This window comes from Novosphingobium sp. TCA1 (genome assembly GCF_009811895.1).
Taxonomy (GTDB): Bacteria; Pseudomonadota; Alphaproteobacteria; order Sphingomonadales; family Sphingomonadaceae; genus Novosphingobium; species Novosphingobium panipatense_A.
Window position 1 is genome coordinate 51,168 of the sequence record NZ_BLJH01000019.1, and the last position, 52,703, is coordinate 103,870.

Sequence of the window (52,703 nt, forward strand, 5' to 3'; positions counted from 1 at the left end):
TGGAAGTCGGTTTTCAGGAGCGGCATCAGTTCGCGGCGGATATCGTCTCGCATCTGCATGGGAAATTCAGATCTTTCGGGAAGGTCAGGCGGGCGTCAGGGCTTCGCGGGGATAGATTTGGACTTCGGGAAGGCGGCCGCTGCCGCGCCAGACCTCCACGAAGCCCCGGCGGTGCTGCCGCATGACGCTGGGGGTAAGGACGAGGCCGGTCTCGATGGCGGGCACCCAGCCATTGGGCGTCCAGCGCTCCGAAGAGATGATCACCGACTGACCGATGAAGAATGCGGGGCGGCGCGCGCTCATGCTGGCACCATGGTCCAGAGCACGGCGAAGGCGGTGAGCAGCACCGGCGCGGCGGCGGCGAGAGCCAGAACGTCGTTCCGGACCTCGCGCGGCGCGGACCGCCACAGGTTGCGCCAGGCGGCGAACGTCGAGGGCTTCGAAGCGGTAGCAGCGGGCCGCGCGGGGGCAACGGTGCGGAACTGGCTGGACGGGATGTGCAGCATGGGATGGCTCCGGTGGAGTGCAGGAAAAGGGCAAAGCGGGGGCGTTCCCGGAAGCGAGCCGGGCGAAAGGCATTCGGAAGTGTCAGGTCAGGCCAGCGCGGCCTTCAGGTCAGGTGCCGGCGGCGCTGGTTTCCGGCTCTGAGCCGTTATCGTTGTCGGCGCGGTCGTTCGCGGCCGGGCGCCACTGCGTCATCGGCAGGGTGTGCAGCGGGGTCGGATAGCTGCTGGCGCGGACCGTGCGGACGGCCTGCATCTCGACGACGAACCGGTGTCCGCAGACATCGGGGTTCCGGCAGTCGTAATAGACCTCGCGGAATGTCGCGCTCGACTTGCCGGAAGACCGCGCAAAAGCGCGACCGCCGCAAGCCGGGCAGGTGACGTGTGGAAGTTTCGCGTGACGTGACATGCTAGATTTGCCCCCTAGCTTCGGCCCCGGCGCCATTGCCGGGCAGAAGTGCTTTCAGCCGACCGAGAAGGCGCGGAACAATCGCGTCAGCTTCCTCGGTCTCGAGAATGGCGGCCTGTATCATCGCGGGCGAGGCGCCCGGCGCGAGGGCCTGAATGCAGCGGCCGACAGCATCGCCAGCTTCGCGGGAGAATAGGGCCACGTCGTCTGCCAGCGCCGTGCGGCAGGCGACGGCATTGACCATCGCGACTTCCAGTTGCAGCGCATAACAGGAGTGGATTGGGCCATGGTCGCCGCCTGCTTCGATGAAGGCGCGGTCGAGGGCGATGGCCTGATCGAGGGTCGGCGTTCCGTGACGGTCGCTTTCGCTCCAGTGGCGGACGGTCCGGATCGAGCGGCCGGTAACCTTGGCGGCGGCCTCCCACCCGATCTTGCCGCAGACCGTGGTGATGGCGAGGGAGAATGACAGCGGGGTTCGCAGCTTCGTCATGCGATATCCTTCCGTTGCGCTTTTGCGGGGTGATCGCAAACGACAGGATCCACCCGCGTCGATAGAACGGGTCCACACTCTTCAGTGTAGTCTGGTTCTTCAATTACAAGCGAAAGTGGATAAATGTCGGGGCGGAGCAGATGAGGCGACACCCCGGTCGCCGATGAAACAGTGAGCACTTGCTCGGCGGGAAGACGCTTTCCGCTTTGCAGCCACTTCCACACAGCAGCCTGAGATACCTTGCAAAGGCGCGCGGTTGCCGACTGGCCGCCTGCGATGGCTACTGCCAGTTCCAATGCCTCAAACGGTGTCAGATCTTGCCTCATGAGGACTACCTACAACCCGAGTTGTGGGCATGTCAACGCATCAAATTACCTTTTCGTCGATAACCAAAGTTGTAGGTACGCAGCATGATCAAGAGCGACCGTGTAGCTGAGCGAATGCGTGAACTGGGAATGTCTCAGTCTGCCCTTGCGCGTGAGGTTGGGGTGACACAGCAGACCATCGGCAAGGTCGTTACTGGGCAGTCCGCAAATTCGTCCCATTTGCACAAGATCGCTCGCGTCCTGCAGACTTCTGCCGCCTATTTGACCGGTGAGATCGATGATCCCCGGGAGGACGCGTTTATCCCGCCGACGCCAGCGGAGATCGCGGCGCAGATGGGTCTGATCAAGGTGGAAGAGATCGACCTATCGATCGGGATGGGGCTTGGCTTCCTCGACGAGAACGCGATGGAGCGCGTAGATCGCTGGATTCCGGAAGACTGGGTGCGCAACTTCACCCATTCCGCAGCGGCACACCTGACGATCGTGAAGCCGCAGGGCGACAGTATGTACCCGACGATCAACGACCGCGACATCGTGATGATCGACCGATCGCAGCGCATCATCGACCGGCAGGAAGGCATCTGGGCGCTGAATTACGGCGGGCTGGGCACGATCAAGCGCGTCCGGGTGCTGCCGGATGGAAAATACAAGCTGATGGCTGACAATCCGCAGGTGCCACCGGAAGTCGCTGCAGATGGGGAACTTTCCGTCATCGGCCGCGTAGCGGGCGTATTCCGCCGCACCTGACCATCGACCATGACTTCGATTCCTGAAATGTCTTTCGCGGTCGTGGGCGCCGCGCACCCGAATGCTGACGGTTCCAATCGCCAGTTCGAGATACTGCTGTGCCATGCAGGCGAGCCGGTGACGTTGGTGCCCGAGCCGCGTAACCCGCACGATCGCCATGCTGTCGCGGTCTATTCCTGCCGCGACGTCCAGCTTGGCTATATCAGCGCCGATCGCGCGCGCCAATTTGGCACGCAGTTCGGGGGCGACCTCGTTCGGGCAGTTTTCCAGCGGCGCGCAGCTTTCGGCGCATGGGTGCGCGTTGGTTTCGACGGCAAAGAGCCGCATCTCACAAGCGCGATGCTCGCAGAGCCTGTCGCGCAGGCTGACGCGCCGATTGATGAAGATCCGGGGTTCTACCCGGATGAGATTTGGCCGGACGATTGATCTCGTTCCGCAGGCGATGTGCTGCGGGAAGTACCAAAGGGGGCAAAATGCGCGATTTTCTGGCTGGTTTTACGCTGGTGGCATGCGTGGTGACATTGGCAGTCTCGATTATTGCGCTTGTTAAACCCATGCCGCGATTAGGTATGGGCACACGCAAGCAGACGCTTCGCGGTTTTCTAGCGGCGCTCGGTCTGTTTGTCGTTACGCTGATCGTCATACCGGCACCCTCAGATGAGAAGCGGGTTCCGGTCGCAACGGCGGATGCCATCGCGCCCAAATCTGCGCCTAGCGCGTCAGGCAAGCCGTCTGGGGGTCCTGTTCTTTCGGAAGAGCAGGATTATGCCGTCACTCTTGCCCGGCTCGTTGTGATGCAAACGATCAACTGCCAAGGCGATGTGGATTTGACGCAGGAGAAAATCAACAAGGTTGCTGAGGGCAGAGCGCAGCCGATTGACGCTTACGATGAGGCGAAGCGCGGCGAGAAAGCATGCAAAGGCACGGTAGACGAACTGATGCGCGCGGACCTTTTCGAGGACATTCCGGCTCCTCAGCGCGCGAGCGCGAAGGCGGCGGTGACTGCGTGCACCGATTCAGCGAGAAGTCGAGTTGCGGCGATGGCGCTAGCTCAGAAAATTCTGGATGGAGACCACTCTCTCGGAAGCATGTCGCTATATCGCGAACTTCGCAGCACCGGCAAAAGCGATGAACTCGACTGCCGAAATAGGTTGCTGGATTTCACGGCCAACATGCACATTCCCGAAACCGAGGTCGAATTCGTACATCCATGAAGCAATGGTGGCGGCAGTTACGGTGCGGTCTCCATCCTTAGATCCGATGTGAAGCCACCGCGATTGTCCAGACGGTGCGTTACCTCTGAAATCAGCCAAGTCGTCCTGTCGATTTCATCCTTGAAGCCTGCCGCATTTACGCGGGCTTCGGGGATGGCATCAGGGCGGCCGAGTGCTAGCCGAATATCGAAAGTGGCTGGCGCGCGTTTCAAGCGGTCGCGCTCGGCGACTGCGGCGCGCTTGGCGGACGCCTCGTCGGGGTAGACCTTCCGGATTCTCTTCGCGCCATCTTCCTTGCCCACGGTGAAGGTCTTGCGTTTCGCGGCCTTCTTGTCGTGCCAGCTGGCGGTAACGCCCTGCTGACCGTCGCGCTTCTGGCGCTGCCAGTTGTGGCCATCGCCGCTCGCGCGCGTGATCGTCAGCGTGGGCAGGGCCTTGCCGGTGCTGGTCTGCCCGGCGCCCTTTGGCGCGAAAATCAGGTTCTTGTTCTTGATCGTGGCAACAGCATCGTGTTCGCGGCCGAGGCGGCGAAGGAAGGCGATATCGCTCTCCCGGCTCTGACTGATCGAGGGCAGTTCGATAGAGGCGAGCGAGGCGGTGATGCGCGCCGTAAGCCCGTTCCGCCCGGCGACGTCGCGCAGGACGTCGCCGAGCGTCGTCTTCTTCCACGACTTGGACCGGCGGTTGCGGATGGCGCTGGTGAAGTCCGCCGCGCGCGCCCGAATCGTAATCTGATCCGGCGGGCCGCTGTGCTGGACGTCGTCCACCTTGAAGCTGCCCTTGTCGATCAGGCCCACCGTGACATCGTGGCCCTGCTTCCAGCCCAGCTGGAGCTTGAGCACGGCACCTTCCTTGGGGATGGCGAGCATGCCGTCCGTGTCGCTCAGCACGATGTCCAGCTGGTCGGCTTCGTCACCGCGCTTCTCCGACAGGGTGAGCGACACCAGGCGCGGATTGATCCGGTCGGACAGGTCCTTGCCGTCCAGCGTCACGCGCCAGTCGGCCATGTTGTTTATGGCTTCGCTCATGCCGCGGCTTCCGTGGAGTTAGTCGGCGCGGGGTCATCTACGCGCAAGAGGTCGATACCGAAGTCGATCCGACGGGGGGTGCCGTCCGCCATCAGCACGGCATGGCGCTCGTCGATCGCGGTGATGACGTAGTTGCCGAACACGGCGCCGTTGCCGCTGACGAGCGGCAACGCTTCGCCCGCGTCCGCCATTTCGCGCAGTTCGTCGAGGGAGACGCGGCCATCGGCGATCTCGGTATACACCGCGCCCGACAGGCTGATCGTCTCATCGCCGGGACCGACGAACTGCGTGGCGTCGCGCGCCCCGACGCGGCCCGAGCGGGCATGGCGCCAGTCGGTCTTGCGCTGCAATTCATCGGGGCCGAGCGTTCCGATCTCGAACAGGAACATGCCAAGGGCGAGCAGATGCATGGTGTGATTCCTCAGTCGTCGCCGAAACCGCGACCGCGCCGCTCGCGCTCGATCTGCTCGATTGCCTTGCGGACCTCGTCGGCAATGTCCTGCGCCTGGCCGCCGCCGGTGACGTCGATCTTGATGCTATAGGTGATGGAGACAGGGGCGGGTGCCGCGCTGCCGCTCACACCGGCCTGCGCGTTCGCCGGGGAGGCGGCCAAGGCTGCGCCAGCGGCGCCCGCTGCCAATGCGCCGGCCATCTGCCCTGACATGGCATTGAGGCGCGGGACGAGGCCGTCTGCCGAGAAGGCGCTCGCCATGCGGCTCCCGAGATCACCCACACGTTGCAGCGGCCCGCCTGCGCTATCGGCCAGGCCTTCGTCCAGGCCAGCCATGACGAAGCCGCCGAGGCTGGCGAAGACGCGCGAGGGCGAATGGATGCCAAGCACCTGCTTGAACCAGCTGACGGCGGAATTGGCGGCGCCGACAATCGTCGATTTCAGGGCAGACAGGCGGCCGGTGATGCCGTTGATCAGGCCCTGCATCAGATCGCTGCCCGCCTGCGACAGGCGCGACGGCATGGAAACGCCCAGCCAGTTCATCAGCGCCGCGAAGCCCGCATAGAGCAGCCCCATGGGCGAGAAGTTGACGAGCATGGCAGCAATGCCCGCAATGCCGCCGTTGAAGTAGCCCTGAATCTCGGTCCAGATGCCGCTGAACCACGTCGTGATCGCGCCCCAGTTCTCGTAGATCAGATATCCAGCGGCGGCGAGCAAGCCGATGCCCAGCACGATGCCCGCAACGATACCGATCAGGGGCAGCATGCCGATGCCGAGCGCGGTGGCGGCGGCCGACAGCACGGCGAATGGGGCGACAAGCCCGGCGAGGATGAGGGCGCCGCCGCCCATGATGAGGAACAGCCCGGCGAAGAGCGCCGTGGCGAAGGCGAGGGCGCGGGTCAGCTGGGGATGCCGCTTCGCGAAGTCCGCGATGCTGCCAGCCCACGACGACATGTAATCCGCAGCCGAGGAAATCATCGGCAGCAGCTGATCGCCCACGGTGGTCGCGAGTGTCTTGGACTGGATCTGGAGCCGTTTCACCTTCTCCGCGCCGTCGAGCATGCGATCGGCGAAGTCGGTATTGACCGTGCCGTCTGCGCTCAGAGCTTCGGCGCGGATGCTCTGGTATTCCTGAAACGCCGACATGAGCGGGCGCAGCGCCTGCTGCACCTGCATATCGCCGAACAGGCTGGACAGCTTCGCCTGATCGCCGCCGGTGGCCTTCTGGGTCAGACGCACGATCTCCTCGATCGGGCTGCGCCCTTCCTTGGCGGCCTTTTTCATCGCGGCGGGAATGTCGATGCCGAACTTCTTGAAGTTCTTGATCGTGTCCCCAGCGTTGATCTTGGAGAGCAGGTTCTGAAGGTTGGTTGCGGCACCGGCGGAATCGCCCGCGCCCTTGCGCGTGATCTGGAGCGCGGCGGCGAGATCCGCGACGGCCGGGATGCCCTTGGAGCCGAGGCTCTGCATGCTGGCGGTCAGTTCGGGGAAATACTGCGCCATGTCCTTGACCTCGAAGGCACCGCTCTTGCCCGCCTGGGCCATCACGTCGAGCGCCTTGCCGGTCTGCGCGATCGGCACCTTCAGGTTGTCGTAGGAGGCGAAGGTCGCGCGGCCGAGATCGTCGATTTCCGCCTTGTAGGCCGTGGCCGCGCGCCCGATCGGCGTCATCATGTCAACGGCCTGCTGCGCGCCGAGGCCGAAGCCGGTAAGCGTATCCACGCCCTTCTGCAGATCGGAAGGCAGCTGGTTGACCGCCAGCGCCGCCCGGCGCAGGTCGAGACCCATCATGCGCCCGGCCTCGCGGCTCTGGTTCACCTTCTGGTTGATGTCGGTCATCACCGACTCGAATTCCATGGCGTCCTGCGCGGCGCCTTCCAGCGGCCTGGCGACAATCATGCCGGTGCCGATCGCGGCAGCGCCGCCTGCAGCGAGACCGGCGGCCGATCCTTGCACCTGCGAAAAGCGCGATCGGGCAGCGGAGAAGCGACGCCCCCGGTCCGATACTTCCTGAAGGCGGCGGTCCTGATTGCGCAGGCTGTCGTTCGACCGCTCGATCTCACCGCGCAGGCGCCGCTCTTCCGACGCGAGGTTACGGGTGGAGACGCCTGCCGCCGCAAGACGGCTGCGGACCTCGGTCAGGCGGGTTTCGTGCTGGCGGTGCTGAGCGGTCAGGCGCTCGGCCTCGCGGCGGGCGCGGTCGAACTCGCTGCGCATGGCGCGGGTGGGCGTGGTCGTTGCGCCGATCGCGCGGCCAAGTTCGGTGGCGCGGGCGCGCGCCTGCTGCATGGCGCGCTCGCTTTCGCGCATGCCCTGTTTCAGCTGGCGGAACTCGCCGACATCGGCCTGCGCGCGCTGCAGGCCTTTCAACTGGTCGCGGGTGGCCTTCAGGGTCTGCGCAAGCCGGGAGGAACCCGAGGCAGCGTCCCGCATCGGTCGGGTGAGCCGGTCGGCGCCTTCCATGAGCACCCGGATGCGCAGATTCCTGTCAGCCACTTATCGTTTCCCGCGTTTGGGTGAGGTATCGGCAGATCCGGCGCGCTTCTCGGCCTTCGCGCGCCAGATCATCAGTTCGGCGATCGGCCACCCGTCCATCTCGGACGGCGGCCAGCTGAAGACGCTGGCGATGTCCGCCATGGCGTCGGTTACGTCTGCTGGGAGAGACCCTGCTTCGCGCCCTTCGGCAGCAAAAAATCCATAACCTCGCTGCCCAGCTGGGTGAGGTCGGCGGGATCGAGGTTCGCGATATCCTGCTTGGACAGCATGGGATCGGTGATGCGCGGCAGCAGCGTTTCGAGCGCGCCGTATTCGAGATTGAGCAGGCCGGACAGTGAAAGGCCGCGCAGCGAGCCGGACTTGGGCTTGCGGACGAGAACAGTCTCGATCGTGGTTTCTCCGCGCGTGAACGGCGCGTCGAGCGTGACGGTGCGAACTTCCGGGGCGGCAGCGGTGGCAATGGCAGTCGATGCGGCCAGCGCGGCTTTGGTCTGGGTCATTGGTGATCTCCGGGTGTCATGGAGGAAAAGGGGGCGGCCCGGCGCGCGGCCGGGCCAAGGGATCAGAACATGCCGAGGGCGTTGCGGCGCGCAGCGAGCAGATCGATGCCGTTGACGATTTCGACCATATTGATCGGGTCGATTTCGATCTCGGTGCGGCCATTCCAGACCAGCTTGTAGTAGGCGACGGCCATGGTGGCCTTGAAGTCGCCGACCTCGCCGGTTTCCTGATCGCCGAACTCGATTTCCGAGAACCGGCCGCGCAGGATCACTTCCACGGTATCGATTTCGGCGGTGTCGTCGCGCTGGTAGTTCCCGGCGAAGCGCATGTAGACGCCGTCCACCGTGGGCGTGCCCCACTGGCGGATGATGTCGCGCATCGGCCCGGCAAACGTCATGGATGCCTCCATGGCCTCCTGCCCCATGTCGAGCGACACAGCGCCGCTCATGCCCGCGCCGCGATACTCCTCCATCTTGCGGGTGAGGTTGGGCAGGCCGACCGTCTTGGCATCGCCCTGGTAGTCATTGCCTTCGTTGAACAGCATCTGGTCCTTCAGGACGCGGGGAAATCCCATGGTGGGCTCCTATGATCGAGGTGGGAGAGAGGGCGGCCGGATCAGGCCGCTTCGGCCAGCTGGTTCGCGAAGTCCGCGAAGTAGCTGTCCGTGATGCGCTGGTTGAAGCCGAGGTCTTCGAGCGGCGGCGGCACGGTGTAGTCGTAGTCGATCCGCAGCTTGCCCGCCTTGAGGCTGGCGGTGCTGTTGTTCGCCTCGTCGTATTTCGCGTTGAAGCCCAGCACGATGCCCTGCGCCTTCAGTTGGCGGCCGAAGCCGTTGATGGTCTCGACGATGTCCTTCACCAGCGCCGGGGTCAGCGGCTTGTCGATCGCCCAGAGCATGCCCGCGACCACGGTGTCGGCGAGCAGCTGGGCGACACGCACGGTGCTTTCGAACTCGAACAGTGGATCATCCGAGCAGGTGCGGTTGCCCCAGAAGCGGAAGCCGTCATCGGTGCGGACCAGCGCGGTGACCTCGGAAGCGTTGAGGAGGTTCGCTTCGCTGGTGTCGTCCTCGATATCCCAGCGAATGGGCTGGCTGACGCCGACGACGCCGCTGACGGCGATGTTCGAGAGCGTCTTGTGCGCGCCGGTCTGGGTATCGATCAGCGCGCGCAGGCCCATGGCGTAGGCGGCGGCATAGCCGGTGACGTTGGTGCTGGTTGCGGTGTCGAACAGGAGGAAGTCCGGCATCAGCAGCATCAGCTCGCGCGCGGAGAAGTTGGCGCGGTAGAGCAGGGCAGATGCGACGGTGTCGCCGATCGCGCGGGCATAGGCGAAGCCGCGCAGCTTCTTGGCAATGGCGACCAGCGCCGTGGTGACCGCCTGCGTTTCGAGGCCGGGGGTGCCAAGGATCTTGGGCTTCACGCCCAGCTGCGACTTCGCATCGAGCAGGGCCTGCATGCCCGTCTTCTTGCCCTCGGCCGTGGTGGTGCCGATGACGTTGCTGGCGGTCTCGGCGTCATCGGCGCCTTCCTCCACCCGCACAACGACCACGACGGCGCGGGTCTGGTCGGCGATGGCGCGCAGGGACTTGGCCAGTGTGCCGTCCGTGCCTGCCTTGCCGATCGCGGTCTCGATGTCGGTGACGAGCGCCGGGGTGTCGAGTGGGAACGTGGTGGCGTCGGCATCGGTGCCGGTGGCGACCAGACCGATGATGGACGTGGAAACAGCGGTGAGCGTGCGGGCGCCGTCGCTGATCTCGGTGAGGGTAATGCCGTGCTTGAAGGCCATGAACAGGATCCTTGGTTAGAGAGTGACGGGCACGAGGAGACGGGAGCGGGCGTTCGACGCTGTGTCGGTGCGCCGGGTGTCGAGGACGACGACGGCAGAGCCGGGCGAGGTACCGGCCTTCAGGCCGACCTGATCCAGGCGGATGCGATCCTCCCAGCGCGTGAGGGCGATCACGGTGGCCGCGTAGACCCGCAGGATGTTGGCGCGGGTCATGGGCTTGTCGATCAGGTCAGGCACCAGCGAGCCGAACTCGCGGCGGCCGACGCACGAGCCGATGCGGGTGCGCAGGATGACCTTCGCCGACTGGCGGATATCGTCGTCGCCCTCGATCAGTTCGCCCGTGGTTTCGTCCATGGCAGCCATCAGACGGGTGTTCCTGTCTGAGGCGACCCGGCGGGGTGCTTGTGGCCATTGAGGCTGATACCGCCGCCGACGACGTCTTCCGACGCTTCGGCCTTGCCCTCGATCAAGACGTTGCCCTTGATTGCGACGTCGCCCTCGATCGTCACGCCACCCGGCGCCGTCAATGCGGCAGTGCCGCCTTCCGGCAGGGTGACGGTGAGCGCATGGGAGGTGTGGTTGTAGGAAATGACCGCGCCATCGGGGAATTCGAGTTCGAAGACGTCGGGATCCGACGTGCTCGGCGAATTGGCGTCCGAGTAGATGCCAGGCAGCACGATGCCGTTATCGACGTCGCCCTCGGGGCACAGGACGGCGCACTGTTCGCCCGCCGAGGGCGGGCACCAGAGCTTCACGCGCCCGGCGAGCAGGGCGACCCACGGCAGATCGCCGGTTTCGAGATCGCCCAGCTGGACGGTGCAGGTGCGCGCGGCATGGTCGATGGACGCGACAGTGCCCACCTGAATGACCTCGCCGGTCAGCTGCTCATGGTCGTTGGATTGCGCCATGGTGCGACCATGGCGTGGGACGGATTATCTTTCGCGGGTCGGCATTTGGTCAGGCGGTAGTCCAAATGGAGGGGATTCGCAGTCGCCAGCCAGATACCATTTGGGAAATCGACGTTCGATCGATACGAAGGCAGGCATTAGCTTAGGATGCCAGTGATGTCTCTGAAATTGAGGCAAGAAACCGTTGATCGGTTGAAGCCAATTTTCGCCAGCTGTTTCGAAAAAATCACTGTAACGGGTGATTGCATTGCCAGCCTCGATGATGCCTTTGGTATCATATACGATGCTGAGGAACTGCTGCCTAAAACTGGACCACGTAGAGACGATATTCTCAAGTATATTGGCGGTCGGAGCCTTTTGAAATTCACGTCATGGTTTGCAGATAATTTGCTCCGTGGACGCACATACGATCGAGACGCACAAAGGAAGCCTCTTTTAGAAGTGGTGGGATCAGATAGCGCAGAAACATTAGCAACAAAAGCGCTCGAAGCCTATCAATCTCTTCCGTGGGACTATTGGGCGAGTGTAGTACTTCCGAAACCTCTTGCCGACTTTTTTACTCAGCTGGGTGAGGTCACAGAAGTAGGTGACGGCATTCGCGTGATCTGCGATCCAGACGAGATCGAGCGTACAGTGCCGGTTGATCTGGTTTTCACGGGTGTTGGTGGTCTATTCGGTCTGTTTAATCCACCTAAACCCTCCGCAGTTTTGCAAGTTCGAGCGAGGGGGCTATTGGTTGAGAACGCCAAAACGGAAGCTCTGGAAGATTTAATCAGCTTGGTAAAAGCTTTTTTTGGTCTTTCCATTGCATTAGGATTATTCAGAGTTGAACAAAGGTCAGAAATATTTCCCGCTCAACGCGAGATTTATTTCCTCTTATGCGAAAATGAAGGGGTGGCGGGCGGTAGGCAAAAGTTTACGGAGCGTGATTCATCAGGCATATCTCGCATAGTGCCCAATGAAAAAAGCCGTAGATACGAGTATATAGCGCCTGAGTTGAAAGCCGTATTTTCAGATGTTGCCGAAAATCAGAAACTTCTCCGAGCTTGTGAGTGGCTATTTAACGCTCACATCGGCGACGACTCCATGCTTCAATTTGTACAGGCTACGGTCGTTTTGGAAGTTGTCTTAGGAGATAAGGACACTTCCGAAGAGATTGGTCTAGGCGCTCTTCTGGCCAATCGCTGTGCATATATGATCGGGAAGACTGCTACCGAGCGCGCGAAGATTTTAAGAGATTTCAAAGCGCTTTACGCAGTGCGATCAAGGATCGTGCATTCGGGCAAGCATCGCTTAACCGATGAAGAGGAAATAAAGCTCTTCCAGATGTTGTGGATCGGGCGCAGAGTTATTCAGGCTGAAGTTGATCTTATTGTGAGGGATCGAGGGAGCGAAGTTACTCGAAGGATCGCAGAGGTATTGAGCGGGGATGCATGAACACTCGAAGCCAGCCCCGCTCTCATTTCAGATTTTTTCCATCATGCCTGCTGAGTAAATCAGTCGTCGTTGTCGGCCAGGGCAAAATTGCTGATCAGCACTTCGCGCGCCGGTCGTGATGCCGCGCCGATGGTGTACGTCGTGTCGATCGGCGCGACGATGAAGCGGCCGAACGTCTCGCGCACCCCCTCGTTGTCGTTGAGCGACATCAGGAACTTGCCCTTGATGCCCGCCAGTTGTTCGGCAAGCGCGGCGAAGTCCTCGCGGGTGAAAACGTCGGGGCCGTAGTCCTTCTCGCAGGCCCAGTAGGGCGGATCGAGGTAGAACAGGGCGCCGTCGCGGTCGTACCGGCGGATGAAGTCGCTGTAGGGCAGGCGCTCGATCACTACGGATTGCAGGCGATCGTGGATGTCGGCGAGCATCGGCTCGATCTTGCTGACGTCGAACCGGGCCGGGCTGGATGCATCCACGCCAAAGGTGCGGCCGGATACCTTGCCGCCGAATGCCAGGCGCTGGAGGTAGAGGAAGCGCACGGCGCGCTGCAGGTCCGTCAGCCGTTCGGGATCCTGACCGAGCAACCGCTCGAACTCGGCCCTGCTGGTGACGCGGAAGCGCAGCATGTCGACGAGGTAGGGATAGTGCTCGGCCAAGCAGCGGAACAGGCCCACGACGTCACCGGAAATATCGTTGACCGCTTCGGCCTTCGGGCGCCGGGTGCGGCGCAGGAAGATGCCGCCCATGCCCACGAAAGGCTCGGCGTAGCTGGTGTGCGGGGTGCGATCGAGAATGGCGCAGATGCGCTTGGAAAGGTTCCGTTTTCCGCCGATGTAACCGGCCGGGGGAGAAACGGGGCGAACGAGAACAAAAGGGGTAGACATGTAGTGTTTCCTGCACGATGTCCCTTCCGCGCCTGAGACGCGGAAGGGTGCTCGAAGGGGCAGGCGCGCTGCCCGGAGAGTGCGAGTGCAGGCTCGCTGGTTTCGAGATGCGGGAACATCCGAGACCCCCTTCCGTAAAGGGGGAATTGGGCGGCGTGAAGGGCCGCCAATCACTTACTCAGTCGTAGCGGAATCCGCGGTTTGCGTCGCGGCTTCTTCCACAACTGGCACGGTCAGGACGCCGAGGCCGATCTTGTGAGCGACGCCGCGCGCCACTTCGTCCACGCGGGACTTCGTCGCGGCTTTGTCGTAAGCCCCGTCGTCGTTCAGGACGGCGTTCACCGAGCGCTCGTGCTTGATGTCACCGCTGGTGAAGGTGACGGGCACGGAGCGGGTCTTGGCATCGAAAGCGCCGATCTTGATCTTCAGGTCGGACATTGAATTTCCTTTCAGGCGGGAGCGTTCGGCCAGGTGACGGCGGCCGGATCGAGGTTAGTTTCGGGAAGATCGCGGAGCGCCTGCCGGTACAGCCGCCATTCTTCGCGCTGGGTGGCGGAAAGCGGGCTGTCCGGCACCTGCGTGAAGTCGCTGGCAGCAAGGAGACGATCGCGCTGCGTTCGGATCTGGCGTAGCAACTCGGCGGTGGCTGGTGGCGGAAGCGGCAACGCAATCGGGTCGCCGTTTTCGTCTGCTGCGATCATGGAGCCAGAGGAAGCCGCCGCGATCAGGCTCGCGTGGGTCTCAGGGGCGATCGGCCGGGCATCTTGCGGCATGGCGCCGTGAATGGTGTCGTCGAGAAAGCCGCCTGCGGAGGCGCTGTAGTAGAGCGTCACGCGAAAATCTCCTTAATTGCCGAGCGCGAACCACCAGGCGGTGGCTTGGGGAGCCGCGTTCCAGAAGCTGGCTCCCAGTCTGGTCACGCTGTAGGGCAGCGGGCAGTTGGCCTGCGCATCGCCGTTGCCAACTTCGGTGGCTACGCCCGAGTGGATGTGGAAACAGGCGTTCGGGAACTGGATCGGGAAGGTCAGCGAGCCATAGGAATTGTTGCCGCAGGTGATCGTGCCCCACTGCATGATGAGGCCGTTCGGAAGCCGCGTGTAGCCGGTCGCGGCCAAGCTGCCCGAGGGCAGGATATCTTGAAGCTGCCAGCCATCGAGCAGATCGGCATCGAGGCCGGAGCCAGAACCGTCATTTCCCGAATGCCAGATTGGCAGACCGCCATAGCGCAACGTAGAATCGCCTGCGTTGCAGCCCAGCGCCCAACCCGAGGTTCCGAAAACGGCAAAACCGGCGTTAAAGTCTTGCTGCCCACGAATGCCGATGCCGTTGGTGTAATTGACGTCCCCGATCCAGGCATCGTCACCGATCGAGATAGCCAGCCCGTCGCCATTAGCGCGCGCACGGAAGCGAACGGCATTGACCTCGCCATTGCCCCAATAGTTGCCGCCTTCGTCGATCGTGGCGATATTGGCGTTGGAATTGTTCTGCCAGATGAACGTCCCGACCACTCGGGCATAGGTCGAGCCACTCGCGGTGAAATGAAAGCGGCTGACGCCCTCTTCCGACCGGACCCAATCGTTCACGTAGTTGCGCATAAACTGCGAGCCGTGCAGGCCGTCCAGCATATCGCTGTCCATCCCGGAACCGGCGCCGTCATTGACGAGAGACCAGACCGTGCCGCCGTTCAGCGTCATCGCCCCACTCACGGCCATGCCGCCCGAGAAATCCTGTCCGTTGGCCGAGCCGAGCCGTCCATTCGCCAGGTTGATCTGGAAGGGGCGTAGCTCGTTCCAGACATCGGTGACACCAGTCCCGGCCGCGCTCAACAGGATGTAGTAATTGCTGCCGTCATTGCGGTGGATCGCGGTGGGGTAGTTGCCGGAGCCATTCTTCAGGAGAAGCCCGTTCTGATAGGTGGCCTTGATCGACCCGGTGAATGATAGCGAGCCGTCCAGCAACGCATAAGCGTTGCCCTGCCTGCCATCGAGAAGGTCCGCGTCGAGACCGGAGCCTGCGCCGTCGTTGCCGGTGTGCCAGAACTCAAAGGACGCAGCGCCCGCCGACCAACCGCCGAACTTGAACTTGTTGTCGGTATCGAGGCCGAAGAAGGTGGCGTAGGAGTTGGGACGGTGGAAGGTCATTACCGCCGCGCCGGTGCCATTGCCCCGGATCTCTAGCGGGGTGCCGGTCGAGCCGGTTCGGGCACCGATCGCCGAGTTATCCGCGAGCAGATAGCTGATCTGGCTGGTGACCGTGTCGCCGCCCTTGTTGATGGGCGTGTAACCGAGGCGGGCGATAACGTTCGAGTAATAGCTGCCGTCCTGACCGTCGAGCAGGTCCGCATCAAGGCCGGAGCCGGCACCGTCATTCGATGCCGTCCACATGCCGGTGAGGTGGCCGTCGAACACGAAATTGCCGAGATCGGTCGAATCGACCGTGGCCTTGAGACGGTTGGCGGCGCTCCACCCGATCTTTACGGAGTTGGTCAGCTGCGCATTGCCGGTGCCCTGTTGCACCGGCCAGAAACCAAGGCGCGCAGGAATATTGGCGTAGAAGCTGCTCTGTTGGCCGTCGAGCAGATCGGCATCGAGGCCCGAGCCCGCACCGTCGTTGCCGGGATGCCAGATACCGGCGTTGTTCGCGCCGAAGCGCGCGTCGAGCCAGGCGGCGACAGCGTCCTTCACCATCTTGGCGGCGGGAACACGCGCGGCATCGAGCCCGGAAATCGTTTCGGTGAGCGTCGCCAGTTCAACAACGCCCTGGACTTCCGTGGTCGCGGGCGGGTTGAGGAAGTTCGTGTCACCGAACGTCAGCTGGCTCGCGGCGATGTCGGCGAACTGGACGTCGATCGCGAGCAGCATGATTGCCTGCGAAGACTTTTCGAGGATCGGATCGGCCTGGCCGTAGATTGCGAACAGGGTGCCGTCGGCGAGGTAGAGCGCGAAGCTGCGCACGGTGTAGACCGAGGAGCCTTCATCCCGGACGATCAGGTGAATGGTATCGTCTGCCACGACGTCGCCGGAGATGGTCGCGATGCGCTTGCTTTCTCCCGGCAGCGCGGCTGCGGCCGGGGAGGGGACGACGACGCTTCCGGACACGCCGACCTGCGCGATCGTCACAGCTGCGGTGCCAGTGTTCTTCGCATTCACCAGAGCGGCGCGCCCGGCGTTCGTGACGGTAATCGTGAGGGCCATGGGTGCTCCGGTCAGGCCGCCGGTGCCGTACAGGACAGGCGGGCGAAGAGGGTGGGACGGACGGTCGCGATCAGGCCGACATCGGCTTCGACGTTGACGCCTTGCGTGAAGGTGAAGTGGCTGCGCACCGGCTTGGCGCGGCTGACCTCGGCAATGACCTGATCGACGAAGGCGGCGCTGGCGGGGGCGCCCTTCTGTTCGAGGTTCAGCACGAGGTCGAATGTATGCGGGACGCCCTTCGGCTCCATCTGCCACCATTCGCGCAGCGCGACGGATCCGCCGAAGCTCTGGACCACGGCGCGTACTGATGCCGCCGTGCCCTTGCGGCGCGCGATCGGGATCGCCTGGCGAACGCGCTCGCGGCGGATCGCTTCGGACCAGTCGGATGACCAGTTGTCGAGCGAGCGTTCCCACGCCAGCCACGGCAGGAACTGCAGTGGGCTTTCGTCGGCGGACTTCACCGCACGGACGAGCACCGGAATGTCGAGCATCTCTGAGCCGACCCGTTCGAGGGCCTTCTGCAATGCCGTGGAGCCGGGCGGCAGGAGGGAGGCGAAGGTCATTCGTCAACACCTGCGTAGGTGACGTCGATCTTGGTGCAGAACGGCGCCTGCGTACGTGAGACAATGATATCGGCGGCGGGCTGGGTCAGCTGGACATTCTGGACGCCTTCGACGTGCAGGGCCGCGTGAAGGCCGGACAGGGTGATGTCGCGGCCGAGCCGGTGGCTCTCGTCGGCATAGGCCTGCGCGCTCGCAAGCGCGGCATCCATGACCACGCCGCCGTCCGGTCCGGAGAACGTCTTGATCGTGCCTTCGATGCTGTAAGGCACGATTTCGGCAGACTGCGTGATGACATGGTCGGTCAGCGGACGGATGTCCTCGCTGGACAGGTATTCGCCGACGTCCCCGATAAGATCCGCGCTTGCGGCGCCGCTATCGACGCGGGACAGGAGCGAGACGATGACTTCGCCCGGCCAGATCGCGCCGTCGAGCGCGCTTGTCATCGCCGTCACTAGCGCATTGCTCGCCGCGTTGGCCTGCAGGACGCCCAGCACGATCGCGCGGATGTCGTCCGGCGCGGGGCTGGTGGCGCTGGCATCGAGCACGTCGGAGTGGGCCGAAAGCGCATGGTAGATGTAGGCGCCCTCGGGACCGGCGACGGAGTAGCCCTCGGGTGCCAGGACGATGCGGCGGCGGAACTCGGTATCACTCTCCATCACGGCAGGAATGCCGAGCACGTCGTCGGCGGGGGTGATGGTGCGTCGGACCACGCCGAAACCGGCGGCGAGGTTGTCGAGATCATTGTCTACGGCATAGGCGACCATCACGGCGCGGACCGCCTCGTTGAGCCGCTGCAGAAGCAGCTGGACCTCGTAGGCGAAGACCTGAAGGACGCGGGTCGACGGGTTGCTTTCGCGGCCGTCGAAATCGACGCCTTCTTCCGCCATGAGCACTTTCATGCGCGCAAGCGCCCGCGCGAAGAGGGTCTCGAAATCGAGTTCCTCGACAGCGTCAGGCAGCGGAATGCGCGACAGGTCTACTGCGGTGAAGGTTGCATCGGCCATGCCGCCCATGTCGCGGCAGACATGGGGACAGCGCTACCGTGCTGCATTTGGCTGGGCGGCAGTCCAAATGCCCTTTAAGACTTATGCGAGAGACCTAATTCAGGGAAGCGCCTGAAGCGCTGCATATGCTTGGACTACGGCAGCGATGGCGCCGACAACCGCTGCAGATGCGATAAGGAAAGCTCCGACCCGCTGCCCCCAAGTCAGCGACAGAGAGCGCTTGATTTCGATGGGCTGGCCGTTCCAGAACAAGTTCCCTTTCTCATCGACGCCAAGAAGATCGATCCGATCGATCCCAATGCTCCAAACGTCTTCAGGCCAACCGTTTTCATACGAGTACCGTTCGCGGTTTGGCTTGCGGGCAGCTGTTCGATTAGGATTCTGCAGTGATTTGACCAACTCATCCATCTCTGAGAAATCGGGTATATCGGTCGATTTCATCTGCAAGTCCTGATTTCGGGCGCAACGAGGCATTTCTTAAAGCTGGCTTGCCACATGTTTGTAAAGCGCGTCGAGCATCTGGTCTCGATCAGCCTCGGTAAGACCGAGCAGCTCGCGCTTCGGATAAAGCACGGCCTTTGCGCGCAGCGACGGTTTGTCCCGCAGACCGTACTGGTGGACGCTGGCGATCTGGGCGACTTTGCCGGTGAAGCCGACCCACACACCCTGATCGTCTACGCCACTGCGCAAGAATCGCGCGGTGGCCAGGCGACGGAACATCGTGCGGCGGCGGATGCGGGTAGGGCGCTTGCGGGCGGCGCTGCCACCGCGATGCTCTTCGGGCACCGGGAGCCATTTCACGATCTTGTCCCGCTCGAATGAGCGGATAGCACCGGCCTCGATGTCGAAGCCGGTCAGCATATGCCCTGTGCCCCATGTGAAGCTCTTCATCAGGACGCGGCGCGGTTCGCCGCCGCCGCCCGCCGGATACAGAAAGCAGGCCGGGCCGCGTCCCGGCTGCGCGGGCGTCCGCTCCTGGCGCGCTTCGAACGTGCTGCCGTCCGGCTGCTGCTGGGCGGCAATGCGGCGGCGCTGGCTGGCAGCAAGGTCGCGGCCCATGCGGCGCATCAGACCGCGCTGCTCGGCCGCCGACAAGTTGCGTAGGATCGCGCCTGCTACCCGCTCCAGTTCGGCGAGATCTTCGCTCACGCGGCGGGCGGCACGACAGGGGTGAGCACGGCTTCAGGATCCACGGTCTCCACCAGCAGATCGGTGTTGCCAAAGCCTTGCAGGAAAGAGGCGTGAATGCCCGCGAAGCTGTCTGGGAACTTGGGTTCGGGAATGTGCTCGACGTCGTAGCCGCTGCCGTCCGGCCGGGGAATCACGAGCACCGGCTCGGTCAGGTCGATCGCGATCTCGATGTCGAACTTCTCGGTGTCGAGCGGCTGCGCCTCAAAACCGAAAGGCTGGCTATCGGCACGCTGCAGCAGCTGCGGCTGTTCCTTCTCGATCCATGCCAGGATCGGGACCATCAGCGTATCGGGATCGGCTGCGAAGTCGAAGATCGTGACCTTGAGCGCATAGCTGTAGGAGAACGACAGCGTCTTCGATCGGCGGGCGTTAATCTGGCCCGCGTCGATGTAGATGCTGAGGTTCTCCGGGTTCTTTTTCAGGTCCGGCAGGTAGGCGGTGAGCCAACGGCGCAGGTCATTTGCCTTGCGCATCGGTGCCTCCGGCGTCAGGCGTCAGCATGGTGCGAACCTGCCCTTGCAGTTCGATGTAGGCCGCACGGATCTGCCCGGCGACGTCGTAGAGCGCAGTGAGGCTGGAATGCGCGTCGGCGCCGGTCATCTCGCCGGTGCTACTGCGCTGCACCTTGGGCAGTTCCGGCGGCGGCGCCAGCAGGGCGGGCGATACCCTTGCCGTTTGCGACGTCGGCTGCACGGTCGAGCAGGCTGACGCCATCAGCATCAACGCACACATTGCGATACACCGGCCGGTCAATGACCTTCTGGCTTTCATGGTAGATTTCCCTGACGTTGCTCTGGCGGGCGTATTCGGCGGCCTGGCTGCGCTCGGTGGAGGCGTCGATCTGGCGTTGCAGCCGATCGCGCTCGGCGCGGGCGGCATCGTCCGCGCGCTTCTGGGCGGCCTGTTCCTGCGCGGCGCCGACGCTGGTGCCGTAGAAGAAACCGCCAATGCCGGCAGCGCTCGCGGTGAGCGCCCCGGCAAGGACGACGTGGGAGAGGCCGAGGGTCACGCCCAGCGGCCCCGGATCAGCGCGGCCTGAATCTTGTCCGCGATCGTAGCGATGTCGGCGGCTCGATCGGTGCCGTTGATGATGCGGCGGGCCTGTACGAACTGCTCGTGCGTCCCGATGTTGGAGACGTGACGGCTGAGACTGCGGCCGGTGAAGGCGCCGTCTTCCATGCCCTTGATGAGGATCCGCACCGACAGGACCGGATCGAGGGCGAGATCGAAATTCCTGAGCAGGGCGCCGTTGAGGCCGAGCGCGCCGTCCGCCCACTCGTAATTGCGGTCCCACGTCAGCTGGACGAGGCCGCGACCGTACTGCGGCTGACCGTACTTGCCGGGGGCGGCGTAGGGTTTGCCCTTGCCGAGGCCCCATTCGCGCTGGGGCTCGAACCGGGCCTCATGCCAGGCGGTGGCGAGGGCATAGGCCAGCCAGCCCACTGGCCACGCGGCAGCGGATGCCATGATGGCGTTGACGATGTTGACCTGCTTCTGATCGAGGCCGCCGGTGATTGAGCGGAGTGAGGCGAAGAAGGCGGCAGGGTTGGCGAGCGCGCGGCGCGGCTTGGCGGTCATGGATCAGTCCTTCTTGGGGAGGAAGCGGTCAGCGAGGCGGGCCGGGAGGCTGGCGAGGGTGTCGATCGCGGCCTTGGCCACCTTGGGCGTCGCGTCGTAGGCGAGCAGGGCGATGCCGAAGCCGATCGATTGCGCGACGAGGCCGTCCCATCCGGTCGAGAAGACGATCGCCAGCGTAGCGTAATAGCTGACCGTCGAGCCGACTGCCCATTGGACGAAGCGCTGGCGGTAGGAGAGGCCGGGCTTCCATGCCTGGGCGACGGCTGAGCCGAGCAGCGAGGGCGAAAGCGATCCAAGAAATTCGGCCGCGGTTTCGAGAATGGGGCGCAGTTCCATGTGTCAGCTCCAAAGCTGGATGAGGGGCAGCACGCGGTTCGCGCTGGTGGAGGTGGTCGCAGTCGCCGGGATCAGGACGACGGTGCCGAGCGGCAGCACCTTCCCGCTGTCGGCAAGGCCGGGGTTGGCATCGAGCACGCGCGTCAGTTCCCCCGGCCCCAGCCCGGCTTCGCGCCAGAGCAGCTGGTCGAGCGTGTCGCCCTGTTTGGACCGGAGGCGCTGCGCGGCGGCCATCAGATCAGGTCCACCGTGGTCCGTGATGTGCCGAGGATGTCGCGCACGGCATGCAGGGCATCGCGGCGCAGTTCCCCGATCGAGGGCGTGAGATCGTCCGCCTGGTTTCCGCCCGCGCTGGTGGTGTCGAAGTCGCGGTAGCGCTCGACCAGTTCGGCCTTCGCATAGAGCGAGACGGCGCGGTGGTAGCGGATCAGTTGCTGGCTCTGGCCGTCCAGTTGCGGCGACGGAACGTCCGCGAGCGTCGCATGCCCGGCGGCGATCGACCGGGCCGCAAAGGCGCGCAAGTCGTATTCCACCGACATGATGGCGCCGAGGATCGCCGCCCGCAGCCGGGGCGTGGTGACGTTTGCGGAGATGCGGGCATCCGCGCGGACAGCGGCGGGGGCGATGTCGGGGAAGAAGCCGTCGTTGGCGATGACGCCTTCGTCGGCGGGCGGAGCCTCGATCGCGTCGCCCAGTGGGTTGGCGATAAACGTCATCAGGTGGCCATGGCGGTGCTGGCGAGCAGCTTAAGGCACCAGAGGGCAAAGCCGCCGCAGACTGCCGCCAAGATTACATTCACGGCGATGACGAGGACGATAGGGAAGCCCCATGCCTTCGATTCGAAAGGACGAACATTCGGGATTAGAAGCAATGCGCCGAGTGCAATCACACGGAAAACCGCCTCGATTGCGGACTTTGCCCAGCAGCAGAATGCCAGCGCATAGACGACGAGCAGGAAAAGGGTCCAGGCAGTGATATCGGGCATGCGAGCCTCCATTTCGGCCGCCCGGCTAACAGGGGTGGGGATCGGGTCAGCTGGCGGCCCTATGGCTCGAAAGCCTCCCGCAGCGCGCGATCCGCCCCTGAGCGCCGGGGGCGAGCTTGTTACGCGGCAGGATTGCCGCCGGTGTCTGTGGTGGGCGCGGCGGCGCTGACGGCAGTCAGCAGCTTTTCCGCGCGCTTGACGCGATCCTTCACGCCGATGCGATCAAAAAGGCGCTGGGCCTCGCGAAGGTTGATCAGCGCGCTTTCCAGAGGGGCCTGGCTGGATTCCGCAGGCGTGTCCTCGGCCTTGCGCAGCTGCTCGATGCCGATGGCCTTGAGCAACTTCGCGCGGACCTGATCGTGGATGTCGAGACCGATGGTCAGGTTGTCGGCGGTGTCGAGCACGGACAGCGGGAAAGCCTTGCCGGTGTTCTGGACCTTCAGGGCGGCGTCGGCGATCTCTTCGACGAGGATCGTCGCGACGTCGCGCTCGTAGCGCTTGGGCATTGCCACATGGTGGCGCAGCAGGAATTCCCCGATGGCGAGGGCGTCATCATAGGCGCCGACGTCGATAGACCAGACCATGCAGGTGGGGACGACATCAGCGGCGATACCGGTGCCGACGCCTGCATCAGCGCTCAGCACGCCAACGATCCACGCGTTGTACTGCGGCAGCATTTCGCGCTTCGCCTTGATCTTCAAGTCGATCGACTTGATTTCCTTCAGGCGGCGCAGATCGTGCGTCAGGCGCAGTGAAATCTCGGCGGCGGCCCGGTCGGCGGGCGATGCCTTGCCCCCCGCTGCCGAAGGAAGAGCGGCAGCGGGGGAGGCGACCGCCCCCGTGACAGGTGCGGTTGCTGCGGTGATGGTCTGGGCAGCGAGTACGCGATCACGCTTAAGACGAGCGAGGCTCATGGTGATATCCTGTGACGGGAGCGGCTACGGGAGGGCGAAACCGGCCGGTCAGGCGGGCTTCTTGGCCATCTTGATATTCTCGACGAGGGCGCAGCGACCGTAGTCTTCCACCACGTAGTCCTCGTTGACGGACTCGTAGTTCTCGATCTGGTCGAGTGCCGGCTCATCCTTGATCTGGCGGCGGCGGGTCTCTTCCTGAACGTAGATCGCGAGGTTATCGAGGCTGGTGATCAGCAGCGAAGTCTCGGGGAAGAACGGCACGATGACGGCGCGCTTGCCCGCCATCTGCTTGGGCAGGGTCAGGATGCGATGCGCCGCTTCGCGTTCGGTCGCGGTGTCACCGGCGGCCTGCAGCAGGTTCAGGTACTTGTCCTTCACCAGCGCCCAGCCCACGACGACGACAAGGTCGGTATCGCTGCGGTGCCAGGGGTCGAGCAGATCGAGCGCGTCGAAGGCGACCGCGTCGAGGTTGGCGTAGTCGGCCTTGGCGGTGTCGGCGTTGGTGACCTCGCCGTCGATTACTTCAACGACATCGACCCCCGCCGCGACGTAGATCGCCTTGTCGGCACCGGCGGTCAGGGCACCGTCATCGAGGACGCGCTCTTCGGCATGGGTGCGGATCTTGTGCAGCCAGCCCTCGTTGACGTCCTGCAGCAGCGGGTTCGCGGCGCGGTCGGTCTGCGCGGCGGCCGAGGTGCCGTTGAAACCGATCATGATGCGGTCACGGCCCTGCTGCTTCAGGATCACGTCGCGCAGGAGGGTCTGGAATTCCGGCTTGTGGCGCCAGGCGTCGAGCTTGGCATAGGGAATGGCGTGGTCGAAGTTGGTCTGGCGGCAGTTGTAACCGCCGTCGTCCGTGGTGTCGGTCGGATCGCCGGGGGTGCGGCGCTGACCGGCCTTGGTGTTCGTGCGCCCGGCGAGTGGGCGGGTGACGCCGACGCCGACCTTCTGGCCGGACTGGGCGGCGACCATGACGACGCTGATCTGCGTGAGGAAGTCGCTCGACTCCTGGATCTTTTCTTCCAGCTTCTGTTCGACGGCGGGAGCGACGCTGAACTTGGCGACGACATCTTCCGCTTCGATGCCGTTGATCAGCGCGATCTGGCTGACATACGACTTGTAGAGGGCACGGGTTTCTTTACGCATTTTGCGAGGCTCCTGAGAGGCGCGAGGGGCTGGGGCAGGCGGGGTGCGGGACCGATCAGCAGTCGGTCAGGTGCGCGGCATTGCCGCCGCCGCCGGTTGCCGGGGAGCGATTGAAGGTCTGGGGCTGTTCGGTCGAAGCCAGCTGGGCTTCCAGCTTGTCGAAGCGGGCGCCGAGGGCGGCGACAGCATCGTTCGACGGCTTGACAGCAGCGGCTACCTGCTCACCCATGACGGCGGCGAAGCGTTCGATGTCAGGAGCGTTGTCGTTCGCCGGTGCCGGGGTGGGGGCAGGGGGAGGGGTGGCCGGTTCCTTGGGCTTGTCCGACTTGAACAGCGTGGCGAACGCGGCGATGAAACCGGACTTGGTCGCCTCGGCAATGGTCGCGCCATCGAGTGACGGCTCGATCTCCAGCGCGGTCTCGTAAGCCGAGGTGAAAAGGTTGGGCCGGGACTGGACGGCGAACTTCAGCGGTTCGGTGCCGAGTGATGCCGGGCTATCGGTGATGGCCAGGCCGACGAGGTAGCCTTTGCCTTCGCCTGCGAAATTGGGGTGAAGCTCGCAGCTGGTGTAGAGTTTCTGACCGGCCTTGTTGAGCGCGATCAGCTGGTCATTGGCCTCGATCTCGGCAACCAGGCTGAGCAGCTTCTTCGTGGTGCCGTTGATGTCGAGTTCGACCTCTTCGGTGCGCAGCGATAGCACGGTGCCGTAAGCATTGAAGGGCTTGTCCGGGCTATACCCGGCGATGTGCTCGCAATTGATGCGCGCGGCATAGGTGGCGGGCGCGTAGCTGGCGGCAGCCTGTTCGAGCAGAGCACGCTCGATGACGCGGCCATCGACAGTGGGGCCTTCGACGGCGACGCGGAAAAACTTGCTCTTGGCCATGATCGGTCCGGTTCCTTGAGGGTGCGGCGGGTTCGGCAGCGGTGTTGTTCCGGCCAAAAGGACCGCTGGGCCGCATCTTCTCAAGGGCGTCCATTTGGTCTGGCGCTGGGCCAAATGGACAGCGGTGATTGACGGCGAAAACGGGGCGCATGGTCGCCGCCATGAGCACGAACGCAACCCTTCCCGACCCGCTGGCTTCCGCATGGAAGTTCGATCCGCGTCGCCATGCCCGCAGCCTGTACTGGCGCGGATGGGGCGTGACGCAGATCGCCGACGAGTTCGCGCTGCACGGCGTGACCAACGATCAGGACAAACCGATCCCGCGCCCGACGATCGAATCGTGGCGCCAGCGCGATAAGTGGGACGAGGCGCCGTCGATCAAGAAGATCGAAGACGGCCTTGAAATCCGGCTGCTGACGCTGATCGCGAAGGAGAAGAAGACCAGCGCAGACCTCGTCGAGATGGACGCGCTCAACCGTTCGATCGAAAGCCTCGCCCGCGTCCGGCGTTTCGAACAGCCGGGCGGCCATAGCGGTGACCTCAACGAGAAGGTCGGGAATCGCAACGCCGGGCCGCGCAAGGCGCCGAAGAAGAACCACTTCACCGAAGAGCAGGCCGAGGAACTCAAGCGCATCTTCCTCGACGGGTGCTTCGACTATCAGCTGCGCTGGTGGAAGGAGAAGGATCAGCGCACCCGCATGATCCTGAAGTCGCGCCAGATCGGCGCGACCTACTTCTTCGCCTTCGAAGCGCTGATGGACGCGATCGAGACCGGGCGTAATCAGATCTTCCTGTCAGCCTCCAAGGCGCAGGCCCACCAGTTCCGTTCCTACATCGTCAGCTTCGCCAAGCTGGTGGGCGTGTCGCTCGCAGGCGACCCGATGGTCATCACCTCGGATCTGCGCCCGCCAGAGGAGGCCGGGGCAGAACTGCACTTCCTCGGCACGAACTTCCGCACCGCGCAGGGTCGCAGCGGCAACTTCTACTTCGACGAATTCTTCTGGGTCCACTCATTCGAGGAATTGAACAAGGTCGCCTCGGGCATGGCGACGCACAAGAAGTGGCGGAAAACCTACTTCTCGACGCCGTCGACCATCGCGCATCCCGCGTACCCGTACTGGACTGGCGAGCGCCGGAACAAGCGCCGCAAGAAGGCCGACCGGATCGAGATCGACGTCAGCCATGCGGCGCTCGCCGCCGGCAGCGTCGGCCCGGATCGGGTGTGGCGCCACATCGTCAACATCCGCGATGCGGATCTCGCGGGCTGCGACCTGTTCGATATCGAGGAGCTTGAGGATGAATACGCGGCCGACGAGTTCGCGAACCTCTACATGTGCGAGTTCGTGGACGACAGCCTGTCGGCCTTCAAGTTCAATGACCTCATCGCCTGCGGCTGCGACAGCCTGGTCGAGTGGGAGGACTTCAACCCGGAGGCCGCGCGGCCCTATGGCAATCGCGCGGTCTGGGCGGGGTATGATCCGCAGTCGAGTGAGACCGGCGACAATGCGGCGCTGGTGATCGCGGCGCCGCCCCTGTCAGAGGGCGGGACGTTCCGGATCCTCGAACGCCACCCGCTGCGCGGTCAGGACTTCGAAGAGCAGGCCGCCTTCATCAAGGCCATGCTGAGCCGGTACAACTGCACATACCTGGGCGTGGACGCGACCGGCGTCGGCGCCGGTGTCTATCAGCTGCTGGCCAAGCCCGGCGCGCTGCCGGGCTGTTCCGTTGCCAAGATCGAATACTCGCTGGAAGTGAAGGCGGGCATGATCATGAAGGCGCAGAACGTGATCAGGCGCGGGCGCCTGGCGTTCGAGAGCAGCTACCTCGACATCGTCTCGGCCTTCGTGTCGATCAAAAAGACGCTGACCACCAGCGGGCGCAACGTGACCTTCAAGGCCGGGCGCGGCGGTGACGACGGCCATGCCGACATCGCGTGGGCAACCATGCACATCCTCATGAACGAGCCGCTCGACGGCAAGGAAAAGCCCAAGGGCACGATGGAGATTATCGAATGAGCAAGCGTAACCGTGCCCGCCGCATGAGCCGTCAGGAAACGGCGGAGGCATCGCCCGGCGCGATCGTCTCCGCCAACGACAACCGGGGCGGAGTGCAGGCCTTCACGTTCGGGGATCCCGAGCCGGTGCTCAGCCGGGCGACGATGCTCGACATGCTGGAATGCTATCACAACCAGCGCTGGTACGAGCCGCCGATCTCGCTGCATGGCCTTGCCCGCGCGTTCCGCGCGTCACCGCACCATTCCAGCGCGATCATACTCAAGCGTAATATGTTGGCCGCCAGCCTTGAGCCGACCCAATGGCTCAGCCGCGCTGCGTTCAAGGGCATGGCGCAAGACTATCTGGTGATGGGCAACGCCTATGCGCAGGAGGTCCGCAACCGCCTCGGTGGCCTGCTGCGGCTCGACCATGCGCTTGCCAAGTACACCCGGCGCGGTGTCGAGCCGGGGCACTTCTGGTGGGTGCCGGGGCATCAGCCCGAGGTCGAGTTCTCTCCGGGCACGGTGCACCAGCTGATCGCGCCGGACGTGAATCAGGAAATCTACGGCCTGCCCGAGTACCTGTCGGCCCTGCAATCGGCGCTGCTGAACGAAAACGCGACGCTGTTCCGCCGCCGCTACTACGAGAACGGCAGTCACGCGGGATACATCATGTACGTCACCGGCGAATTCGCCGATGGCGACGTGGACAAGATGCGCGATGCCCTGAAGCGATCGAAAGGACCGGGGAATTTCCGGAACCTGTTCGTCCACTCGCCGAACGGCAAGGACACCGGGATCCAGATCAAATCGATCGCAGAGGCGGGCGCGAAGGACGAGTTTCTCGGGATCAAGAACACGACGCGGGATGACGTGCTGGCTGCGCACCGGGTCCCGCCCCAGCTGCTGGGCATCGTGCCTGCTAATGCCGGGGGCTTCGGTGACGTGACGAAGGCAACCGATGCGTTCTTCGAGTTGGAGATCGAGCCGTTGCAGTCGGTGTTTCTCGAACTGAACGATGCCGTGGGCGCCGAGGTGGTGCGGTTCCGAGAGCGGATGAAGCCGTTGTCTTGATTATATAACCGGCCGTACCGATATCTCGTAGGCTCAACAGGAGTAGCAGCATGCCACGTTCGAAAAGTGAAATTGCCGACCTTCTCGATAACGCCCACGAAAGCCTCTTGATCATGGCCCGTCAGGTCGCAGGACCGGGAAATGAAGAAAAGGCCGAGGTCGAATTCTACACCGATGGCGAGAGCGGGTATACGCTTTCGGAGCTTGCGGCCGAGCTTCGCGCTCAGGACTGATCTCAGGCACGTAGCCTAGTCGACTTTTGAAACACATTCAGGGCGGCTCGCAGAAGCCGCCCTTTTTGGTGCCTACCCTCGAAACCGATTGATCGCGCGTTTCCATTCCCGCTCGTCTGGCATCGGCAGGCGCACAGTCGGCTCTTCGCGGCAGGTCTCGAACTTCACTGGCGCCAGCTTGCGGAATTTCGTTCGCCAACATTCGCTGCAGTAGAACCGGCCCTGCGCCTTGGCGAAGGTGGGATCCCACCCTTTGCGCTCGAAGAGATACCACAGCGCATGGGGATCGAAGACGGCCGACCGGCCGCACGCGCACGTCACCTTGATCGGATAATGCCAGGCGGCGGCCTCGAACAGCCGGGTCGGGATCCTCAGTCCATCAGCGTAGCGCACGGCATCAGCCGCGCGCCGACTGCTTCGTCAGGACGGCGGCGCAGGCAAGGGCGCCGGTCATGTAAGGCCCATCGTCCTGCTCGCCTGATCGGATCTGCCGCAGGAACTCCCGATTATCGAGGCCCCGCGTCTCCAGCGCCGTCGCCACCGCGTGGCGGATTTCCTTTATCTGTTCCATCTTCTGATCCTCCGGGGTGCTTTGCACACATCGACTCATGGTGTGAACATATAGAGAACATGCTAGGATCGCGCCACCGATTCGACAGCGAGGATTGCCATGGAACAGCTGCCCGCCACCCCGACGCTCGACGACTTGCGCCGCGAAGTCAGCAGGATAGCCGGAGGGGGTGGCTCATTTCAGGATATCACCAAAGGCCCTGATTTTCGGGCTTTCGTGCCCGCAGCGCCTGACCCGCGTCTTCGTCAGGCCGGGCGCACGGCTGCGCATGCCGAGCGCGGGGCATTTGGCCGCCGGCTGCTCATGCAGACCGGGTGCGGTGGTCTGGTCGGCGAACTGGCGAAGTGCGCCGTGGCGGATCGCGGCTTTCCAAAGGATGGCGACCCCGAGGCGGTACGGCAGCGGCTTCGCGTCGGCCAGGCAGAGGGCGACATGTTCGAAGCGGTCGATGAAGCCGAACTCGACTGGCTGAGCTATTGAGGCCCGGCTGTCGTTTTGATCCAGCGCGGATCTATCCCGCATTGCATCCGGCTTGGCCGTCTAGGATCAACCGCTGATGCTGAAACAGGCCGAGATGATCATAGTAGCGTTGCTGATGGCGGTGGCGTTTGTGACGCAGGTGGTGGGCTGGTTCGCTTGAACCAAGGCTCGCTCGTGCGATAGACGATAAGCGGCGGGTCATAGACGCGGCAGAGCGCGAAGGCTTCGTCGGGATCTCCATTGGTCCAGCGGTCCCAATGCTCTTGGGCAAGGATCGTCGGCATGCGATCGTGGACGTCGGCCATCTGCTCGCACCCGTTGACCATGACCATCGAGTAGCAGTCGCCCCACTCAGCGGTCGGTCGCCAGACGCCTGCGACCGCAAACACGTCCTGATCCGGCAGGGAGTACCATGTGCGCGTCATGGCGCCCTTGGCGCCCTCGGCTTCCGCCCAGGCGGTGACGGGGATTAGGCACCGCCGCTTGCGGAAGCTGTCCACCCAGAAACCCGTGTGCAGCTTGTCCTCGCGCGTGTTGTTGACGGGCTTGGGCTTGAGCGGCGCGCCGGTCTTCTTGCTCTTGAGTACGAGGGGGAAGCCCCAGTTCATCGCGCGGACCATGCCGTCTGCGACCACAAGGCCGAGATAGCCGGGGTAGATCTCGGCAGCGAAGTTCGGCGAGGTGTTCGAGGTCGCTCGGAACAGCCCTGCGACGGCGACGGCAGGCGCTGTCATCCGATAGAGATTGCACATGTGGGGATCCTGCGCCTCACCTGCCGCGCGGTCAATACGATGCGGCGAGGGGAGGCACCATCCCGATCGAGTAACAATATTGCGCACCGGAGACACGAAGCTGCACCCCCTCAAAGCGCGCTTAATCCCCCGCCTCGCCCGCGCACTTTTCGTGTCGGTTTTGATGCGCATTGGCAGCGCCGGAAGAATGGCGGGCTTCCTAGGCCGGGCGGCGATGAAAAGGGGCCGGGCGCTGATGCACTTTGATGCAGCTGACAGGCTGATCCAGCCACGGTCGAGGATCGAGAAAATGTTGGCTGGCCGCGTCGGCTACGGAGGGAGGGGGCGGGAAAGCGTAACATTCGTAACCACGCACTATTTTCCAGCCTGAAACCCCAGAGATTCGCCATTTTTCAGATTACATCCCCGGTGTAATCGACCGCAACCTCTCCCGCTCGAAAATGTAACACCCGCAGAAATCCTAGGGTTTTCTCTCTCCAAAAGTTACATTCTGAAAATGTAATCTCGTTACCTTGATATTACGCTTTCGGTTACGCCAAAAACGGCTGATTTCCGCCAAGGTTACGTATGTTACGTTTTTTCCGGTACCCCCCACATTGTAAGGAAAGCTGCGCGGCTATAGGCACATTGCTTAGTTCGATTCCCATAGTGACAATCGAACTCGTGGAAATCTCTCGTATGGTTCAATCTATGGTCTCTGCGCTGGCGCTACACGGAAATAGGTAAGCGTTTTCGGTGGTTGGTGGCGCTAGTTGGCGTCCTCCCGCTCCGCCATCTGTTACCCGATCTCCGACTGTAGAGGTCAAGCCCGCAAGGAGGCTTGCACTGTCCCGGATCGGCGCACCGTATTTTCGCCTCGTCGTCGATATTGGGTCGAAATCGGAGGAGCTGGCGGTTATCTCTGGGATGTGGGTAGCAGCAATCTCCGGCAGACGATTCTGGTCTCGGCTTCGGCGGGTCTTCTCTATTTCGTTCTCGCCGCGATTGCCCTGCAACTGACCAGAGGTGCGGATGGGATCGCCACGGTATGGCCCTCCAGCGGGGTTGCCGTGGCAGCGCTTTTGCTTGCCGGGGCGGGGCAGAGGGGATGGGTCCTGCTCTCCCTGGCTGCGGCCAGTTTCCTTGCCAACTTCGTCTGGAGCGGGGCGCTTGCACCGGCTTTCGGGCATACTGCCGCCAATGTGGTGGAAGCTCTGGTTGCCTACTGGATCATGCGGGATATCCAGCGGCGCAACGATTCCTTCTTCCATATCGCCGCCATCGCGCGGTTCTGTCTTGCGGCGGTTCTGGCCGCGCTGGCCAGTGCGACGATCGCGAGCCTGCTGGCAGGCGGCGGGATCGGGCACATGTTCGTGTCCTGGCTGACGACGGTTGCGCTGGGCATTCTCCTCGTCGTTCCGCTGATCATGAACTTCATGCATCCGGCCACCCACGGGCCAAGCCGGAGCGCCGGTCAACTCGGACGTACCGCTCTGGTTCTGGCGGTGGTGGCGCTGGTCGCCGGGGTGGTCTTCACCCAGTCGACTTATCCTTTGCTGTTCCTGCCCTTGCTGAGCGTGCTGCTTGCCACCTATTTCCTGGGCGCAACCGGCGCAACGTGCAGCATCCTGATCATTGCCGCGATCGGCTCCGTGGCGATCTGGCAGCACAGCGGATCGATCAGCCTGCTGAACGCGGGCACCGAAGCGGAAGTGCTGTTCTTCCAGTTCTATCTTTTCACCCTGCTGGTCTCGGCGCTGCCGCTGGCGGCCATGATCGCGATGCGCGATCGCAGCTTCGCCGAAGTGGAGCGCGGGAAGCGCTGGCTGGAGATGTCGGAAGGTATCGCCAAGGTCGGCCACTGGCGGCTCGAACTGGCCGAGCAGCGCCTGTTCTGGTCGGGGGAAGTGTTCCGCATCCACGGCCTGGAGCCCGGCCCGCAGCCCGCACTCGACATGGCGGTGAACTTCTATCACCCGGAGGATCGTCCGCTGGTGGAAGGCACTCTGGCGCAGAGCCTGGAAACGCTCCAGCCGATCGAGTTCGAAGCGCGGATCGTGCGCCAGGACGGGGATATCCGCTACGTATACAGTTGCAGCGAAGTGGAACTGCGCGAGGACGGCAAGCCTGGTGCGATCTTCGGGATATTCCAGGACGTGACCAACCGCGTGCTGGCCGCTATGGAGCTGGCCAGTGCCCGCGCCCGTGCCGAAGCGCGGGCGGACGAGGCGACCCAGCTGGCCGAGACCGATTCGCTGACCGAGATCGCCAATCGCCGCAAGGTCCTGTCCTTCCTCGACACCGAGATCGCCAAGGCCGTCGTGCTGGGCGGGCCGCTGGCGATCGCGGTGCTGGACATCGATCGCTTCAAGCAGATCAACGATCGTTTCGGCCACGCGGTGGGCGATCAGGTGATCCGCCGCGTGGCGCAAGTCTGCGCGCTGGCCACGCGCGGTTCGGATCTGGTGGGCCGGATCGGCGGCGAGGAATTCCTGATCGTCCTGCCGACTACAAGCGCCGAGATGGCCTTTGCCGTGGCCGAGCGCGTTCGCAGCGCGGTGGAGGCGATCGACTGGCAGCCGCTCGATCTCCAGCGCGTCACCGTAAGTATCGGGCTGGCCTCGCTGGGCGGTGGCATGGACCGGGAGGAACTGATGATCCGCGCGGATCGGGCGCTCTACCAGGCCAAGAACGACGGGCGGAACATGCTGCGGCAGACGGGTTGAATCCGGCAAGCCTGGATGCTTGCTGGACGGATTGTTAACCATTGCATGGCATGGGTAGCCCGCCATCGAAGCGAGCCGGATGACTTTCCCCGACGTTGATACCTTACGCCTGTGCAGCATGCTCTCGTCCAGCGCCTTCGGGTTCGTGTTCTGCGTGCTCTGGCTGCGGGACCGTGCCGCGACGCACTTCGTCTATTGGGCGCTGTCGTCTTTCGTCTACGTCGGCGTGCTCTATGCTTTCACCGTTGCACCGCGCGGATCGCTGGCGGCGTTCTCGTTAATCTATGCGGTGCTGGGGCTGACCCAGGTATTGCCCGTGGCAGGGGCTCTGGCGCTCGAAGGTGAGCGCGCATGGCGGCGCTGGATGGTGGTTCCGGTGGCGAGTGCAGTGCTGGGCCATGTGCTGCCCGCAGCGCTCGGCGCGCTGGGCTGGGCGGCGCGAAGCGAGAGCCTGCAGAGCGTCTGCGATGCGGCGGGCCTGGCGATATCGATGGGTGTTTCAGGTTACGTGCTGGCCTTTGGGCCGGGAGCGCGGCGCACGGTAGGGCGGCGCCTGGCCGGACTGGCGATGCTGGGTTACCTGCCGGGTTACATCCTCTCTATTTCCGGCGCCTTCTTCGACGTGCCGGGCAGAGACCTCGTAGCGTTGTTGGCCCTGCTTTCCGATCAGGTGCTGCTGGGCGTGCTCAATCTCGCCCTGCTGGCGATCCCGGTCGAACAGGTCCAGCGCAAGCTGCGCAATGCCGCCTTGCGCGACCCTCTGACCGGATGCTGGAACCGCGCCGGTCTGGAACAGGTCGCGGCGCGCTTCCTGTTACCGGGCGCAACGATCATCGCCATCGACGTCGACCACTTCAAGGCCATCAACGACCGGCACGGCCATGCCGCAGGAGACGAAGTGCTCGTGGCCCTTGGCCGCGAGGCCGGAGCGCTGGCCGAAGCGCATGGCGGACAGGCGGCAAGGCTGGGCGGGGACGAATTTCTGATGCTTTTGCCTGCGGGATGTTGCGATCCTTCGCTCTTCATGGCGCTTCTGCATGAAAGGCTGGAGGGCAGCGGCGCGCTTGCCGACCTCTGGAGCGTGAGCATGGGTCTGGCCGCTGTCGAGGCAGACGATCGGCGGATCGACGATGTGATCGTTCGGGCGGATCGTTCGCTCTATGAAGCCAAGGCACGTCGCTAGGTTCAGATTTAGGGCTGAGTCCAGATTCAGGGGCGCAGTACCCAACCGCCGTCGACGTGGATGGTCTGGCCGGTAATCCAGGCGCCCGCATCCGAACAGAGCAGTAGCGCGGTGCCGACCAGTTCGTCCGGCGCGCCGCGCGCCCTGAGGGCGCAGGTCATGTTGAGGAACTGGATGAAGGGCGAATCGTCGGGAACCAGCATCTTGCCCGCGTCCGACGTGACATTGCCGGGGGCGATGGCGTTGCAGGTGATGCCGTCCTTGCCGAACTGCTTCGCCAGCGTGGTCGTCAAGCCCACCAGCGCCAGCTTGGTGATGCCGTAGAGCCCGGTGGCCGGGAAAGCGCCGCCCGAGGTCTGGTTGACGATCCGCCCGCCGCCCCGCTCGCGCATCGAGGGGATCACCGCGCGGGCGCAGAGCAGTGCGCCGTTGAGGTTCACCGCGAAGGCCTTGTTCCAGGCATCGAGGCTGACCGTTTCGCAATTGTCGTAGCTGACGTCGACCATCAGCGCGGCGTTGTTGATGAGGATGTCGACACCGCCGAACGCCTCCTTCGCGGCGGCGGCCATGGCGCGCGTGGAGGCTTCGTCGGAAACGTCGACCTGCACGCCCACGGCCTTGCCGCCGGCCGCGACGATCTCGTCCGCGACAGCCTTGGCGCCTTCACCATTGAGGTCCGTCACGACGATGGCAGCGCCTGCATCGGCAAGGCCCAGCGCATAGGCGCGGCCGATGGAATTGCCGCGCCCGCCCGCGCCGGTGACGACGGCCACTTTGCCATCGAGGCGGAACTGATCGAGAAAAAATGCCATGGATATGTCTCCTGTCAGCCTGCCGTGATGCCCGCGTCGAGCGAGAGGCAGGCGCCGTGAAAGCCACGACCGGCGGGGGATGAGAGCAGCACGACAAGGTCGGCCACGTCCTCGACCTCGACCTGCCCGCGCATTCCCGAAAAGCGCTTGAGCAGTTCGAAGTCGCAGTTTTCGGGCGGGGTGAAGTTGGTCGCGATATTGGTGATCATGCCGCCGGGCGCGACGGCGTTGATGCGGATGGGTTTCTTCTGGAATTCCATCGCCATGGCCTTGGTCATGCCGACAAGGCCCCACTTGCTGGCGCAATAGGCGGCGGCATAGGCCTCCCCGATGTAGGACGCGCAGGAGGCGACGTTGACCACCGCACCGTTCATTTCCAGCAGGTGCGGGATCGCCGCCTGCGAGAGGAAGAACGGGGCGTTGAGATTGACATCGATGGTGCGTTCGTACTGCGCCTGCGGCATCTGCGGGGTGTTGGCGAGGTAGATCAGCCCAGCGATGTTGCAGAGCGCGTCGAGGCGGCCGAATTTTTCCATCGCATGGGCAATCACGCCGTGGCAGGCCACCGGATCGGACAGATCCGCCACTTCGCTGCCCACCGCGCGGCCGTGCGGAGCGAGCAGCTGCGTGGTTTCGGCAAGTCCGGCCTCGTTCACATCCACCAGCCAGAGGTCGCACCCTGCCTCGGCGAGCTTGAGTGCGGTCATGCGGCCCAGGCCCGACGCGGCGCCGGTGACGACAGCGGCCTTGCCCGTCATGTCGAGGGTTTTGAAGATCACGCTCATGTCGTCGATTCCGTTTCGTTGAGGGCAGCGTGAAGGAAGGGATCGGCGGCTCGTGCCAAGGCGTTGTCGGGCGCGGTGATGGTGCCGAGCAGGTCCACATCCTTGCGCAGCAGCTTGCCGCCGTGGGCGAAGGCTGCCGGTGCGGTCAGGCGGGCGTAGACCTCGAAGCCGAAGCTGCGGCCGCTGGAATGCTTTATGAGATCGGCAAGGGCGCCCCGGTCGATGTCGAGCTCTTCGCCCAGTGAAAGCGCAGCATGGGCCAGGCCCATGTTCGCGGCCATCAGTGCGTTGTTGACGATCTTGGCGCGCTGGCCGGAGCCGACCGGCCCGAGCAGCACCGCCTTGCCCGCAAAGCTCTCCATCACGGGAAGCGCCTGCGCAAAGGCCGCCTCGCTACCTCCGCACATGACAGTGAGAGTGCCCGCCGCCGCGCCTGCGCCGCCGCCGCTGACGGGCGCGTCGAGCAGGGCGATGCCACGCTTTTCCGCTTCCGCCGCCAGTCGCTCGCAGGTCTGTGGCAGGATCGTCGAATGGATGACCAGGACACTGCCCGGCTTCATGACCGGTAGCAGTTGCGCGCAAATCTCCGTGACGCCCGCGTCGTCGACCACGCAGACGCCCACGTGATTGCAGCGTTCGCCCAGTTCGGCGACCGATGCCGCGCGAAGTGCCCCCTTGGCAGCGAGGTCGTCCGCTGTCTCCGGCCGACGGGCCCAGACGGTGAGTTCGTGGCCTGCCGCCAGCATCCGTTCCGCCATGGGCGCACCTTGCGAGCCAAGGCCGATAAAACCGGTCCTAACCATGCCAGGGGAGCCCTTTCGCGACCTTGTCGATCATTTCCAGCACCACACCCTGAATGCGTGAGGCTTTCGGCCAACCGGCGTGGGTGCCGTATTGCAGGCAGAATTCCAGCATCTCCGCGGGTTGGCAGTTGCCGCTCGCCATGGCGGCGTGGATGTGGCTGCGGATCGGGATTTCGGCGCCGGATTCGCAGACGCCCACCAGCGTGATCCAGCGGCGCGAAGGCTCGTCGAGGCCCCGGCGGCACCACATCTCTCCAAAGACGAAGTTGTTGATGCCTTCCAGATAGGGTGTGGCCGGCGGGCCGGGCGGGAAGGTCATGACTTGCGCGAATTCGTCATGCCCGCGCTGGCTGCGCACATCAGGATCCCATGGCTCCGGGCAGATCGCGGGCACGTCGGCAGGTTGCAGGCCGAGTTCGTCGGCTGCGCGGGAGATCGCGCGGTCCAGCCTGCCGCCGTTGCCCCAACCGGCATAGACGGCGAGATGCAGTGCCGCTTCGCGCAGTTCGGCAAGGGTGAGCGTTTCGTTCGTCAAAGCGCCGCGCACGAAATCGTCGATCTGGCGGTCTTCGAGCCCGCAAGTCACCGCGCTGGCAATCGCGACAAGGAAGCGCGGGCGGCGGGGCAATCCGGGGCGCGTCCAGACCTCGGCGAAGACGAAATCGCGCCAGGATTCCTCCAGCAGCGTCGTGGGCGGACGAGCCGGGCGGGCGGTCACTTCGGCCTCGGTGGCGAGGCCGCGTGCGTTACGCTCTTCGGGTTGGAGCAGTGCCATCCGTGCTCTCCTCATTCCTGAAGGTTGACCCAGACGTTGCGGACCTGCTGGAACTCGCGCAGACCCTCGATCCCGCCAAGGCGGCCGTGGCCGGAATGCTTCATGCCGCCGAAGGGCACGCAGGGCGTCATCGCCTCACCCGATCCGTTGACCTGCACCTGCCCCGCCATCATCTGCCCGGCAACACGGTGCGCGCGGGCGAGATTGGTGGTGTGGACATAGGCGCCAAGGCCGTAGTCGCTGTCGTTGGCAAGCCGGATCGCCTCTTCCTCGCTGTCGAACGGGGTGACGACGAGGACCGGGCCGAACACTTCGTTGCGGGCGATCTCGCTTGTGGGATCTATTCCGGCGAGCACGGTGATCGGATAGAAGTAGCCTTCGCCGTGATCGCCCTCCATCCGGGCGCCACCGCAGAGCACTTCGCCGCCTTGCTCCACGCCGCGACGGACCATGCCGTCGATCCGGTCCAGCGCGGTCTGCGAGATGACCGGGCCCATGAAGGTATCCATCGCGAAGGGATCGCCCACTTTCACATGGGCGGCCATGGCCTTCAGCATCTGGAGATAGGGTTCGTAGACCGCGCGCTCGACCAGCAGGCGGGTGCCGTTGACGCAGCCCTGGCCATTGGCGCTGACCGCGCCGGAAAGCCCGCGCTTCGCCGCAGCCTGAAGGTCCGCATCGGCAAAGACGATCACTGCCGACTTACCGCCGAGTTCAAGGCCTACGGGCTTCAGCGTTTCGGACGCGTTGGCGAGGATTTTCCTGGCCGTCGCGCCGCTGCCGATGAATTCGATCTTGTCGATGCCGGGATGGCCGACCATCGCCGCGCCGACATCGGGGCCGCCAGTGACGAGGTTGACCACGCCCGCCGGGAAGCCCGCTTCGTGGATCGCCTCCATCAGTTTCATCAGTGACCACGGCGCCAGTTCGGGGGCTTTCAGCACCACGCAGTTTCCGGCGGCGAGGGCAGGCGCCATGACCATCGTCGCGGCGAACAGCGGGCCGTTCCAAGGCACGATAACCCCGACGGTGCCGTAAGGCTCGTACATCACATAGTCGTGTGCGGGCCCGCCCCAGGTGGAGACGGTGCGCCCGTCGATCTTGTCCGCCCAGCCGCCGAAATAGCGGAACTTCTGCGCGGCATCGAAGCTCATGTGGCCGCCTGCGATCAGGATCGATCCGTTCTCCGCCGTCAGCAACGGCGTCATTTCGGCGGCACCGGCCTCGATTATCGAGGCGAGCCGGAACATCAGATCGCGCCGCCTGTCGCCGGGCAGGGCGCGCCATGCCGGATGCGCCGCTTTCGCGGTGGCGACCGCACGGTCAACGTCGTCGGGGGATGCGAGCCGGATTTCGCGCGTGATCCGGCCGGTGCCGGGGTAGACGTGGCCCCAGTCGATGCCATTGCCGGAGTGCGCCCTTTCCTCGCCGATGACCATTGAAAACTCGGGAAACGCCGAGATGTCCGGGTGTTGGAAGCCCATGCTCGTTTCAGTCCTCTCCGGGTGGCGACACGAGAAGTCGCTCTGATGAGAGGAAGGATATGGATCTAATATAAGCGGTCAATTGACTTGAATTCTCGGTAATGGCGCTCAAAGTATCGCTATATTTTTAATAATATGCATATTATTGGAGGATTCATGGAGCGCGTGCCGGGCCGACGCAAAGGCACCAATCTCGTGTTGCGAACCACGGAAACCTTGCGGAACCGCATTTTCGCCTGCGAGGCCGGGACCTTGCTCGGATCGCTGCATGAACTCGCACGCGACCTCGAAGTCGGCATCGTTACCCTTCAGCAAGCGGCCCGGGTGCTGGAACACGAAGGCTTGCTGGAAGTACGGCGTGGGCCAGGCGGCGGATATTATGGAACGCGGCCGGACGATGCCGCGCTGGAACGCGCGCTCGATTCCTACATGCGGATGAACCCGGCGGGCTACGAAGAAGCGCTGGACATGACGTCCCTGCTGTTCACTGAACTGGCGACGTCAGCTGCCCGCTGCACCGACCCGGCCCTGCGCGCGAAGCTGGCGGCATTGGACGATCGTGCCGGGTCGTTTCGCTCGATGGCGGAGTTCGGGGCGTTCGAACTCGAATTCCAGGACCTGCTGTTCAGGATGGTCCGCCGCCCGCTGTTCGAGATGCTTACGCGCGTGACCCTGCACTATGCGGCAACCCGTGCCGCTCCGGTCGTGGAGACTTTCGGGGCGGGTGTCGATTTCTGGCGCGCGGGGCGGCGGCGCATCATAGCTGCGATCCTTGCCAACGATGCCGACCTCGCGCGATTCGAGGCGAACCGGCAGAACCGGGAGGTCGTGATGGCGAGTCTGCAGACGCAGGATATGGCGATAGGTTCTGCATCAGTTGCTATTGAGAATGCGATTGACTCGCAATAAACCGGAAATATATGAGCCGTCTGGAGGGAACAGGGGGTTTCATGTTCAGGTTTTCGATATTGCTTTCAGGCGTCGCCGCTGCGGCGCTGACCGTTCCGGCGCAGGCCCAGCAGGCCGCGCCCGTCTATGATGGCGGCGGCCCGGACGATATCATCGTCACCGGCGAGAAAAGCGCCCGCACCCTGCAGGAAACGCCGACCAGCATCGCGGTAACGACGCCGCAGAAGATCGAGCAGGAAAACCTGATCACGATCCAGGACGTCTACAACCGCACCGCGAACATTTCGGAGACTTACGGCGCCTCCGGCTTCACCATTCGCGGGGTGAGCAATACCGGCGTCGGCGCGGGCGGTCAGGCCGATGCGGCCAGCGTCTATGTGGATGGTGCGCCGATCCCGAAGTGGGCGCTCTATGGCGGCCCGACGGACATGTGGGACGTGCAGCAGGTGGAAGTGCTGCGCGGGCCGCAGTCGACCATCCAGGGGCTGAACGCCCTTGCGGGCGGCATCGTCATCACCAGCAAGGATCCCAGCCTGGACCGCTGGACCGGCGATGCCCGCGTGCTCTGGACCGAGCATGACGATCGCACTTTCTCGGGCGCCGTGGGCGGCCCGATCGTGCGCGACGAACTGGGCGTGCGCCTTTCCGCCGAGCGCCGCGCCGATCGCGGGCTGGTGCGCAACGTCACGCGCGGCGGCTATGACGACGAACTGAAGTCGTTGAACCTGCGCGGAAAGATCAAGTGGACGCCGAGCGCGCTGCCGGGCCTGGAGGCCGTGGCGAGCTACAACCGGGTGCGGCGCGACGGCGGATATCTCTACGAATATTCCCGCACCGACGTGCCGGACTACTTCAACAACCGCATCTCCACCGGCGACCAGCCCAGCCGCGGCAAGATCGACAGTGATATCGCCGTGCTCAACCTGGGCTATGCGCTGGGCGACGGCCTCAAGCTGTCGAGCGTGACCTCGTGGAACCGGTCCAAGGTCCACTCGGTGATCGACACCGACGGCACGCCCGAAGACATTCAGGCGATCGACAACCGCTACCTCTACAAGACGCTGACGCAGGAGCTGCGCCTCAATTACGAGGGCGAGCGTCTCAGCGGCTTGCTGGGGGCCTGGTACTATCGCCGCACCGGCAGCATCGTGCAGAACAGCCGGGTGAACATCGCCACCCCGACGGCGACGATCGCCGGCCTGCTCCAGGCGAACGGGGCCACTGCGGTGCAGGCGCAGTTCATCAGCAATGCCTATGCCGCGCAGCTTCCCGTGATCCCGGTGCTTTACCAGGCCGATCAGCCGGAAAAGGTGGAGACCATGGCGATCTTCGCCGACGGGCGCTTCAAGCTGACGGATCGTCTTTCGCTGATCGGCGGTTTCCGCTTCGACCACGAGCGCAACCGTTATGCGGCCGAGACCGTGGCGACCTTCAACGGCACGCTGCCCGATCCCGCCTTCATGGGCGCCGCCTATGCGCCGATCATCGGCCTGATCAACCAGGGCGTGCTCGGTCTTGTCAGCGACGCATCGTCGCCCGCGGCCTCCAACGCGCGCACGTTCAATGCCTTCCTGCCCAAGGCGGGGATCAGCATGGACTGGACCCCGGACCTGACCACGGCCTTCACCGTGCAGCGCGCCTATCGTTCCGGTGGTTCCAGCCAGAACCCAGCCCGCGCCGAACTGGTGCCCTACGATCCCGAATTCAGCTGGAACTACGAAGGATCGCTGCGTTCGAAGTGGCTGGACGGGCGCCTGACGGTCAACGCCAACCTCTTCTACATGGAGTGGAAGGACCAGCAGGTCACCGCCTACTTCGGCCTGAACGCCTATGACTACAACACCGTCAACGCTGCCGGATCGCACCTCTACGGCTTCGAGCTGGAAGCTACCGCGAAAGTGGCGAACGGCATCGACGTCTATGCCTCTGTCGGCCATGTCCGCACCAAGTTCGACGACTTCACTTTGCCCACCGGCGCGACCAGCACGGTCGATCTGCAGGGCACGCAGTTCCCCTATGCGCCCCGCTGGACCCTTGCGGGCGGGGTGAACGCGCAGTTCGGCGGCGGCTTCACCGCCAACCTCAATGCCAACTACCGCACCTCGGTGTTCACCGGCGTGGGACAGGATCAGGCCCAGTACAAGGTTTCCGCCCGCACCGTGGTCAATGGCAGGATCGGCTACGAGACGGGCAACTGGTCTATCTTCGGCTTCGTGCGCAACCTCTTCAACGAGGAATACAAGCAGTACGAATATGCGGCGATCCACCAGGCCATCCTGGGCGAACCGCAGACCTTCGGCATCGGCGCGGGAGTGCATTGGTGATCGTCTGGGCCAGCCTGCTGCTGCTGGCGGGAGGCGCGCTGGGCGCCTTCCTGCTGCGGCGCTCGTGGCAGCAGCGTGACGGTTCGGCCCCCGGCATGATTGCCGGGGGCTGGTTCGTTCTGCTGGGACTTGTCCTGGCCTCGGTCTTCCTCATCGGCCCCGTGAAGGGAACCGCGCTCGCCCTCGTCATGGAGGGGATCGGCGCACTGCTGGTGATCTGGCAGGGCAGGGTCCGGCGCAAGGCCGCCCGTCTTCGCGATGCGGAGGCCGCGCCCGAACCGCTGGAGGAGCCGGGCCGGTTCTGGCGCGGGGTGCTGCGGACCCTGCTGGCGGGGCCGCTGGGCATGACCGCGGCCATGGGGGTCGCCTTCTGCGTGACCGTCTATCTGCCGGGCGATCCGCGCACGCGCATCGTGCTGGGCGGCTTGCTGATGCCCGTGCTATGGGGCCTTGCGATGACCTGGACGCTCGCCGACCGCCGCCTGCTGCGCGCCACGGCAGTGCTGGTCGGCGCCAGCGTGATCGGCTTCGGTCTTGCTCATCTGGGAGCTTCGGCATGAGCAATACCCGCAAGAAACAGTGGCGCTGGCCGATCTCGCCGGAAACGGTGCGGTCGGTGCTGAGCAGCCATTCGATTCTCGGCCTGGCCTTCGCGGCGGTGATCTACCTTGTCTGCCTGACCGGAACCCTGGCGGTATTCGCGCCGGATCTGGAGCGCTGGGAAGTTCCCGCCACGCCTGTCGCCCGCACCCTGAGTGATGCGGCGGCGGCGCGGGCCCTTGCCGAAGGCGCGAAACACATCCCCGCCGATACCGCGCTCTACCTCGCGCTGCCGACCCCCGCGAAGGAAGGCGCTTCGCTGACCGCGTTCAGCCCGACCTTCGAGCGCAAGTGGGCCGTGGCCGAGGACGGGTCGCTTTCCGATCTCGAAGCCGTCTGGACCGAATTCCTGATCCACCTTCACGTCAACCTGCACCTGCCGCGCAGCTGGGGCGAGTTCATCGTCGGCCTTACCGGCGTGGCGCTGCTGTCCTCGCTGGTTTCGGGCATTCTCGCCCATCCGCGCGTCCTGCGCGATGCCTTCCACTTGCGGCTGGGCGGTTCGCGGCGATTGCAGGAGGCGGACCTGCATAACCGCCTGGGCATCTGGGCGCTGCCGTTTCACTTCACGCTGGCACTGACCGGGGCACTGCTGGGGCTCAGCACCATCATCGTCGCGGTGCTGGCCCTGCTGCTCTACCCGGAGGGCGGCATGAAGAAAGTCTACGAGCTGTTCCTCGATGCGCCGCCGCCGGTCGATGCACGGGCGGCGCCCATGCCCGACATCGCCGCGCTCATCGCCGAGGCCCGCGCCCGCGCGCCCGAGGCGGCGCCGCAGAACGTCGTGGTCGAACGTCCCGGCCGCGCCGACATGCGCGTCACGGTGACGAGCGGACGCGCGAAGCTGCTGGTCCAGCAGGACGAGACCAAGTTCGATGCCGGGGGCAGGATTGCGGGAGAGGAGCACCCGCAGGACTTCGTGACGGGGACCCGCATCCTCGGCGGCATCGGCCAGCTACACTTCGGCTGGTATGGCGGGCTGCCGGTGCGGATTGCCTATGGGCTGCTGGGTATCGCGCTCTGCGTGGTGACGTCCAGCGGGGTGACGATCTGGCTCGCCCGCCGCCGCGACCGGGGACGGCCTGCCCCGCAGTGGGAGCGGATCTGGGCTGCGGTATGCTGGGGGCAACCGGTGATCCTGACCCTGACGGCGCTCCTCTCCTGGTTCGCACCCGAAGCATCGCTGCCCACCGTCTGGCTGGTCCTGACCGTGCTGTCGATCATGGCCTCGGCTTTGGCGCGAACGGTTCCGGGACTTTCGCTTGCGCGGATCTGGCGCCAGGCACTTGCGGCTCTGCTGGTCGTCCTGGCCCTTATCCACGGCGCGGCGGCGCTGCCGAAGGGCGGATCGCTGCTGGTCGATGGGTTGCTGATGGCAGGCGCGCTGGCACTCTTCGCCGGAGAACTTCGCACGCGCGCCAAGCCCGTCGCAGCCTGAGGAATACCCCAAAATTGGGCCGGTCGTTCAGGAAAGGGAACGCCTGGTGATGAATGCCGTTCATGAGGGCATACGATTTCACACAGTGCCCGATAGTGTAATCATGCGTTATCGTGGCGAATGGACGGAAACTGCCGTCCAGGTGCGAAGGACGGGCAATGAACGAAACGGCGGAGACGGCGGCGGGCGAAACGTCGCATTTTGAGGTATCCAGACGTGCGGTTCTGGCAGGAGGCGCTGCCAGCGTGGGTATTTCCGCCATTCCGTCGGTAGCGGAAGGAGCGGCACCCATGGCACAGCAACCCCCGGCGATGGCGGTCACGTTCAAGGTGAACGGCAAGGCGCAGGCGTTGATGCTCGACACCCGCACAACGCTGCTGGACGCGCTGCGCGATCACATCGGTTTGATGGGCACCAAAAAGGGCTGCGATCATGGCCAGTGCGGGGCCTGCACGGTGCTGGTCAACGGTACGCGCATCAATTCCTGTCTCAGTCTGGCGGTCATGCACGAAGGCGATGCGGTGACGACCATCGAGGGCCTCGGCACGCCGGAGCAATTGCACCCGATGCAGGCGGCCTTCGTGAAGCATGACGGATTTCAGTGCGGCTACTGCACGCCGGGTCAGATCTGCTCCGCCGTGGCGGTGCTCGAGGAGATCAGGGCGGGCATTCCCAGCCATGTGCAGGGCGATGTCGGCACGGCGCCGGAAATGAGCTTGCCGGAAATGCGCGAACGCATGAGCGGTAATATCTGCCGCTGCGGCGCCTATTCCAACATTGCCGAAGCCATGGCGGAAGTGGCGGGCGTGCGGATCGCGGAAACGCATGGCGCGCAGAGCGATGCGGGAGCGGAAGCATGAAGGCCTTCACCTATGAACGGGCCAGGACGCCCGCCGCAGCCGCAGCCGCCGTCGCCGGAAACAAGGGCGCCAAGTTCATCGCGGGCGGCACCAACCTGCTCGACCTGATGAAGCTGGAGATCGAGACGCCCACCCATCTGGTGGACGTGCAGGATCTCGGCCTCGACCGGATCGAGGAGACGAAGGAAGGCGGCCTGCGCATCGGCACGCTTGTCAGCAATACCGCGCTGGCGGCGGATCGGCGCGTGCGCAAGGATTACGGCGTGCTCACCCGCGCCATCGTCGCGGGCGCTTCTGGCCAGCTGCGCAACAAGGCGACCACGGGGGGCAACCTGCTCCAGCGCACGCGTTGCCCTTATTTCTACGATACCAACCAGGCCTGCAACAAGCGCAAGCCCGGATCCGGCTGCGCGGCGATCGGCGGGTTCAGCCGCCAGCTCGGCGTGATCGGCACCAGCGATTCCTGCATCGCCACCCATCCCAGCGACATGGCGATCGCCCTGCGCGTGCTCGATGCCCCGGTGGAGACGGTCGATGCCTCGGGCAAGGCCCGCAGCATCGCGATCGGCGAATTCCACCGCCTGCCGGGCAATACCCCGCATCTGGAAAACGTGCTCCAGCCGGGCGAGCTGATCACGGCCGTCACGCTGCCAAAGCCGATCGGCGGGCGGCATTTCTACCACAAGGTCCGCGACCGCGCGTCCTATGCCTTTGCGCTCGTTTCGGTAGCTGCGGTCCTGAACGAGGACGGCAGCGGCCGCGCGGCCTTCGGCGGCGTGGCGCCCCGGCCCTGGCGGGTCGAGGCGGCCGATGCGCAGATGCGCAGCGGTGCAGGCGCCGTGGCGAAGACGGCCTTTGCCGAGGCGCGCCCCACCCACGAGAACGCCTTCAAGGTCGCACTGGCCGAACGGACTTTGGCAGCGCTTATCGCGGAGAACCGGGCATGAAGTTCGACACGCCTGCGGGCACCAACCCGATCGACACGATGAAGGTCATCGGCCAGGCGGTCGACCGCGTGGACGGCAAGCTCAAGACCACAGGGCAGGCGCCCTATGCCTATGAGCACGGCGAGATCCCCGGAAAGCCGGCCTATGGCTACATCATCGGCGCGGCCATCGCCAAGGGACGGATCGCTGCCATGAACACGGCAGAGGCCAAACGGATGCCGGGCGTTCTCGCGATCGTCTCGGCCGAAAATGCGCAGCCGCTGGGCAAGGGCAGCATGAACACTGCCAAGCTCCTCGGCGGGCCGGTGGTCGAGCATTACCATCAGGCCGTTGCCGTGGTGGTGGCGGAAAGCTTCGAACAGGCGCGCAGCGCCGCCAATGCCGTGCGCATCGAGTACGAGCGCGGCGCGGGGCGTTTCGATCTCGTCAAGGAAAAGCCGGGCGCACAGCCGCTTACCGGCAACGATGCGGATACCCATACGGGCGATTTCGCAGGGGCCTTTGCCTCGGCGCCGGTGCAGGTGGACCAGACTTACACCACGCCCGACCAGAACCACGCGATGATGGAGCCTTTCGCCACGATCGCCTGGTGGGACGCGGATGCGCTATCGGTCTGGACGTCGAACCAGATGATCGCGTGGAACAAGCGCGAACTGGCCACGACCTTCAAGTTGCCGCCGGAGAAAGTCCACGTTCGCTCGCCCTTCATCGGCGGCGGTTTCGGGGGCAAGCTGTTCCTGCGCGCCGATGCGGTCATGGCGGCGCTGGGCGCCAAGGCCTGCGGCAGGCCGGTCAAGATCGCGATGCCGCGCCCGCTCATGCTCAACAATGCGACGCACCGCCCCGCGACGATCCAGCGCATCCGGCTGGGCGCGACCAGTGACGGCAAGCTGACGGCGATCGGCCATGAAAGCTGGTCGGGCGATCTGCCCGGCGGCGGCCCGGAATCGGCGACCCAGCAGACCAAGCTGCTCTATGCCGGGGCCAACCGCCTCACCGCCCTGCGGCTGGCCGAACTCGACCTTCCCGAAGCCAATGCCATGCGCGCGCCGGGCGAGGCACCCGGCCTCATGGCGCTGGAGATCGCCATCGACGAGATGGCGGAGAAGCTGGGCATGGACCCGGTCAAGTTCCGCGTGCTCAACGATACCCAGGTCGATCCCGAGCACCCGGAACGGCCTTTCTCGCAGCGCAACCTGGTGCGTTGTCTGGAAGAGGGCGCAGACCGGTTCGGCTGGAACCGTCGCAGCGCAAAACCGGCGCAAATGCGGGAAGGGCGCTGGCTGATCGGCATGGGCGTGGCGGCAGCCTTCCGCAACAACATCAACATGACCTCGGCCGCGCGGGTGAGGCTGGCCGGTGACGGCCTGGTCACCGTCGAGACCGACATGACCGACATCGGCACCGGATCCTACACGATCATCGCCCAGACCGCGGCGGAGATGATGGGGCTGCCGGTCGAGAAGGTGCGGGTGAAGCTGGGAGATTCCTCGTTCCCGGCCTCGGCCGGTTCGGGCGGTCAGTGGGGTGCCAACAGCGCCACCTCGGGCGTCTATGCGGCCTGTGCGAAGCTGCGCGACATGGCCGCGCAAAGCCTGGGCATGGATCCGGCTTCGGCCGAGTTCTCGGATGGCCGGGTACGCGCGGGCAACCGCTCGGCTGCCTTGGCCGAGGCGGCGAAGTCCGGCGAACTCGTGGCCGAAGAGACGATGCAGTGGGGCGATCTGGGGAAGAAGTTCCAGCAATCGACTTTCGGCGCGCATTTCGTCGAGGCGGCGGTGGACTCTTACACTGGCGAGACGCGGGTGCGGCGCATGCTGGCGGTCTGCGCGGCAGGGCGCATCCTCAATCCCAAGACCGCGCGCAGCCAGGTGATCGGCGCCATGACCATGGGCGTCGGCGGCGCGTTGATGGAGGAACTGGCGGTGGACAAGCGCTTCGGGTTCTTCGTCAATCACGATCTGGCCGGATACGAAGTGCCGGTTCACGCAGACATTCCGCATCAGGACGTGGTGTTCCTGGACGAGGCGGACGACAAGGTCTCGCCGATGAAGGCCAAGGGCGTGGGTGAACTCGGCCTCTGCGGCGTGGGCGCGGCAGTGGCCAATGCGGTCTACAACGCCACTGGCGTGCGGGTGCGGGACTATCCGATCACGCTCGACAAGTATCTGGCGAAGCTGCCCGCCATCGCCTGAGAGTCCGTTTGAAAAATGCCCGTAAGGGCATTTTCAGAGCGGCACCGGCCCCAAGCCTCTCAGGCGCCCCCACCCGACCACCCGCAGGATACTACCGTTGGGTGGTCGGGTGGGGGCGTGGGCCGGTGCCGCAAAAATTCGCCTTCAGCGAATTTCCAAACGGACTCTGACAGCCTCTCCGTCGTCCCCGCGGACGGGGACGACGGGCCTGGCTCAGCAAGACAGCAGGTCTGCAATCAGCTCCGGCGCGGAGGGGAAGTAGAAATGCATGTAGCTTGCAGTGAGCGCGCCTTGCCGGAAAATCCGCTCGCCCTTGCGCCCATCCGGGGTCCGGGCAAGCGCGATGGGTTCGAGGGCGGTTTCCAGCCGTGAATAGTGGAAGGTATGGCCGCGCACCGCATGGCCGGACAGTTCCGCTTCCTGCATGCCGAGGGCGACCAGTCGTTTCTGCATGGCCGCGCGGGCGGGCAGCAGGCCGAGCATGGGCGTGCTGGTGCCTGCGGCATCTTCCAGCCTTTCGCAGGCATAGAGCATGCCGCCGCACTCGGCCAGGATCGGGCGCTCGGTCAGAAAGTGCGCGCGGATCGCTTCCACCATTGCACGGTTGGCACTGAGCGCGGCGAGATGAAGTTCGGGATAGCCGCCCGGCAGCCAGAGCGCGTCGCAGTCCGGCAAGGTGGCGTCGCGCAGAGGCGAGAAGAAAGCCAGCCGTGCGCCCGCGCTTTCCAGGAACTCGAGATTGGCCGGGTAGATGAAACCGAAGGCCTCGTCGCGGGCCACGGCTATGCGTTTTCCGGCCAGCGCTGAAGGCGCAGGGGCGGCGGAGGCGGGTTTCGGAAACGGCACAGGCTCGGGCAGCCAGAGGGCGCTTTCGGGAAGCAGTTCGGCGGCGCGGTCGATGCGGGCTTCGAGATCGGCGATCTCGCCTGCCTGCACCAAGCCGAGATGGCGTTCGGGAAGGCCCATGCCGTCGTCGCGCGGCACGGCGCCCAGCCATTGCACGCCGCCCGGCATGCCGCGTTCCAGCAGCTGCGCATGGCGATCACTGCCCACGCGGTTGGCAAGCACGGCGGCCAGCGTCACGTCCTTGCGGTATGTCGCCAGCCCGTGGACCAGTGCGCCGAAGGTCTGCGCCATCGACGAACCGTCCAGCACCGCCATGACCGGCAGGCCGAAGCGCCGGGCGAGGTCGGCGGAAGAGGGGGTGCCGTCGAACAGCCCCATCGCACCCTCGACGAGGATGAGGTCGGCCTCCCGCGCGGCATCGTGCAGCAGCGCGCGGCACTGGTCCTCTCCGCACATGAACAGGTCGAGCTGATGGACCGGGGCGCCGCTGGCGACTTCGTGAACCATGGGATCGAGGAAGTCCGGCCCGCATTTGAACACCCGCACCCGCCGTCCTGCCCGGACGTGGCGGCGGGCAAGGGCGGCCGTGGCGAGCGTCTTGCCCTGTCCCGACGAAGGCGCGGTGACGAGCAGTGCAGGGCAGGCCGTCATCGGCGTGTCCGTCATCGTACGGGCCGCAGATATCGCCCGGACGGGCAGGTTCCAGGATGGCGCATGTTCAATTCCCCCCTTCGGTACAGACGCACGAATGTCGTCACGCGAAGGAGCCTCCCCCACGGGAGGCATCGCCCTCGTCCGCCCGGTACATCCCGCCCGCGCGAAGGATCGACGGCGAGGGGCCGGTTTCCTGACTTCCCGGATCCTCGCGCCTTCCGCCGCCTTCTCGGTAAGCCGTCAGGCTCCAATGGCGTTTCGGCGGGGCGCATCCCCGGTTACAGTTGCGGGCGCAGTGCCGGCTGCCACGGCCGATCGGCCGCAGTCCGGGCTTCCCGATCAAGCCCTTGCGGGCACCCCTTGCACCGGCACGACTATGGAACTTCGCAGGTTCGCGCAAGCGCCTCTCATCTTGCGCCGCCGACCTCGCGGCGATAGGGGCGCTGCTGCGACAGGTTCCCCGCGAGGGATCAAAAGGGAACTCGGGTGAAAGCCCCGGGCTGCCCCTGCAACTGTAAGCGGCGAGCCGTGCGGCCATTTCGCCATTGGGGGTGCAAGGCCCTGAGAAGGCGGCCGAAACGGCATTGACCCGTGAGCCAGGAGACCTGCCTGCCGCAGTCGTTCTTCGACCGGACAGGGTGAGCCGGCCGAACGGGGCATTTCCTCGCCGAGCGACAGCCATTGCCGTGCCGGTTTGCGGCGCGAAGGGGCCTGTCGCCGTCTGTCGCGGCTGCACGTCCTTCGCCTTGCATATCGGCCCGGTCGGGTTCGATCGCTGGCTTGAAGGACATGCCGTGAACTGCCGAATTACCACTGCCACCACCCTTGCTCTTGCCCTGACCGCCTATCCTTTCGCGGCCCAGGCCGAAGGCGCCGACGACGCCTCGTCGGACCGTATCGTCGTCTCCGCGCTGCGCACCCCGGTCGCGGCGGATCGCGTGGCGGATAGCGTGACCGTGCTGGACGAAGCGCAGATCGTCGCCGCGCAGCCCATCGCCCTCACCGATATCCTGCTGCGCACGCCCGGCATCAGCCTTTCGCGCAACGGCGGCTACGGCACCACCACCTCGCTGCGTATCCGCGGCGCCGACGCCGGGCAATCGGTCATGGTGATCGACGGCATGCGCCTGTCGGACGCTTCGTCCACGGCGGGGGGCTACGGCTTTTCGACGCTCTTCGTGGACGATGCCGAACGGATCGAGATCCTGCGCGGGCCGCAGTCGATTCTCTGGGGCAGCGACGCCATCGGCGGCGTCGTCAACGTTCGCACCCGCCGTCCGACCGAGCCGCTGGAAGGCAGCTTCGCCGTGGAAGCGGGAACCCATGACACCGTTTCCGCGCGCGCCGGTCTGGGCGGCACGTCCGAAGCGATCGACTGGCGCATCGCCGCCTCGCGCTTCACCACCGACGGCATTTCGGCCCGTTCCAACGGCACCGAGGACGACGGTTTCCAGCGTTCCTCCGCCAGCGGCACCCTGACGTTTCGCATCACGCCGGACGTTTCGCTGGACTTGCGCGGTTATTGGTCCGATTCCCGCAACGATTTCGACGGGACCTCGGGCGATACGCGCGCTTATGGCCGGACCGAGGAATGGTCGGGCTATGCCGGGCTCAACTTCGCGCTGCTCGGCGGGAAGCTGGTGAACCGGGTCGCCGTGCTCCAGACCGAGACCGACCGGGCAAACTACGATCCCGCGCGCTCCATCCGCCAGATCACGTTCGACGCCCACGGCCGGGGCCGCCGCTTCGAATATCAGGGCACCTACACGTTCTCGGAAGCCGTCCAGGCCGTGTTCGGGGCCGAGCGCGAGGAGCAGCGCATGACCACGGCCTCGCCGTCGAACAGCGCCGCGCCCTACACGCTCACCCCGACGAAAGCCGATACCGACAGCGTCTACGGAGAACTGCGCGTGACGCCGCTGACCGGGCTGACCCTGAACGGCGGTGCGCGTTACGACCATCAGTCGCGCTTCGGCGGCAATACCGTGTTTTCGGCAGGCGCGGTCTATACGCCCAACCAGGGGGCCACGGTGCTGCGCGCCAGCTATGACGAGGGCTTCAAGGCGCCCTCGCTCTACCAGCTTTTCAGCATGTACGGCGTGGACGATCTCAAGCCCGAAAAGGCCAAGGGCTGGGAAGTCGGTGCCGAGCAGGGCTTCGGCGAAGTGCTGCGGCTTTCGGCCACATGGTTCGAGCGCGATACCGACAATCTGATCGACTTCGCCTATTGCCCGACCAGCGGCGCCCTGCCGGACATCTGCATGGTTCCCGGCACTGCGACCTCGCGCTTCGGCTACTATGCCAACGTCAAGGCCAGCCATGCGCGCGGGCTGGAACTGGCCGCTTCGGCAAAGTGGGGCATTTTCTTCGCCGAGGGCAACTACAGCTGGATCGAGGCGGAGGACCGTACCCCGGACAGCGCCACTTATGGTCGCCAGCTCCAGCGCGTGCCGCGCCATCTGGCCAATGTCGAGGCGGGGGTGGACCTGCCGCAGGGCCTGCGCGCCAGCGTTGCCGCCCGCTATTCGGGCGAAAGCTACAATGCCGCCACCGGAACCGCCAAGCTGGACGACTATTGGCTGGTGGACTTGCGCGCGCAGTGGCAGGTCATGGAAAACCTCACTCTTCAAGGACGTATCGAAAACGTGGGCGACGAGAAGTACGAGACCGTAAGCGGTTACGGCACGCTCGGCCGCACCGTCTATCTGGGCGTGAGGAGCCGGTTCTGATGTTGCAGCCCGTCGAACCCGGTCCTTCGGTGGTCGTATGCAATACCTGCCGCCATTCCGCCGAAGCCCGCGAGGATGCGGATGGGCGGCGCGGCGGCGCGGTGTTGGCGGAGGCCATGCGCGCGGCGCAGGCAGCCGACCCGGCGCTCAGGGGCGTGGCGGTGCAGGAAATGCCCTGCCTCTTTGCCTGCCAGCGCCATTGTACGGTGGCGATCCGCGCGCCCGGCAAGCTCGGCTACGTGCTGGGCGACTTCGTGCCGGATGAGGACGCAGCCCGTGCGATCCTGGAATATGCCGTGCGCCATGCCGCCAGCGAGCATGGGCAGGTGCCGTACCGGGAGTGGCCGCAAGGCGTGAAGGGGCATTTCATCACCCGCACCCCGCCGGAAGGCTTCGTCGCCGCATGATCCGCTTCGAGAACCGCGCTGCCTTCGCCGAGGCACTGGCCGATCTGCCCGAACCGGAAGAGGCGGCGCTGGAGGCCGCGCGCAGCCGCCAGTCGGTGCTGACGAAGCCTGCGGGATCGCTGGGACGGCTGGAGGAGATCGCGATCTTCATGGCGGGCTGGCAGCGGCGCGAGC

63 protein-coding genes and 2 riboswitches (2 of these 65 cut by a window edge) are annotated in these 52,703 nt (G+C 64.7%); of the genes, 20 read left to right on the forward strand and 43 right to left on the reverse strand.

What is annotated here, in order from left to right; translation table 11 throughout:
* From NTCA1_RS19355 to NTCA1_RS19380, 6 genes are all read right to left on the reverse strand, one after another.
* Window positions 1-59 carry the beginning of a toprim domain-containing protein gene (locus tag NTCA1_RS19355; RefSeq protein ID WP_159831498.1) on the reverse strand. It extends 2,668 nt beyond the left edge of the window, so 59 of the gene's 2,727 nt are visible here — the first part of the coding sequence; its start codon is at window positions 57-59; the stop codon falls past the left edge of the window.
* 25 nt (window positions 60-84) lie between these two features.
* Complete coding sequence (locus tag NTCA1_RS19360; protein ID WP_159831499.1) at window positions 85-303, reverse strand: hypothetical protein; 219 nt, start codon at window positions 301-303, stop codon at window positions 85-87.
* Window positions 300-506 (reverse strand): hypothetical protein, encoded by a 207-nt coding sequence (locus tag NTCA1_RS19365; protein ID WP_159831500.1) that lies wholly within the window; start codon window positions 504-506, stop codon window positions 300-302. The genes NTCA1_RS19360 and NTCA1_RS19365 overlap by 4 nt, the downstream gene beginning before the upstream one ends.
* A gap of 109 nt (window positions 507-615) precedes the next feature.
* Window positions 616-912 (reverse strand): ogr/Delta-like zinc finger family protein, encoded by a 297-nt coding sequence (locus tag NTCA1_RS19370; RefSeq protein WP_159831501.1) that lies wholly within the window; start codon window positions 910-912, stop codon window positions 616-618.
* A gap of 1 nt (window position 913) precedes the next feature.
* Window positions 914-1,402, reverse strand: coding sequence for a hypothetical protein (locus NTCA1_RS19375; protein WP_159831502.1), 489 nt, complete (start codon window positions 1,400-1,402; stop codon window positions 914-916).
* Complete coding sequence (locus NTCA1_RS19380) at window positions 1,399-1,728, reverse strand: YdaS family helix-turn-helix protein (protein ID WP_159831503.1); 330 nt, start codon at window positions 1,726-1,728, stop codon at window positions 1,399-1,401. Before NTCA1_RS19380 ends, NTCA1_RS19375 begins: the two co-directional genes overlap by 4 nt.
* Window positions 1,729-1,812: 84 nt before the next feature.
* Between NTCA1_RS19380 and NTCA1_RS19385 the strand changes: the two genes are divergently transcribed.
* The 3 genes from NTCA1_RS19385 to NTCA1_RS19395 are packed head-to-tail and all read left to right on the forward strand — an operon-like array spanning window position 1,813 to window position 3,689.
* Complete coding sequence (locus NTCA1_RS19385) at window positions 1,813-2,475, forward strand: LexA family transcriptional regulator (RefSeq protein ID WP_159831504.1); 663 nt, start codon at window positions 1,813-1,815, stop codon at window positions 2,473-2,475.
* A 27-nt stretch (window positions 2,476-2,502) separates the two neighbouring features.
* Entirely contained in the window at window positions 2,503-2,901 is a 399-nt protein-coding gene (locus NTCA1_RS19390) for an HIRAN domain-containing protein (RefSeq protein WP_159831505.1), read from the forward strand.
* 47 nt (window positions 2,902-2,948) lie between these two features.
* Window positions 2,949-3,689, forward strand: coding sequence for a hypothetical protein (locus NTCA1_RS19395; protein ID WP_159831506.1), 741 nt, complete (start codon window positions 2,949-2,951; stop codon window positions 3,687-3,689).
* A gap of 17 nt (window positions 3,690-3,706) precedes the next feature.
* Here NTCA1_RS19395 and NTCA1_RS19400 read toward each other — a convergent pair whose 3' ends face one another.
* The 9 genes from NTCA1_RS19400 to NTCA1_RS19440 all read right to left on the reverse strand — a co-directional run bounded on the left by NTCA1_RS19400 (window position 3,707) and on the right by NTCA1_RS19440 (window position 10,861).
* Window positions 3,707-4,717 carry a contractile injection system protein, VgrG/Pvc8 family gene (locus NTCA1_RS19400; RefSeq protein WP_159831507.1) on the reverse strand — a complete coding sequence of 337 codons (1,011 nt, stop codon included), beginning with the start codon at window positions 4,715-4,717 and terminating at the stop codon, window positions 3,707-3,709.
* Window positions 4,714-5,127: a phage tail protein gene (locus NTCA1_RS19405; RefSeq protein ID WP_159831508.1), complete on the reverse strand. Its 414-nt coding sequence runs from the start codon at window positions 5,125-5,127 to the stop codon at window positions 4,714-4,716. The genes NTCA1_RS19400 and NTCA1_RS19405 overlap by 4 nt, the downstream gene beginning before the upstream one ends.
* Window positions 5,128-5,138: 11 nt before the next feature.
* On the reverse strand, window positions 5,139-7,664 hold the full coding sequence (locus NTCA1_RS19410; protein ID WP_159831509.1) for a phage tail tape measure protein: 2,526 nt from the start codon (window positions 7,662-7,664) through the stop codon (window positions 5,139-5,141).
* Window positions 7,665-7,805, reverse strand: coding sequence for a GpE family phage tail protein (locus tag NTCA1_RS19415; RefSeq protein WP_159831510.1), 141 nt, complete (start codon window positions 7,803-7,805; stop codon window positions 7,665-7,667). It lies immediately after the preceding gene.
* 8 nt (window positions 7,806-7,813) lie between these two features.
* Window positions 7,814-8,164: a phage tail assembly protein gene (locus NTCA1_RS19420; protein WP_159831511.1), complete on the reverse strand. Its 351-nt coding sequence runs from the start codon at window positions 8,162-8,164 to the stop codon at window positions 7,814-7,816.
* 62 nt (window positions 8,165-8,226) lie between these two features.
* Window positions 8,227-8,739 (reverse strand): phage major tail tube protein, encoded by a 513-nt coding sequence (locus tag NTCA1_RS19425; protein WP_159831512.1) that lies wholly within the window; start codon window positions 8,737-8,739, stop codon window positions 8,227-8,229.
* Window positions 8,740-8,780: 41 nt separating this feature from the next.
* The gene (locus NTCA1_RS19430) at window positions 8,781-9,953 is read right to left on the reverse strand and encodes a phage tail sheath subtilisin-like domain-containing protein (protein ID WP_159831513.1); all 1,173 of its coding nucleotides are present in this window, start codon (window positions 9,951-9,953) and stop codon (window positions 8,781-8,783) included.
* 15 nt (window positions 9,954-9,968) lie between these two features.
* Entirely contained in the window at window positions 9,969-10,316 is a 348-nt protein-coding gene (locus NTCA1_RS19435; RefSeq protein ID WP_159831514.1) for a GPW/gp25 family protein, read from the reverse strand.
* On the reverse strand, window positions 10,316-10,861 hold the full coding sequence (locus NTCA1_RS19440; protein WP_159831515.1) for a phage baseplate assembly protein V: 546 nt from the start codon (window positions 10,859-10,861) through the stop codon (window positions 10,316-10,318). The genes NTCA1_RS19435 and NTCA1_RS19440 overlap by 1 nt, the downstream gene beginning before the upstream one ends.
* A 156-nt stretch (window positions 10,862-11,017) precedes the next feature.
* Here NTCA1_RS19440 and NTCA1_RS19445 point away from each other — a divergent pair, with 156 nt between their 5' ends.
* Window positions 11,018-12,298 carry a HEPN domain-containing protein gene (locus tag NTCA1_RS19445; RefSeq protein ID WP_159831516.1) on the forward strand — a complete coding sequence of 427 codons (1,281 nt, stop codon included), beginning with the start codon at window positions 11,018-11,020 and terminating at the stop codon, window positions 12,296-12,298.
* Window positions 12,299-12,357: 59 nt separating this feature from the next.
* Here the strand turns inward: NTCA1_RS19445 and NTCA1_RS19450 are convergent, their stop codons facing one another.
* The 19 genes from NTCA1_RS19450 to NTCA1_RS19540 form a co-directional block, all read right to left on the reverse strand.
* On the reverse strand, window positions 12,358-13,176 hold the full coding sequence (locus NTCA1_RS19450; RefSeq protein ID WP_159831517.1) for a DNA adenine methylase: 819 nt from the start codon (window positions 13,174-13,176) through the stop codon (window positions 12,358-12,360).
* Window positions 13,177-13,350: 174 nt separating this feature from the next.
* Window positions 13,351-13,614, reverse strand: coding sequence for a hypothetical protein (locus NTCA1_RS19455; RefSeq protein ID WP_159831518.1), 264 nt, complete (start codon window positions 13,612-13,614; stop codon window positions 13,351-13,353).
* A gap of 11 nt (window positions 13,615-13,625) precedes the next feature.
* A complete protein-coding gene (locus NTCA1_RS19460; protein ID WP_159831519.1) occupies window positions 13,626-14,009 on the reverse strand; it encodes a tail fiber assembly protein in 384 nt (127 codons plus the stop codon).
* 12 nt (window positions 14,010-14,021) lie between these two features.
* Window positions 14,022-16,370 (reverse strand): phage tail protein, encoded by a 2,349-nt coding sequence (locus NTCA1_RS19465; protein ID WP_159831520.1) that lies wholly within the window; start codon window positions 16,368-16,370, stop codon window positions 14,022-14,024.
* 11 nt (window positions 16,371-16,381) lie between these two features.
* A complete protein-coding gene (locus NTCA1_RS19470; RefSeq protein WP_159831521.1) occupies window positions 16,382-16,933 on the reverse strand; it encodes a phage tail protein I in 552 nt (183 codons plus the stop codon).
* A complete protein-coding gene (locus NTCA1_RS19475; RefSeq protein ID WP_159831522.1) occupies window positions 16,930-17,937 on the reverse strand; it encodes a baseplate J/gp47 family protein in 1,008 nt (335 codons plus the stop codon). Before NTCA1_RS19475 ends, NTCA1_RS19470 begins: the two co-directional genes overlap by 4 nt.
* 99 nt (window positions 17,938-18,036) lie before the next feature.
* Window positions 18,037-18,378, reverse strand: a complete 342-nt coding sequence (locus NTCA1_RS19480; protein ID WP_159831523.1) for a hypothetical protein — start codon at window positions 18,376-18,378, stop codon at window positions 18,037-18,039.
* 36 nt (window positions 18,379-18,414) lie between these two features.
* Window positions 18,415-19,086 carry a phage virion morphogenesis protein gene (locus tag NTCA1_RS19485; RefSeq protein WP_159831524.1) on the reverse strand — a complete coding sequence of 224 codons (672 nt, stop codon included), beginning with the start codon at window positions 19,084-19,086 and terminating at the stop codon, window positions 18,415-18,417.
* Window positions 19,083-19,601, reverse strand: coding sequence for a phage tail protein (locus tag NTCA1_RS19490; RefSeq protein WP_159831525.1), 519 nt, complete (start codon window positions 19,599-19,601; stop codon window positions 19,083-19,085). Before NTCA1_RS19490 ends, NTCA1_RS19485 begins: the two co-directional genes overlap by 4 nt.
* The gene (locus tag NTCA1_RS19495; protein WP_236549470.1) at window positions 19,585-19,752 is read right to left on the reverse strand and encodes a hypothetical protein; all 168 of its coding nucleotides are present in this window, start codon (window positions 19,750-19,752) and stop codon (window positions 19,585-19,587) included. Before NTCA1_RS19495 ends, NTCA1_RS19490 begins: the two co-directional genes overlap by 17 nt.
* Window positions 19,739-20,137: a hypothetical protein gene (locus tag NTCA1_RS19500; RefSeq protein ID WP_159831527.1), complete on the reverse strand. Its 399-nt coding sequence runs from the start codon at window positions 20,135-20,137 to the stop codon at window positions 19,739-19,741. Before NTCA1_RS19500 ends, NTCA1_RS19495 begins: the two co-directional genes overlap by 14 nt.
* Window positions 20,134-20,706, reverse strand: coding sequence for a hypothetical protein (locus NTCA1_RS19505; protein ID WP_159831528.1), 573 nt, complete (start codon window positions 20,704-20,706; stop codon window positions 20,134-20,136). The genes NTCA1_RS19500 and NTCA1_RS19505 overlap by 4 nt, the downstream gene beginning before the upstream one ends.
* Before the next feature lie 3 nt (window positions 20,707-20,709).
* Window positions 20,710-21,042 (reverse strand): hypothetical protein, encoded by a 333-nt coding sequence (locus tag NTCA1_RS19510; RefSeq protein ID WP_159831529.1) that lies wholly within the window; start codon window positions 21,040-21,042, stop codon window positions 20,710-20,712.
* Between the two features lie 3 nt (window positions 21,043-21,045).
* On the reverse strand, window positions 21,046-21,276 hold the full coding sequence (locus NTCA1_RS19515; protein WP_159831530.1) for a tail protein X: 231 nt from the start codon (window positions 21,274-21,276) through the stop codon (window positions 21,046-21,048).
* Window positions 21,276-21,758 (reverse strand): head completion/stabilization protein, encoded by a 483-nt coding sequence (locus NTCA1_RS19520; RefSeq protein ID WP_159831531.1) that lies wholly within the window; start codon window positions 21,756-21,758, stop codon window positions 21,276-21,278. The genes NTCA1_RS19515 and NTCA1_RS19520 overlap by 1 nt, the downstream gene beginning before the upstream one ends.
* A complete protein-coding gene (locus NTCA1_RS19525; protein WP_159831532.1) occupies window positions 21,758-22,027 on the reverse strand; it encodes a hypothetical protein in 270 nt (89 codons plus the stop codon). Before NTCA1_RS19525 ends, NTCA1_RS19520 begins: the two co-directional genes overlap by 1 nt.
* 119 nt (window positions 22,028-22,146) lie before the next feature.
* Window positions 22,147-22,941, reverse strand: a complete 795-nt coding sequence (gpM, locus tag NTCA1_RS19530; RefSeq protein ID WP_159831533.1) for a phage terminase small subunit — start codon at window positions 22,939-22,941, stop codon at window positions 22,147-22,149.
* 48 nt (window positions 22,942-22,989) lie between these two features.
* Complete coding sequence (locus NTCA1_RS19535; RefSeq protein ID WP_159831534.1) at window positions 22,990-24,087, reverse strand: phage major capsid protein, P2 family; 1,098 nt, start codon at window positions 24,085-24,087, stop codon at window positions 22,990-22,992.
* 55 nt (window positions 24,088-24,142) lie between these two features.
* Entirely contained in the window at window positions 24,143-24,970 is an 828-nt protein-coding gene (locus NTCA1_RS19540) for a GPO family capsid scaffolding protein (RefSeq protein WP_159831535.1), read from the reverse strand.
* A 161-nt stretch (window positions 24,971-25,131) separates the two neighbouring features.
* Here NTCA1_RS19540 and NTCA1_RS19545 point away from each other — a divergent pair, with 161 nt between their 5' ends.
* Genes NTCA1_RS19545 through NTCA1_RS19555 form a run of 3 tightly spaced genes read left to right on the forward strand, consistent with a single transcriptional unit; the run spans window position 25,132 to window position 28,270 of the window.
* A complete protein-coding gene (locus tag NTCA1_RS19545) occupies window positions 25,132-26,985 on the forward strand; it encodes a terminase large subunit domain-containing protein (RefSeq protein WP_236549471.1) in 1,854 nt (617 codons plus the stop codon).
* Entirely contained in the window at window positions 26,982-28,037 is a 1,056-nt protein-coding gene (locus tag NTCA1_RS19550; RefSeq protein WP_159831536.1) for a phage portal protein, read from the forward strand. The genes NTCA1_RS19545 and NTCA1_RS19550 overlap by 4 nt, the downstream gene beginning before the upstream one ends.
* A gap of 50 nt (window positions 28,038-28,087) precedes the next feature.
* On the forward strand, window positions 28,088-28,270 hold the full coding sequence (locus NTCA1_RS19555; protein WP_159831537.1) for a hypothetical protein: 183 nt from the start codon (window positions 28,088-28,090) through the stop codon (window positions 28,268-28,270).
* Between the two features lie 72 nt (window positions 28,271-28,342).
* Here NTCA1_RS19555 and NTCA1_RS19560 read toward each other — a convergent pair whose 3' ends face one another.
* Entirely contained in the window at window positions 28,343-28,663 is a 321-nt protein-coding gene (locus tag NTCA1_RS19560) for a hypothetical protein (protein WP_159831538.1), read from the reverse strand.
* 4 nt (window positions 28,664-28,667) lie between these two features.
* Window positions 28,668-28,841 (reverse strand): hypothetical protein, encoded by a 174-nt coding sequence (locus NTCA1_RS28530; protein WP_201282548.1) that lies wholly within the window; start codon window positions 28,839-28,841, stop codon window positions 28,668-28,670.
* Window positions 28,842-28,940: 99 nt separating this feature from the next.
* On the opposite strand from NTCA1_RS28530, the gene NTCA1_RS28780 reads away from it, so the two are divergent.
* Window positions 28,941-29,321, forward strand: a complete 381-nt coding sequence (locus NTCA1_RS28780; protein WP_236549472.1) for a hypothetical protein — start codon at window positions 28,941-28,943, stop codon at window positions 29,319-29,321.
* A 98-nt stretch (window positions 29,322-29,419) separates the two neighbouring features.
* Here the strand turns inward: NTCA1_RS28780 and NTCA1_RS19570 are convergent, their stop codons facing one another.
* Window positions 29,420-30,073, reverse strand: coding sequence for an SOS response-associated peptidase (locus NTCA1_RS19570; RefSeq protein ID WP_159831539.1), 654 nt, complete (start codon window positions 30,071-30,073; stop codon window positions 29,420-29,422).
* Between the two features lie 908 nt (window positions 30,074-30,981).
* Here NTCA1_RS19570 and NTCA1_RS19575 point away from each other — a divergent pair.
* Window positions 30,982-32,778, forward strand: a complete 1,797-nt coding sequence (locus NTCA1_RS19575; protein WP_159831540.1) for a sensor domain-containing diguanylate cyclase — start codon at window positions 30,982-30,984, stop codon at window positions 32,776-32,778.
* 79 nt (window positions 32,779-32,857) lie between these two features.
* Entirely contained in the window at window positions 32,858-33,961 is a 1,104-nt protein-coding gene (locus tag NTCA1_RS19580; protein ID WP_159831541.1) for a diguanylate cyclase, read from the forward strand.
* A 26-nt stretch (window positions 33,962-33,987) separates the two neighbouring features.
* Here NTCA1_RS19580 and NTCA1_RS19585 read toward each other — a convergent pair whose 3' ends face one another.
* Genes NTCA1_RS19585 through NTCA1_RS19605 form a run of 5 tightly spaced genes read right to left on the reverse strand, consistent with a single transcriptional unit; the run spans window position 33,988 to window position 38,620 of the window.
* Window positions 33,988-34,773, reverse strand: coding sequence for an SDR family oxidoreductase (locus tag NTCA1_RS19585; RefSeq protein ID WP_159831542.1), 786 nt, complete (start codon window positions 34,771-34,773; stop codon window positions 33,988-33,990).
* Between the two features lie 14 nt (window positions 34,774-34,787).
* On the reverse strand, window positions 34,788-35,558 hold the full coding sequence (locus tag NTCA1_RS19590; RefSeq protein ID WP_159831543.1) for an SDR family NAD(P)-dependent oxidoreductase: 771 nt from the start codon (window positions 35,556-35,558) through the stop codon (window positions 34,788-34,790).
* On the reverse strand, window positions 35,555-36,361 hold the full coding sequence (locus NTCA1_RS19595; RefSeq protein WP_159831544.1) for an NAD(P)-dependent oxidoreductase: 807 nt from the start codon (window positions 36,359-36,361) through the stop codon (window positions 35,555-35,557). The genes NTCA1_RS19590 and NTCA1_RS19595 overlap by 4 nt, the downstream gene beginning before the upstream one ends.
* A complete protein-coding gene (locus NTCA1_RS19600) occupies window positions 36,354-37,136 on the reverse strand; it encodes a carboxymuconolactone decarboxylase family protein (protein WP_159831545.1) in 783 nt (260 codons plus the stop codon). The genes NTCA1_RS19595 and NTCA1_RS19600 overlap by 8 nt, the downstream gene beginning before the upstream one ends.
* 11 nt (window positions 37,137-37,147) lie before the next feature.
* Window positions 37,148-38,620 carry an aldehyde dehydrogenase gene (locus NTCA1_RS19605; protein WP_159831546.1) on the reverse strand — a complete coding sequence of 491 codons (1,473 nt, stop codon included), beginning with the start codon at window positions 38,618-38,620 and terminating at the stop codon, window positions 37,148-37,150.
* A gap of 156 nt (window positions 38,621-38,776) precedes the next feature.
* Here NTCA1_RS19605 and NTCA1_RS19610 point away from each other — a divergent pair, with 156 nt between their 5' ends.
* The 7 genes from NTCA1_RS19610 (at window position 38,777) to paoC (ending at window position 47,893) form a co-directional block, all read left to right on the forward strand.
* Window positions 38,777-39,529, forward strand: coding sequence for a FadR/GntR family transcriptional regulator (locus NTCA1_RS19610; protein ID WP_236549474.1), 753 nt, complete (start codon window positions 38,777-38,779; stop codon window positions 39,527-39,529).
* A gap of 41 nt (window positions 39,530-39,570) precedes the next feature.
* Entirely contained in the window at window positions 39,571-41,853 is a 2,283-nt protein-coding gene (locus tag NTCA1_RS19615) for a TonB-dependent receptor (protein WP_159831547.1), read from the forward strand.
* Window positions 41,850-42,413 (forward strand): hypothetical protein, encoded by a 564-nt coding sequence (locus NTCA1_RS19620; RefSeq protein ID WP_236549475.1) that lies wholly within the window; start codon window positions 41,850-41,852, stop codon window positions 42,411-42,413. Before NTCA1_RS19615 ends, NTCA1_RS19620 begins: the two co-directional genes overlap by 4 nt.
* Window positions 42,410-43,891, forward strand: coding sequence for a PepSY domain-containing protein (locus NTCA1_RS19625; protein WP_159831549.1), 1,482 nt, complete (start codon window positions 42,410-42,412; stop codon window positions 43,889-43,891). The genes NTCA1_RS19620 and NTCA1_RS19625 overlap by 4 nt, the downstream gene beginning before the upstream one ends.
* Window positions 43,892-44,049: 158 nt before the next feature.
* Complete coding sequence (gene paoA, locus NTCA1_RS19630; RefSeq protein WP_086491299.1) at window positions 44,050-44,751, forward strand: aldehyde dehydrogenase iron-sulfur subunit PaoA; 702 nt, start codon at window positions 44,050-44,052, stop codon at window positions 44,749-44,751.
* On the forward strand, window positions 44,748-45,698 hold the full coding sequence (locus NTCA1_RS19635) for a xanthine dehydrogenase family protein subunit M (RefSeq protein ID WP_159831550.1): 951 nt from the start codon (window positions 44,748-44,750) through the stop codon (window positions 45,696-45,698). Before paoA ends, NTCA1_RS19635 begins: the two co-directional genes overlap by 4 nt.
* Window positions 45,695-47,893, forward strand: coding sequence for an aldehyde oxidoreductase molybdenum-binding subunit PaoC (paoC, locus tag NTCA1_RS19640; RefSeq protein WP_159831551.1), 2,199 nt, complete (start codon window positions 45,695-45,697; stop codon window positions 47,891-47,893). Before NTCA1_RS19635 ends, paoC begins: the two co-directional genes overlap by 4 nt.
* A 213-nt stretch (window positions 47,894-48,106) precedes the next feature.
* Here paoC and NTCA1_RS19645 read toward each other — a convergent pair whose 3' ends face one another.
* Window positions 48,107-49,405 carry a cobyrinate a,c-diamide synthase gene (locus NTCA1_RS19645; protein ID WP_236549476.1) on the reverse strand — a complete coding sequence of 433 codons (1,299 nt, stop codon included), beginning with the start codon at window positions 49,403-49,405 and terminating at the stop codon, window positions 48,107-48,109.
* 153 nt (window positions 49,406-49,558) lie between these two features.
* Window positions 49,559-49,769, reverse strand: a riboswitch (cobalamin riboswitch).
* A 60-nt stretch (window positions 49,770-49,829) separates the two neighbouring features.
* Window positions 49,830-50,021, forward strand: a riboswitch (cobalamin riboswitch).
* A gap of 166 nt (window positions 50,022-50,187) precedes the next feature.
* Here NTCA1_RS19645 and NTCA1_RS19650 point away from each other — a divergent pair.
* The 3 genes in view from NTCA1_RS19650 to cobT are tightly spaced (each overlapping or abutting the next) and all read left to right on the forward strand, a layout consistent with a single transcriptional unit that may run on beyond the window.
* Window positions 50,188-52,122, forward strand: coding sequence for a TonB-dependent siderophore receptor (locus NTCA1_RS19650; RefSeq protein WP_159831552.1), 1,935 nt, complete (start codon window positions 50,188-50,190; stop codon window positions 52,120-52,122).
* Complete coding sequence (locus NTCA1_RS19655; RefSeq protein WP_086491302.1) at window positions 52,122-52,529, forward strand: DUF1636 domain-containing protein; 408 nt, start codon at window positions 52,122-52,124, stop codon at window positions 52,527-52,529. The genes NTCA1_RS19650 and NTCA1_RS19655 overlap by 1 nt, the downstream gene beginning before the upstream one ends.
* Window positions 52,526-52,703, forward strand: the beginning of a protein-coding gene (gene cobT / locus NTCA1_RS19660) for a nicotinate-nucleotide--dimethylbenzimidazole phosphoribosyltransferase (RefSeq protein ID WP_159831553.1). It continues 851 nt past the right edge of the window; 178 of the gene's 1,029 nt are visible here — the first part of the coding sequence; it begins with the start codon at window positions 52,526-52,528; its stop codon lies off the right edge, out of view. The genes NTCA1_RS19655 and cobT overlap by 4 nt, the downstream gene beginning before the upstream one ends.

What these genes read in the sequence shown, in the direction of transcription:
- NTCA1_RS19595 (WP_159831544.1), bottom strand. Translation starts at nt 36,361, where the DNA reads ATGGTTAGGACCGGTTTTATCGGCCTTGGCTCGCAAGGTGCGCCCATG.
- NTCA1_RS19505 (WP_159831528.1), bottom strand. Translation starts at nt 20,706, where the DNA reads ATGACCGCCAAGCCGCGCCGCGCGCTCGCCAACCCTGCCGCCTTCTTC.
- NTCA1_RS19390 (WP_159831505.1), top strand. Translation starts at nt 2,503, where the DNA reads ATGTCTTTCGCGGTCGTGGGCGCCGCGCACCCGAATGCTGACGGTTCC.
- NTCA1_RS19645 (WP_236549476.1), bottom strand. Translation starts at nt 49,405, where the DNA reads ATGACGGACACGCCGATGACGGCCTGCCCTGCACTGCTCGTCACCGCG.
- NTCA1_RS19370 (WP_159831501.1), bottom strand. Translation starts at nt 912, where the DNA reads ATGTCACGTCACGCGAAACTTCCACACGTCACCTGCCCGGCTTGCGGC.
- NTCA1_RS19420 (WP_159831511.1), bottom strand. Translation starts at nt 8,164, where the DNA reads ATGACCCAGACCAAAGCCGCGCTGGCCGCATCGACTGCCATTGCCACC.
- NTCA1_RS19590 (WP_159831543.1), bottom strand. Translation starts at nt 35,558, where the DNA reads ATGAGCGTGATCTTCAAAACCCTCGACATGACGGGCAAGGCCGCTGTC.
- NTCA1_RS19365 (WP_159831500.1), bottom strand. Translation starts at nt 506, where the DNA reads ATGCTGCACATCCCGTCCAGCCAGTTCCGCACCGTTGCCCCCGCGCGG.
- NTCA1_RS19655 (WP_086491302.1), top strand. Translation starts at nt 52,122, where the DNA reads ATGTTGCAGCCCGTCGAACCCGGTCCTTCGGTGGTCGTATGCAATACC.
- NTCA1_RS19475 (WP_159831522.1), bottom strand. Translation starts at nt 17,937, where the DNA reads ATGGCCGATGCAACCTTCACCGCAGTAGACCTGTCGCGCATTCCGCTG.
- NTCA1_RS19395 (WP_159831506.1), top strand. Translation starts at nt 2,949, where the DNA reads ATGCGCGATTTTCTGGCTGGTTTTACGCTGGTGGCATGCGTGGTGACA.
- NTCA1_RS19490 (WP_159831525.1), bottom strand. Translation starts at nt 19,601, where the DNA reads ATGCGCAAGGCAAATGACCTGCGCCGTTGGCTCACCGCCTACCTGCCG.
- NTCA1_RS19510 (WP_159831529.1), bottom strand. Translation starts at nt 21,042, where the DNA reads ATGGAACTGCGCCCCATTCTCGAAACCGCGGCCGAATTTCTTGGATCG.
- NTCA1_RS19385 (WP_159831504.1), top strand. Translation starts at nt 1,813, where the DNA reads ATGATCAAGAGCGACCGTGTAGCTGAGCGAATGCGTGAACTGGGAATG.
- NTCA1_RS19580 (WP_159831541.1), top strand. Translation starts at nt 32,858, where the DNA reads ATGACTTTCCCCGACGTTGATACCTTACGCCTGTGCAGCATGCTCTCG.
- NTCA1_RS19540 (WP_159831535.1), bottom strand. Translation starts at nt 24,970, where the DNA reads ATGGCCAAGAGCAAGTTTTTCCGCGTCGCCGTCGAAGGCCCCACTGTC.
- NTCA1_RS19375 (WP_159831502.1), bottom strand. Translation starts at nt 1,402, where the DNA reads ATGACGAAGCTGCGAACCCCGCTGTCATTCTCCCTCGCCATCACCACG.
- NTCA1_RS19470 (WP_159831521.1), bottom strand. Translation starts at nt 16,933, where the DNA reads ATGACCTTCGCCTCCCTCCTGCCGCCCGGCTCCACGGCATTGCAGAAG.
- NTCA1_RS19515 (WP_159831530.1), bottom strand. Translation starts at nt 21,276, where the DNA reads ATGGCCGCCGCGCAGCGCCTCCGGTCCAAACAGGGCGACACGCTCGAC.
- NTCA1_RS19605 (WP_159831546.1), bottom strand. Translation starts at nt 38,620, where the DNA reads ATGGGCTTCCAACACCCGGACATCTCGGCGTTTCCCGAGTTTTCAATG.
- NTCA1_RS19615 (WP_159831547.1), top strand. Translation starts at nt 39,571, where the DNA reads ATGTTCAGGTTTTCGATATTGCTTTCAGGCGTCGCCGCTGCGGCGCTG.
- NTCA1_RS19570 (WP_159831539.1), bottom strand. Translation starts at nt 30,073, where the DNA reads ATGTGCAATCTCTATCGGATGACAGCGCCTGCCGTCGCCGTCGCAGGG.
- NTCA1_RS19435 (WP_159831514.1), bottom strand. Translation starts at nt 10,316, where the DNA reads ATGGCTGCCATGGACGAAACCACGGGCGAACTGATCGAGGGCGACGAC.
- NTCA1_RS19525 (WP_159831532.1), bottom strand. Translation starts at nt 22,027, where the DNA reads ATGCCCGATATCACTGCCTGGACCCTTTTCCTGCTCGTCGTCTATGCG.
- NTCA1_RS19625 (WP_159831549.1), top strand. Translation starts at nt 42,410, where the DNA reads ATGAGCAATACCCGCAAGAAACAGTGGCGCTGGCCGATCTCGCCGGAA.
- NTCA1_RS19380 (WP_159831503.1), bottom strand. Translation starts at nt 1,728, where the DNA reads ATGAGGCAAGATCTGACACCGTTTGAGGCATTGGAACTGGCAGTAGCC.
- NTCA1_RS19610 (WP_236549474.1), top strand. Translation starts at nt 38,777, where the DNA reads ATGGAGCGCGTGCCGGGCCGACGCAAAGGCACCAATCTCGTGTTGCGA.
- NTCA1_RS19450 (WP_159831517.1), bottom strand. Translation starts at nt 13,176, where the DNA reads ATGTCTACCCCTTTTGTTCTCGTTCGCCCCGTTTCTCCCCCGGCCGGT.
- NTCA1_RS19520 (WP_159831531.1), bottom strand. Translation starts at nt 21,758, where the DNA reads ATGACGTTTATCGCCAACCCACTGGGCGACGCGATCGAGGCTCCGCCC.
- gpM (WP_159831533.1), bottom strand. Translation starts at nt 22,941, where the DNA reads ATGAGCCTCGCTCGTCTTAAGCGTGATCGCGTACTCGCTGCCCAGACC.
- NTCA1_RS19400 (WP_159831507.1), bottom strand. Translation starts at nt 4,717, where the DNA reads ATGAGCGAAGCCATAAACAACATGGCCGACTGGCGCGTGACGCTGGAC.
- NTCA1_RS28780 (WP_236549472.1), top strand. Translation starts at nt 28,941, where the DNA reads ATGGAACAGCTGCCCGCCACCCCGACGCTCGACGACTTGCGCCGCGAA.
- NTCA1_RS19360 (WP_159831499.1), bottom strand. Translation starts at nt 303, where the DNA reads ATGAGCGCGCGCCGCCCCGCATTCTTCATCGGTCAGTCGGTGATCATC.
- NTCA1_RS19585 (WP_159831542.1), bottom strand. Translation starts at nt 34,773, where the DNA reads ATGGCATTTTTTCTCGATCAGTTCCGCCTCGATGGCAAAGTGGCCGTC.
- NTCA1_RS19445 (WP_159831516.1), top strand. Translation starts at nt 11,018, where the DNA reads ATGTCTCTGAAATTGAGGCAAGAAACCGTTGATCGGTTGAAGCCAATT.
- NTCA1_RS19465 (WP_159831520.1), bottom strand. Translation starts at nt 16,370, where the DNA reads ATGGCCCTCACGATTACCGTCACGAACGCCGGGCGCGCCGCTCTGGTG.
- NTCA1_RS19455 (WP_159831518.1), bottom strand. Translation starts at nt 13,614, where the DNA reads ATGTCCGACCTGAAGATCAAGATCGGCGCTTTCGATGCCAAGACCCGC.
- paoA (WP_086491299.1), top strand. Translation starts at nt 44,050, where the DNA reads ATGAACGAAACGGCGGAGACGGCGGCGGGCGAAACGTCGCATTTTGAG.
- NTCA1_RS19555 (WP_159831537.1), top strand. Translation starts at nt 28,088, where the DNA reads ATGCCACGTTCGAAAAGTGAAATTGCCGACCTTCTCGATAACGCCCAC.
- NTCA1_RS28530 (WP_201282548.1), bottom strand. Translation starts at nt 28,841, where the DNA reads ATGGAACAGATAAAGGAAATCCGCCACGCGGTGGCGACGGCGCTGGAG.
- NTCA1_RS19600 (WP_159831545.1), bottom strand. Translation starts at nt 37,136, where the DNA reads ATGGCACTGCTCCAACCCGAAGAGCGTAACGCACGCGGCCTCGCCACC.
- NTCA1_RS19545 (WP_236549471.1), top strand. Translation starts at nt 25,132, where the DNA reads ATGAGCACGAACGCAACCCTTCCCGACCCGCTGGCTTCCGCATGGAAG.
- NTCA1_RS19430 (WP_159831513.1), bottom strand. Translation starts at nt 9,953, where the DNA reads ATGGCCTTCAAGCACGGCATTACCCTCACCGAGATCAGCGACGGCGCC.
- NTCA1_RS19550 (WP_159831536.1), top strand. Translation starts at nt 26,982, where the DNA reads ATGAGCAAGCGTAACCGTGCCCGCCGCATGAGCCGTCAGGAAACGGCG.
- NTCA1_RS19405 (WP_159831508.1), bottom strand. Translation starts at nt 5,127, where the DNA reads ATGCATCTGCTCGCCCTTGGCATGTTCCTGTTCGAGATCGGAACGCTC.
- NTCA1_RS19415 (WP_159831510.1), bottom strand. Translation starts at nt 7,805, where the DNA reads ATGGCGGACATCGCCAGCGTCTTCAGCTGGCCGCCGTCCGAGATGGAC.
- NTCA1_RS19440 (WP_159831515.1), bottom strand. Translation starts at nt 10,861, where the DNA reads ATGGCGCAATCCAACGACCATGAGCAGCTGACCGGCGAGGTCATTCAG.
- NTCA1_RS19535 (WP_159831534.1), bottom strand. Translation starts at nt 24,087, where the DNA reads ATGCGTAAAGAAACCCGTGCCCTCTACAAGTCGTATGTCAGCCAGATC.
- paoC (WP_159831551.1), top strand. Translation starts at nt 45,695, where the DNA reads ATGAAGTTCGACACGCCTGCGGGCACCAACCCGATCGACACGATGAAG.
- NTCA1_RS19425 (WP_159831512.1), bottom strand. Translation starts at nt 8,739, where the DNA reads ATGGGATTTCCCCGCGTCCTGAAGGACCAGATGCTGTTCAACGAAGGC.
- NTCA1_RS19635 (WP_159831550.1), top strand. Translation starts at nt 44,748, where the DNA reads ATGAAGGCCTTCACCTATGAACGGGCCAGGACGCCCGCCGCAGCCGCA.
- NTCA1_RS19480 (WP_159831523.1), bottom strand. Translation starts at nt 18,378, where the DNA reads ATGAAATCGACCGATATACCCGATTTCTCAGAGATGGATGAGTTGGTC.